53 protein-coding genes and 1 pseudogene (1 of these 54 running past the window's edge) are annotated in these 57,116 nt (G+C 68.0%); 34 read left to right on the top strand and 20 right to left on the bottom strand.

Translation table 11 applies throughout. From position 1 onward, the window contains the following. The 6 genes from NBRGI_RS17375 to recQ all read right to left on the bottom strand — a co-directional run. On the bottom strand, window positions 1-195 hold the 5' portion of the coding sequence (locus NBRGI_RS17375) for a DMT family transporter (protein ID WP_195086162.1). 669 nt of this gene lie to the left of the window's left edge; the window shows 195 of its 864 coding nt (coding positions 1-195); it begins with the start codon at window positions 193-195; its stop codon lies beyond the left edge, outside the window. Next, the gene (gene smpB, locus NBRGI_RS17370) at window positions 192-665 is read right to left on the bottom strand and encodes an SsrA-binding protein SmpB (RefSeq protein WP_014987624.1); all 474 of its coding nucleotides are present in this window, start codon (window positions 663-665) and stop codon (window positions 192-194) included. Before smpB ends, NBRGI_RS17375 begins: the two co-directional genes overlap by 4 nt. A gap of 64 nt (window positions 666-729) precedes the next feature. Next, entirely contained in the window at window positions 730-960 is a 231-nt protein-coding gene (locus NBRGI_RS17365) for a hypothetical protein (RefSeq protein WP_029897583.1), read from the bottom strand. A gap of 67 nt (window positions 961-1,027) precedes the next feature. After that, window positions 1,028-2,104: a metallophosphoesterase gene (locus NBRGI_RS17360; RefSeq protein ID WP_029897581.1), complete on the bottom strand. Its 1,077-nt coding sequence runs from the start codon at window positions 2,102-2,104 to the stop codon at window positions 1,028-1,030. Between the two features lie 98 nt (window positions 2,105-2,202). Further along, window positions 2,203-3,693, bottom strand: a complete 1,491-nt coding sequence (gene phoA / locus NBRGI_RS17355; RefSeq protein WP_235210994.1) for an alkaline phosphatase — start codon at window positions 3,691-3,693, stop codon at window positions 2,203-2,205. Between the two features lie 232 nt (window positions 3,694-3,925). Beyond that, window positions 3,926-5,797, bottom strand: a complete 1,872-nt coding sequence (gene recQ, locus NBRGI_RS17350) for a DNA helicase RecQ (protein ID WP_029897577.1) — start codon at window positions 5,795-5,797, stop codon at window positions 3,926-3,928. A gap of 196 nt (window positions 5,798-5,993) precedes the next feature. Between recQ and NBRGI_RS17345 the strand changes: the two genes are divergently transcribed. Together NBRGI_RS17345 and NBRGI_RS17340 are read left to right on the top strand one after the other, a co-directional pair. Further along, window positions 5,994-6,965, top strand: coding sequence for an SMP-30/gluconolactonase/LRE family protein (locus NBRGI_RS17345; RefSeq protein ID WP_029897575.1), 972 nt, complete (start codon window positions 5,994-5,996; stop codon window positions 6,963-6,965). Window positions 6,966-7,005: 40 nt separating this feature from the next. After that, the gene (locus NBRGI_RS17340) at window positions 7,006-7,533 is read left to right on the top strand and encodes a GNAT family N-acetyltransferase (protein WP_228832416.1); all 528 of its coding nucleotides are present in this window, start codon (window positions 7,006-7,008) and stop codon (window positions 7,531-7,533) included. Between the two features lie 29 nt (window positions 7,534-7,562). On the opposite strand, the gene hisN is transcribed toward NBRGI_RS17340, so the two are convergent. Next, on the bottom strand, window positions 7,563-8,348 hold the full coding sequence (hisN, locus tag NBRGI_RS17335) for a histidinol-phosphatase (RefSeq protein ID WP_029897571.1): 786 nt from the start codon (window positions 8,346-8,348) through the stop codon (window positions 7,563-7,565). A 107-nt stretch (window positions 8,349-8,455) separates the two neighbouring features. Further along, complete coding sequence (locus tag NBRGI_RS17330; protein WP_036559584.1) at window positions 8,456-9,043, bottom strand: NADPH-dependent FMN reductase; 588 nt, start codon at window positions 9,041-9,043, stop codon at window positions 8,456-8,458. A 142-nt stretch (window positions 9,044-9,185) separates the two neighbouring features. Here NBRGI_RS17330 and NBRGI_RS17325 point away from each other — a divergent pair, with 142 nt between their 5' ends. The 4 genes from NBRGI_RS17325 (at window position 9,186) to NBRGI_RS47510 (ending at window position 12,416) form a co-directional block, all read left to right on the top strand. Continuing rightward, complete coding sequence (locus tag NBRGI_RS17325) at window positions 9,186-10,034, top strand: helix-turn-helix domain-containing protein (protein ID WP_029897567.1); 849 nt, start codon at window positions 9,186-9,188, stop codon at window positions 10,032-10,034. 80 nt (window positions 10,035-10,114) lie between these two features. Then, the gene (prfB, locus tag NBRGI_RS17320; RefSeq protein ID WP_014987634.1) at window positions 10,115-11,230 is read left to right on the top strand and encodes a peptide chain release factor 2; all 1,116 of its coding nucleotides are present in this window, start codon (window positions 10,115-10,117) and stop codon (window positions 11,228-11,230) included. A 126-nt stretch (window positions 11,231-11,356) separates the two neighbouring features. After that, window positions 11,357-12,202: a mechanosensitive ion channel family protein gene (locus tag NBRGI_RS17315; protein WP_029897564.1), complete on the top strand. Its 846-nt coding sequence runs from the start codon at window positions 11,357-11,359 to the stop codon at window positions 12,200-12,202. A gap of 25 nt (window positions 12,203-12,227) precedes the next feature. After that, window positions 12,228-12,416, top strand: a complete 189-nt coding sequence (locus NBRGI_RS47510; RefSeq protein WP_148310856.1) for a hypothetical protein — start codon at window positions 12,228-12,230, stop codon at window positions 12,414-12,416. 40 nt (window positions 12,417-12,456) lie between these two features. Here NBRGI_RS47510 and NBRGI_RS17305 read toward each other — a convergent pair whose 3' ends face one another. Further along, window positions 12,457-13,086 (bottom strand): TetR/AcrR family transcriptional regulator, encoded by a 630-nt coding sequence (locus NBRGI_RS17305; RefSeq protein ID WP_029897562.1) that lies wholly within the window; start codon window positions 13,084-13,086, stop codon window positions 12,457-12,459. A gap of 90 nt (window positions 13,087-13,176) precedes the next feature. Here NBRGI_RS17305 and NBRGI_RS17300 point away from each other — a divergent pair, with 90 nt between their 5' ends. From NBRGI_RS17300 to ftsX, 4 genes are all read left to right on the top strand, one after another. After that, complete coding sequence (locus tag NBRGI_RS17300; RefSeq protein WP_036559568.1) at window positions 13,177-14,616, top strand: carotenoid oxygenase family protein; 1,440 nt, start codon at window positions 13,177-13,179, stop codon at window positions 14,614-14,616. A 64-nt stretch (window positions 14,617-14,680) separates the two neighbouring features. After that, window positions 14,681-14,932, top strand: a complete 252-nt coding sequence (locus tag NBRGI_RS17295; protein WP_029897558.1) for a DUF6374 family protein — start codon at window positions 14,681-14,683, stop codon at window positions 14,930-14,932. A gap of 246 nt (window positions 14,933-15,178) precedes the next feature. Next, on the top strand, window positions 15,179-15,868 hold the full coding sequence (gene ftsE, locus NBRGI_RS17290; protein WP_014987639.1) for a cell division ATP-binding protein FtsE: 690 nt from the start codon (window positions 15,179-15,181) through the stop codon (window positions 15,866-15,868). After that, on the top strand, window positions 15,868-16,773 hold the full coding sequence (gene ftsX, locus NBRGI_RS17285; protein ID WP_014987640.1) for a permease-like cell division protein FtsX: 906 nt from the start codon (window positions 15,868-15,870) through the stop codon (window positions 16,771-16,773). Before ftsE ends, ftsX begins: the two co-directional genes overlap by 1 nt. An 83-nt stretch (window positions 16,774-16,856) precedes the next feature. Here ftsX and NBRGI_RS17280 read toward each other — a convergent pair whose 3' ends face one another. Then, window positions 16,857-17,237 (bottom strand): MerR family transcriptional regulator, encoded by a 381-nt coding sequence (locus NBRGI_RS17280; RefSeq protein ID WP_036559564.1) that lies wholly within the window; start codon window positions 17,235-17,237, stop codon window positions 16,857-16,859. Window positions 17,238-17,296: 59 nt separating this feature from the next. On the opposite strand from NBRGI_RS17280, the gene NBRGI_RS17275 reads away from it, so the two are divergent. Then, on the top strand, window positions 17,297-18,058 hold the full coding sequence (locus NBRGI_RS17275) for an alpha/beta fold hydrolase (protein ID WP_029897552.1): 762 nt from the start codon (window positions 17,297-17,299) through the stop codon (window positions 18,056-18,058). A 30-nt stretch (window positions 18,059-18,088) separates the two neighbouring features. Here the strand turns inward: NBRGI_RS17275 and NBRGI_RS17270 are convergent, their stop codons facing one another. After that, entirely contained in the window at window positions 18,089-19,561 is a 1,473-nt protein-coding gene (locus NBRGI_RS17270) for a glycosyltransferase family 39 protein (RefSeq protein ID WP_235210993.1), read from the bottom strand. A 197-nt stretch (window positions 19,562-19,758) separates the two neighbouring features. Here NBRGI_RS17270 and NBRGI_RS17265 point away from each other — a divergent pair, with 197 nt between their 5' ends. The 8 genes from NBRGI_RS17265 to NBRGI_RS17230 all read left to right on the top strand — a co-directional run bounded on the left by NBRGI_RS17265 (window position 19,759) and on the right by NBRGI_RS17230 (window position 30,888). After that, on the top strand, window positions 19,759-21,153 hold the full coding sequence (locus tag NBRGI_RS17265; protein ID WP_081878119.1) for an acyl-CoA dehydrogenase family protein: 1,395 nt from the start codon (window positions 19,759-19,761) through the stop codon (window positions 21,151-21,153). Between the two features lie 33 nt (window positions 21,154-21,186). Continuing rightward, window positions 21,187-22,416 (top strand): acyl-CoA dehydrogenase family protein, encoded by a 1,230-nt coding sequence (locus tag NBRGI_RS17260; protein WP_014987645.1) that lies wholly within the window; start codon window positions 21,187-21,189, stop codon window positions 22,414-22,416. A 946-nt stretch (window positions 22,417-23,362) separates the two neighbouring features. After that, entirely contained in the window at window positions 23,363-23,995 is a 633-nt protein-coding gene (locus tag NBRGI_RS17255; protein WP_029897545.1) for a hypothetical protein, read from the top strand. A gap of 99 nt (window positions 23,996-24,094) precedes the next feature. After that, complete coding sequence (locus NBRGI_RS17250; protein WP_029897543.1) at window positions 24,095-24,595, top strand: ArsR/SmtB family transcription factor; 501 nt, start codon at window positions 24,095-24,097, stop codon at window positions 24,593-24,595. A 480-nt stretch (window positions 24,596-25,075) separates the two neighbouring features. Further along, a complete protein-coding gene (locus NBRGI_RS17245; RefSeq protein ID WP_029897541.1) occupies window positions 25,076-26,701 on the top strand; it encodes an acyl-CoA synthetase in 1,626 nt (541 codons plus the stop codon). A 157-nt stretch (window positions 26,702-26,858) separates the two neighbouring features. Next, window positions 26,859-28,517, top strand: a complete 1,659-nt coding sequence (locus NBRGI_RS17240) for an acyl-CoA synthetase (protein ID WP_029897539.1) — start codon at window positions 26,859-26,861, stop codon at window positions 28,515-28,517. An 84-nt stretch (window positions 28,518-28,601) separates the two neighbouring features. Next, on the top strand, window positions 28,602-29,165 hold the full coding sequence (locus tag NBRGI_RS17235) for a hypothetical protein (protein WP_235210992.1): 564 nt from the start codon (window positions 28,602-28,604) through the stop codon (window positions 29,163-29,165). Window positions 29,166-29,406: 241 nt separating this feature from the next. Next, window positions 29,407-30,888, top strand: a complete 1,482-nt coding sequence (locus NBRGI_RS17230; protein ID WP_029897535.1) for a PepSY-associated TM helix domain-containing protein — start codon at window positions 29,407-29,409, stop codon at window positions 30,886-30,888. A 197-nt stretch (window positions 30,889-31,085) separates the two neighbouring features. Here the strand turns inward: NBRGI_RS17230 and NBRGI_RS17225 are convergent, their stop codons facing one another. From NBRGI_RS17225 to galK, 4 genes are all read right to left on the bottom strand, one after another. Further along, window positions 31,086-31,574 carry an FBP domain-containing protein gene (locus NBRGI_RS17225; protein ID WP_029897533.1) on the bottom strand — a complete coding sequence of 163 codons (489 nt, stop codon included), beginning with the start codon at window positions 31,572-31,574 and terminating at the stop codon, window positions 31,086-31,088. A 171-nt stretch (window positions 31,575-31,745) separates the two neighbouring features. Continuing rightward, window positions 31,746-32,000, bottom strand: coding sequence for a hypothetical protein (locus NBRGI_RS17220; protein WP_029897530.1), 255 nt, complete (start codon window positions 31,998-32,000; stop codon window positions 31,746-31,748). Between the two features lie 9 nt (window positions 32,001-32,009). Beyond that, window positions 32,010-33,737, bottom strand: coding sequence for a sodium:solute symporter family protein (locus tag NBRGI_RS17215; protein WP_235210996.1), 1,728 nt, complete (start codon window positions 33,735-33,737; stop codon window positions 32,010-32,012). A 221-nt stretch (window positions 33,738-33,958) separates the two neighbouring features. Beyond that, window positions 33,959-35,110, bottom strand: a complete 1,152-nt coding sequence (galK, locus tag NBRGI_RS17210) for a galactokinase (protein ID WP_235210991.1) — start codon at window positions 35,108-35,110, stop codon at window positions 33,959-33,961. A 150-nt stretch (window positions 35,111-35,260) separates the two neighbouring features. On the opposite strand from galK, the gene NBRGI_RS17205 reads away from it, so the two are divergent. From NBRGI_RS17205 to NBRGI_RS17195, 3 genes are read left to right on the top strand one after another with little or no spacing between them, the layout of a single operon-like run. Further along, entirely contained in the window at window positions 35,261-35,857 is a 597-nt protein-coding gene (locus NBRGI_RS17205) for a pyruvoyl-dependent arginine decarboxylase (RefSeq protein WP_228832419.1), read from the top strand. After that, window positions 35,854-36,420 (top strand): hypothetical protein, encoded by a 567-nt coding sequence (locus tag NBRGI_RS17200; protein WP_029897521.1) that lies wholly within the window; start codon window positions 35,854-35,856, stop codon window positions 36,418-36,420. Before NBRGI_RS17205 ends, NBRGI_RS17200 begins: the two co-directional genes overlap by 4 nt. Beyond that, a complete protein-coding gene (locus tag NBRGI_RS17195; RefSeq protein ID WP_235210990.1) occupies window positions 36,420-37,997 on the top strand; it encodes a GGDEF domain-containing protein in 1,578 nt (525 codons plus the stop codon). The genes NBRGI_RS17200 and NBRGI_RS17195 overlap by 1 nt, the downstream gene beginning before the upstream one ends. A 34-nt stretch (window positions 37,998-38,031) precedes the next feature. Here NBRGI_RS17195 and NBRGI_RS17190 read toward each other — a convergent pair whose 3' ends face one another. Together NBRGI_RS17190 and NBRGI_RS17185 are read right to left on the bottom strand one after the other, a co-directional pair. Continuing rightward, window positions 38,032-38,808 (bottom strand): DUF6319 family protein, encoded by a 777-nt coding sequence (locus NBRGI_RS17190; RefSeq protein ID WP_029897518.1) that lies wholly within the window; start codon window positions 38,806-38,808, stop codon window positions 38,032-38,034. Window positions 38,809-38,993: 185 nt separating this feature from the next. Further along, window positions 38,994-39,623, bottom strand: a complete 630-nt coding sequence (locus NBRGI_RS17185; RefSeq protein ID WP_014987663.1) for a TetR/AcrR family transcriptional regulator — start codon at window positions 39,621-39,623, stop codon at window positions 38,994-38,996. Between the two features lie 196 nt (window positions 39,624-39,819). Between NBRGI_RS17185 and NBRGI_RS17180 the strand changes: the two genes are divergently transcribed. From NBRGI_RS17180 to NBRGI_RS17160, 5 genes are all read left to right on the top strand, one after another. Next, entirely contained in the window at window positions 39,820-41,187 is a 1,368-nt protein-coding gene (locus tag NBRGI_RS17180; RefSeq protein WP_029897516.1) for a flavin-containing monooxygenase, read from the top strand. Beyond that, window positions 41,184-42,353 carry an EstA family serine hydrolase gene (locus tag NBRGI_RS17175; protein WP_029897515.1) on the top strand — a complete coding sequence of 390 codons (1,170 nt, stop codon included), beginning with the start codon at window positions 41,184-41,186 and terminating at the stop codon, window positions 42,351-42,353. Before NBRGI_RS17180 ends, NBRGI_RS17175 begins: the two co-directional genes overlap by 4 nt. After that, window positions 42,353-43,393: an NAD(P)-dependent alcohol dehydrogenase gene (locus tag NBRGI_RS17170; protein ID WP_029897513.1), complete on the top strand. Its 1,041-nt coding sequence runs from the start codon at window positions 42,353-42,355 to the stop codon at window positions 43,391-43,393. Before NBRGI_RS17175 ends, NBRGI_RS17170 begins: the two co-directional genes overlap by 1 nt. A gap of 17 nt (window positions 43,394-43,410) precedes the next feature. Next, window positions 43,411-45,060, top strand: a complete 1,650-nt coding sequence (locus NBRGI_RS17165) for a class I adenylate-forming enzyme family protein (protein WP_029897511.1) — start codon at window positions 43,411-43,413, stop codon at window positions 45,058-45,060. A gap of 77 nt (window positions 45,061-45,137) precedes the next feature. After that, window positions 45,138-45,995 carry an alpha/beta fold hydrolase gene (locus NBRGI_RS17160; protein ID WP_063726282.1) on the top strand — a complete coding sequence of 286 codons (858 nt, stop codon included), beginning with the start codon at window positions 45,138-45,140 and terminating at the stop codon, window positions 45,993-45,995. A gap of 9 nt (window positions 45,996-46,004) precedes the next feature. Here the strand turns inward: NBRGI_RS17160 and NBRGI_RS17155 are convergent, their stop codons facing one another. Further along, window positions 46,005-46,289, bottom strand: a complete 285-nt coding sequence (locus tag NBRGI_RS17155) for a hypothetical protein (protein WP_029897507.1) — start codon at window positions 46,287-46,289, stop codon at window positions 46,005-46,007. Between the two features lie 203 nt (window positions 46,290-46,492). Here NBRGI_RS17155 and NBRGI_RS17150 point away from each other — a divergent pair, with 203 nt between their 5' ends. Continuing rightward, complete coding sequence (locus tag NBRGI_RS17150; RefSeq protein ID WP_029897505.1) at window positions 46,493-47,524, top strand: DoxX family protein; 1,032 nt, start codon at window positions 46,493-46,495, stop codon at window positions 47,522-47,524. A 9-nt stretch (window positions 47,525-47,533) separates the two neighbouring features. Here NBRGI_RS17150 and NBRGI_RS45255 read toward each other — a convergent pair whose 3' ends face one another. Both NBRGI_RS45255 and NBRGI_RS17140 read right to left on the bottom strand, forming a co-directional pair. Then, window positions 47,534-47,962, bottom strand: coding sequence for an STAS domain-containing protein (locus NBRGI_RS45255; protein ID WP_051727843.1), 429 nt, complete (start codon window positions 47,960-47,962; stop codon window positions 47,534-47,536). 183 nt (window positions 47,963-48,145) lie between these two features. Then, window positions 48,146-48,823, bottom strand: a complete 678-nt coding sequence (locus NBRGI_RS17140; RefSeq protein ID WP_051727842.1) for a hypothetical protein — start codon at window positions 48,821-48,823, stop codon at window positions 48,146-48,148. Window positions 48,824-49,118: 295 nt separating this feature from the next. Here NBRGI_RS17140 and scoE point away from each other — a divergent pair, with 295 nt between their 5' ends. The 6 genes and pseudogenes from scoE to NBRGI_RS17110 form a co-directional block, all read left to right on the top strand. Beyond that, a complete protein-coding gene (gene scoE / locus NBRGI_RS17135; protein WP_235210988.1) occupies window positions 49,119-49,997 on the top strand; it encodes a (3R)-3-[(carboxymethyl)amino]fatty acid oxygenase/decarboxylase in 879 nt (292 codons plus the stop codon). Then, entirely contained in the window at window positions 49,994-50,527 is a 534-nt protein-coding gene (locus NBRGI_RS17130) for an FcoT family thioesterase (protein ID WP_029897497.1), read from the top strand. Before scoE ends, NBRGI_RS17130 begins: the two co-directional genes overlap by 4 nt. Next, a complete protein-coding gene (locus NBRGI_RS17125; RefSeq protein WP_029897494.1) occupies window positions 50,524-52,062 on the top strand; it encodes a long-chain-fatty-acid--CoA ligase in 1,539 nt (512 codons plus the stop codon). Before NBRGI_RS17130 ends, NBRGI_RS17125 begins: the two co-directional genes overlap by 4 nt. After that, window positions 52,063-52,299: a phosphopantetheine-binding protein gene (locus NBRGI_RS17120; protein ID WP_029897492.1), complete on the top strand. Its 237-nt coding sequence runs from the start codon at window positions 52,063-52,065 to the stop codon at window positions 52,297-52,299. It abuts the gene before it with no gap. After that, entirely contained in the window at window positions 52,263-56,684 is a 4,422-nt protein-coding gene (locus NBRGI_RS17115; protein WP_051727841.1) for a non-ribosomal peptide synthetase, read from the top strand. The genes NBRGI_RS17120 and NBRGI_RS17115 overlap by 37 nt, the downstream gene beginning before the upstream one ends. Next, a pseudogene (locus NBRGI_RS17110) lies at window positions 56,678-57,116 on the top strand (ABC transporter substrate-binding protein); the annotation flags it as partial. The gene NBRGI_RS17115 and the pseudogene NBRGI_RS17110, both read left to right, overlap by 7 nt.

Here is a 57,116-nt window from a genome sequence, read left to right as displayed (position 1 = left end):
GAGCCCCCACATCATCGAGGCCACGTCGACGTCCCCGGCGACGAACGGCAGCACCGCGAGGACCAAGACGACCGACAGCGGATAGGAGTAGATGACCACGCGCAGCGCGTTCACCCGCCGGGCCGCGACCCCACCGAAGAAGTCGCTGACGCCGTAACCGAGCGCAGCGACCAGCCCCAGCAGGACCGCCGTCAACGCATGCCTTTGATCCGCCGCCCTAGCTCGCGGGTGACCTCACGCTCTGCGGTGCGCTTCGCCATGTCCTGGCGCTTGTCGTAGTCCTGCTTGCCTTTGGCGAGGGCCAGTTCGACCTTCACCTTGCCGTCGGAGAAGTACATGGACAGCGGAACCAGCGTCTGATTGCCTTCCCGCGACTTGCCGACCAGGCGATCGATCTCACGCTTGTGCAGCAACAGTTTCCGCACCCGGCGCGGGGAATGGTTGGTCCAGGTGCCGTGGCTGAACTCCGGGATGTGCAGCCCGCGCAACCACACCTCGCCGTTGTCGACCGTCGCGAACGCGTCAACCAGCGAGGCTTTGCCCTCACGCAGGCTCTTGACCTCGGTACCAACCAGCGCGATCCCGGCCTCGTAGACGTCCAGGATCGTGTAGTTGTGCCGCGCCCGGCGATTGGTCGCGATGACCTTACGCCCCTGTTCCTTCATAACGATCAACCTTAAGTGACGCGGCAACCCGATTATTCCCAGGTTGTGGCGTGGCACTCAGCGATCAGCCACCAGGACGGAACAGCACCCAGACCGTGAACAGGGCGATGAAGGCGAGCACGAGCAGCACCGTGGAGATCCGGGGTCTGCCCGGCCGCGGCGGTAGTCGGTGCCGCAACCACACGCTCTCCACACTGGGGTCGATGCCGCGGCCGAGAACCGGCGGCGCATCGGGGGCCTCGGCGCTCGGGGAGCTGCCGGCCGCGTCGTCGTCCGGGCCATCACCGCTAGCCATAGCGAGCACGGTAACCCGGACGACGGCGACACGCCTGGATTACCGCGCGCCGCAACACAGTTGGTACTCAGGCGAGACGTCGGGCGAAGGCTTCCCGCCCCGCGGAGGTCGCCGGGTCGACGGTGAATACCCGCAGGTCCGTTCGGCTTTCGGTGAGGTCTAGCACCATGAAGCCGAGCTCGTGATAGTTCTCGAACAGCGCGGGATGGCCGGCGCGCGGCGTGATCGCGGGTTCGGCGCCGACGGTTTTGGCGGCCGCGCCGGACACGAGCTGGCGGGTGCCCTTGGAGCCGATGGTCGGCTCGAGCACCTGCAGCGAATGGTCGTGGCCGGACAGCAGGTACTGGCAGGTGCCGAGTACGTGATCTTCGAAGAACCGCTTCACGTGGACGCCGTTGATCGGCTCGATCGGCAGGTTCTCGTAGTTTCCGGCGTCGCCGTGCGGCCCGTTGTTGAGGTACGGGTGGTGGGTGCAGGCGATCTTCCAGGTGGCGGTCGACTCGGCGAGCGCCCGGTCCAGCCAGGCGCGCTGCTCGTTCATGAACTGGCCGTCGACGCCCCAGTACGGCGAGAGGATCGGCGGCACGTAGGCGGCGATCGGATTGAGGTCGAGGACGAAGAACTCGACGATCGGGTTCTGCTCCGGCACCCGAACCGAGTAGTACCGGCTGGGCATCCACCAGCGGGGCGAGTTGGCGTGGTATTCGACCTCGTGGTTGCCGCGGAGCAGCCAACCACCGTCGCCGGGCAGCACGGAACTGGTGTCGTGGTTGCCGAGCACCATCAACCACGGGAAATCCAATCCGGCATTGGGGTTCTCGAATTTGTCCGCGAACTGGCGGTCGGCGCCGCTGTTCGGGCCGCTCTCGTAGATGTTGTCGCCGAGGCCGAGCGCCAGCGACACGGGTTCGCGGCGGTGGAACTCCCGCATCGCGTCGGCGACCGCCCACTGGGCGCGGGTTCCGGTGCCCGCGTCGCCGGTTACCAGCACCCGCAGGGTGCGCTCGGTCGGAAAGTCGAACTTGGTGACCCCGGGCGCCACCGGTACCGCCTGCGCCGGTGACAGGCCGACCAGCGACGCACCCGCCGCGATGCCCGCCGCACCGGCCAGGAAACCCCGGCGGCCAAAGTTGTTGTCAGGCATCTGAAATCCTCCACGATCCGGCGCCCCGCCCGGCACCTATCTTCGCCCATCGGGGCGCGTACGGCGATGCGGGGCGGGACGAGCCGGAACCGTGTCGTCTACTTCGCCGCGACGACCGGCTTCTTGCTCCGATCCAAACCGAGCGCGTCGGAGATGGTGAAGAACATGTCCGTCTGATCGGTCAGGCCGACCACGTTCGCCGCACGAGGGCCGTAGGCGGCGATGCGCAGCTGGGTGCCGGTGTGCTCCTGCGAACCGGCGACATCGGAGGTGCCGTAGGAGACGCCGATCTCGGCGCCGTCCTTGGTGACGACCTTGCTGGTCAGCGCCGGGGACTTGGTCTCGAGCGGAACGATCTGGCTGCTGTGCGCGTGATCGGCGGTGACGATCACCAGGGTGTTGCCGTCGTTCTTCGCGAATTCCAGCGCGACCTGCACGGCCTCGTCCAGGTCGACGGTCTCACCGACCTGGCCGCACGGGTTGGCGGCATGGTCCTGCTTGTCGATGGACGCGCCTTCGACCTGGAGGAAGAAGCCGTCCTTGCGATCGTCGAGCAGGTCGATCGCCTTGCGCGTCATACTCGCGAGGTCGGGCACGGTGGCCGCGCGCTCCGGGTTCGGACGGCAGGTCTGCGCGGGCAGGCTCAGTCCGTTCGGGACCGCGGTGTCGCCGGCCCACCGGATCGGCATGTTGCCGGGCGAGAACAGGCCCAGTACCGGCGCGTCCTGATCCGCCTTGGTGATGCCGTCGAGTCCGGCCTTGTCCGAGACCACGTTGTACCCCCGGGCCTTGGCCTGGTCCCGCAGGGTCTGCCCCTGCCACTGGCCCGCGACCGCCTTCTGCTCGAAGCTCTTCGCGCCGCCACCCAGGGTGACGTCGGCGCGGGTGTTCAACAGCTGCTCGCTGATCGAGCCCAGACCGCCGTTCTCCAGCGCGCTGGTCGGACATTTCGCGGTGGTCTCTTCCGGGCCGTAGCACTTGCGCTCGGTGACGTGCGCGGCCTGCACGGCCGGGGTGGCGTCCTGGATCTCGGCGGTGCTGACATTGCCGGTGGCCTTGCCGTTCGCCTTGGCGATCTCGGTGAGGTTGGTCTGCGGCTGACCCGCGAGGTTCACGCTGATCGCGCCGTTGTAGGTCTTCGTGCCGGTCGCCCAGGCGCTGGCGCTGGCCGCGGACTCGGTGACGTAGTCCGGCTTGCCGGTCTTCTTGTCCAGCGAATAGTGCGTGTAGGAGCCGGTGAGCGGCAGCGCGTCGATGCCCTTGAAGTACCCGCCCGCGCCCTCGGCGACATTGCGCGCGAGCGTGATCTCGGAATCGCCCATGCCGTCGCCGATCAGCAGGATGACGTTCTTGGCCTGGTTGCCGTTGAGCGAGGCGCGCAGGGCCTCGGTGCGATCACCGGTGGTTCGGCGGGCGCCGCCGTTGTCGCTCGGTGTCCCTTGGGCTTTGGGGCTGATGAGCTCGCCATTGCCCTGCTTCGTGGAGTCGGAGGATCCGCAGGCGGCCAGGACTCCGACGAGAACGGCGGCGCCCAGCACTGCGCCCGCACGGAACCGGCGGGGCATGGAACGCGACGAGACAGGGGGCATGAGCGAAAACTCCATTGTTCGTAGAGACATGGGATGTGTGGAGCTTTACGACGTCGTCTGAACGAAAAGGGCACAACGGGCAACCGCCTGGTTACCAACCGCTGTCTTATACGCATGTTCGCATACATAAGCACGCGGTGCCGCATGCGAATACCACTGTCACACAGGATGTTTCCCGCGAGCCCGAACCGTTGTCAGGCCCGCGGGACAAATGCCGGGAAGGTGCAGAATGTCACTCTCCGGCCAGTACCTCGAGTACCCCTTCGCCATACTTGGCCAACTTGTTCTCGCCGACGCCGCCCACGCTCCCGAGTTCGGTCAGGCTCGACGGCTTGCGCGCCGCGATCTCGCGCAGCGTGGCGTCGTGGAAGACGACGTAGGCCGGGACGCCCTGCTCTTTGGCGGTCGCTGCCCGCCATTCCCGCAACCGCTCGAACACCGGCACATCCGCGGGCGCCATATCGACCGCGGCCTTGGCCGCCTTCGCGGCACGGGCCGGTTTGGTGACCCGCTCCGGTTCCCGACGCAGCAGCACCTGACGTCCGTCGAACAGCACCTCGTTGCTCGCTTCGGTCAGCGTCAGCACGCCGTAGTCGCCGTGCACGGCGAGCAGCCCACCGGCGAGCAATTGCCGCACCACGCCGCGCCATTCGATATCGCGCAGGTCGGTGCCGATCCCGAACACCTTCAGCTCGTGGTGATCGTGTTGCAGCACCTTGGGATTCTTCTTGCCGAGCAGGATATCGACGATATGACCCGCACCGAAGCTCTGGCCGCGTTCGCGCTTGAGCCGCAGCACCGTGGACAGCAGTTTCTGCGCCGGCACGGTGCCGTCCCAGGACTCCGGCGGTGTGAGGCAGGTATCGCAGTTGCCGCACGAAGCGCCCGGCTGATCGAAGTAGTTGAGCAGCTGTACCCGTCGGCAACTGACCGTCTCGCACAGCGCGAGCATCGCGTCCAGGTGCAGCTGCAATTGCCGCCGATGAGCGGCGTCACCCTCGGACGAATCGATCATCTTGCGTTGCTGCACAACATCGTTGAGGCCGTACACCATCCAGGCCGTCGACGGCAGCCCGTCGCGGCCCGCGCGACCGGTCTCCTGGTAGTAGCCCTCGACCGATTTCGGCAGGTCCAGGTGCGCGACGAAGCGCACATCCGGTTTGTCGATGCCCATGCCGAACGCGATGGTGGCGACCACGACCAAGCCGTCCTCGCGCAGGAAGCGCGCCTGGTTCTGCGCGCGGGTGCGGTTGTCCAGCCCGGCGTGATACGGCACCGCGCGAATACCGTTCTCGGTGAGGAAGGCAGCGGTCTTCTCCACCGAATTGCGCGACAGGCAGTAGACGATGCCCGCGTCGCCCGCGTGTTCGGTGTTGATGAACTCCAGCAGCTGACGATCGGGCTTGTTCTTCGGTTCGATCCGGTACTGGATGTTCGGCCGGTCGAAGCTGGCGACGAACCGGCGGGCGGAGCCGAGGTCCAGGCGCTGCACGATCTCGTCCCGGGTCTTGCCCGTAGCCGTCGCGGTCAGCGCGATGCGCGGCACGTCCGGCCAGCGCTCGTGCAGCACCGACAGCGCGAGGTAGTCGGGCCGGAAGTCGTGGCCCCACTGCGAGACACAGTGCGCCTCATCGATGGCGAACAGCGCGACCTTGCCCCGGTCGAACAGCTGCGCCGTCGATTCCAAGCGCAATCGTTCCGGTGCCAGGTACAGCAGGTCGAGCTCGCCCGCGACGAACTGGGCCTCCACCGTGCGACGCTCGTCCGGGTACTGGGTCGAGTTCAAGAATCCGGCGCGCACCCCGAGCGCGCTGAGCGCGTCCACCTGATCCTGCATCAACGCGATCAGCGGCGAGATCACCACACCGACACCCGGACGTACCAGCGCGGGGACCTGGTAGCAGAGCGACTTACCGCCGCCGGTCGGCATGAGCACCAGCGCGTCACCACCCGCGACCACGTGGTCCACGATCTCGCGCTGATCGCCGCGGAAGCTGTCGTAACCGAAGACCCGACGTAGGACCTCTTGCGCCGCAACGGATCCCGGGTCCACACCGGGTTCGGTGTCGGTCGCCACGGCCGCGAATGCATCGGGGGGAGTCACCCGGCCCATCCTACGAGTGCCCGCGCGCGGCGCCACCGGTACGTCGACCGATTCCCCAGCTCGGTTCTCGATTACTCCACATGGGGACAAACCCAGATCCCGCGGTTCCGGCCCACTGCTCTGACCTGCGACCGCGCCGAATCACCCGGAATTCGCCGACATGAGCCGTCGGACTGCCCCTGTTAGGTTGGCGCACATGGCAATAGGGCTGGGGAGCAACCGAATCAGGACCGCCGTGCTCACGGTCGCACTCGCGGCGGGGCTCGCCACGGCCACGCCGACCGCGGCCGCGGCGCCGACGACAACGCCGCAGTGCGCGGACGGCTGGCAGGCGAGCACCGTGATCGAGGGCGTGGGAAACCTGGAGAATCTCGACTACGACGGCGCGGGCGGGTTCTACGTCACCGGCATCGTCGACGGGTTCCTCGCCCATGTGGACAGCGCCGGTCGTTTCGAGAAGCTGCTCACCGGACTGGACTTCCCCGCGGGCGTGCGAGTCGCGGGGCCATACGTCTACTTCCTCACCGGTGACGGACTCACCGCCGCACCGGGCACGCTGCAACGCTACGAGATCGCGACCGGCGCGGTGACCGTGTTGCTCACCGGGCTGAACGGCCCGAACGGCCTGCTGCTGCTACCCGATGGCGATCTGCTCTTCACCACCATCGGTGTGCAAGCGCCGCAGACCGGGATCGGCCGCTACCGCCCCTCGACCGGTGAGTACACCCGAACCTGGTCCAGCCTGCCGCTCACCAACGGACTCGCACTGGCGCCGGACGGACGGTCGATCTACACCGACAACCTGACCATGCGGATCTTCCGCGTGCCGCTGGACGCACCGGAAAGCCCTGTCGTCATCGCCGGTATACCGAATCTGGTCACCCTTCCCGACGATATGGAAGCCACGCGCTCGGACACCCTGTTCGTCGCCGACCACGCCTTCGGCGCGATCAACAAGGTGGATCCCCGCACCGGCGCAGCCTGCGCGATCATCACCGGGCTGATCAAACCGGGCGCGACGCGTAACCCGCCCGACGGGACCACCTCCGTCCGGATCGCGCCCGACGGCGACTCGTGGGCGCTGTACTTCACCGCGATGGACGGCGCTCTGCGCCGCCTGCGCCCGCCGGCCGATATCGACCTCACCCCCGCTACTCCCACGCGGTAGAACAGATGTGCAGCACGCCGCAGTTCGGAAAGGAAGCAGCATGCCCGAACCCGCTCCCATGATCGCGGCCACCCGCGCCGACGCCGAAGACATCGCGCACCTGCGGGATCGCCTCGCCCGGTGGATGGTGGACAACGGCATCGACCAGTGGCATCCGGGCGAATACCCCGCCGCACTCGTCGCGGCCGAGGCGGACCGGGGCGAATGGTTCGTTTGGCGCGACGACACCGGAGCGCTGCTCGCGACGGTCCGCCTCGTGTGGCGCGATCCGGATTTCTGGGGCGCCGACGACGACACCGAGGCCGGCTACATCCACGGCCTCATGGTTGCGCCGGAACAGCGCGGCCGCGAACTCGGCGGCCGGATCATCCAGTTCTGCACCGACTACACCCTCGACCAGGGCGTCACGCTGCAACGCCTCGACACCGCCGCCAACAATCCGGTGCTCCGGAAGTACTACACCGCACAGGGTTTCACCGAACTCCGCGAAGTCCCGCTCCCGGCACACTTCCACGGCAACATCAACGTCGTCCTGATGGAACGCCTATTGACCCCGCCCGACGCCTGACGACGGACCGGCGGAACAGCTGAGGCCGATCAGTTTCGCAGCCGCGCCAAAGTCTCGTCGTGCAGCAGAGCGTTGGTGGCGATCGCGTCGCCGCCGTGCGGGCCCGGGGTGCCGTCGAGCGAGGTGAAGCGGCCGCCGGCTTCGCGCACGAGGATGTCGAGGGCGGCCAGATCCCACAGGGACACTTCGGGTTCGGTGGCGATGTCGACGGCGCCCTCGGCGAGCAGGCAGTAGGTGAAGAAGTCGCCGTAGCCGCGCACGCGCCACACGGCGTCGGTGAGGGCGAGGAACTTGTCCCGCAGGCCGCGTTCCTGCCAGCCGGACAGACTGGAGAAGGCGAGGCTGGCTGCATCGAGTTCGCCGACCGCGGACACCGCGATCGATTTCGGCGCCACGGTGTCGACGCGATGCCAGGCGCCCGCGCCCGCCGCCGCCCACCAGCGCCGGGACAGCGCGGGCGCGCTCACCACGCCCACCACCGGAACACCGTCGTCCAGCAGCGAGATCAAGCTGGCCCAGATCGGCACCCCGCGCACGAAGTTCTTGGTGCCGTCGATCGGGTCGATCACCCACTGCCTGCCCTCGAATTCGACGTCGCCGCCGAACTCCTCCCCCAGCACCGCATCGCTCGGTCGCTGCTCGGCCAGCACCTGGCGGATCGCCTTCTCCACCGCCAGATCCGCGTCCGATACCGGCGTCAGATCCGGCTTGGCGTCCACCCGCAGGTCGAGCGCGCCGAACCGCGCCCGGGTGATCGCGTCGGCCTCGTCCGCCAACCGCAGGGCGAGTTCCAGATCAGAGGAGTAGTCAGCCACGCACGCACCCTATCGGTCCCGGCATCGAGCGGGGCGACCGCGCGGGCGAGTTGCGCGTCGTCGACGTGGGTTCACGCCGAGCCCGCACCGGGGCACGACCAGCCGGGTCAAGACACCGTGACGGCGCGAGCCGTACTCAACGCCTCGGCCCACCAGTGCAGTTGGCCGAGCATGGCCTGGGCCGCCGCGGCGGGCTCCTCGGGATCGCGCAGCTTGCCCTGCTCGTCGAACAGCAGGTAGTAGCGCGGGAACGAGACGTAGTTGCGCACCGTGTGCGCGTTGAGCTCGTTGAAGATCTGCCGCAGGTGCTCGATCGCGAGCAGCCCGCCGCTCAGCCCGCTGTATCCGACGAATCCGATTGCCTTGCTGTCCCATTGGGTGAAATGCCAGTCGATCACCGCCTTCAGCGCCGCGGGGATGCTGCGGTTGTAGTCGGGCGTGACGATCACGAACGCGTCGGCCTCGGTCAGCCGCCGCGTGAGATCCGCCATGCCTGCCGGGCGCTCGGGATTCGGGTCCAGCGCGGGCGGCACCTCGGGCAGCGCCAGCGGAATGTGCGCTTCGGCCAGGTCGATCACGTCCACCTCGAACGCCCCGTGGTTGCCGGCGTGCTCGGCGAACCATTCCGCGACAACGGGTCCGAACCGTCCCTCCCGCACGCTGCCGATGATCACCGCGAGTTTCAAAGCCGACATCGTTTTCTCCTCCACAGTTCCGGCGACCGTCCGATCGCCGCGCTGACCAATCTGCTGGCCGCCGCGCCGGCCAGGGAGACCGTCGTGAGAGTGGTAGTGGCAGGGACACCCTCGGCCGGTGACCGCTTGTTACGTTCGACAGGTGAGCGACAACGAGCTGGGCCTGTACCTGCGCACCCGCCGCGAGGCGGTCACCCCCGCCGAGGTCGGACTGCCCACCGGGCCGCGCCGCCGCACGCCCGGGCTGCGCCGCGCCGAGCTGGCGATGTTGGCCGATGTGAGCGTGGAGTACATCACCCGTCTGGAGCAGGGTCGCGATCGTCGCCCGTCACCGCAGGTGCTCTCGGCGCTCGCCGATGCGCTGCGGCTCACCCCGAGTGGCCGAATCCATCTGTACCGCCTCACGAAATCGGCCGACAGCGGGTTCACCTGCATGGGTGACGCGCAGCCGCCGCGCGAGGTGCGTCCCGCGGTCCGCGCCGTGCTCGACCGGCTCGAACCCGCGCCCGCGGTGGTGGTCAACCGGCTGACCGAGGTGCTCGCGCACACCGAGGGTTACCACCGGCTGATGGCGCCGACCGGCCTGTTCGACAGCACGCCGGCGAACCTGGCCCGGTTCGTGTTCACCGACCCGCGGGCCCGCACTGCGTACCCGGACTGGCACCACCTCGCCGATCACGCGGTCGCCACGCTCAAGCACGGCCCGTTCCGCAACGACGCGCACATCGCGGTGCTGGCCGACGAACTCACCGTCACCGTCGGCCCGGAGTTCACCGAGCGGGTCGACACCGTGCCGAGTCTCCCCGCCGCCACCGGGATCAACCGTTTCGTGCACCCCGAGGCCGGGGCGCTGCGCCTGGCCTACGAAACCCTGGAACTGTCCGCCGACGACGATCAGCGCTTGATCGTGCACCTGCCCGCGGACGACGCGACGGCGAGCGCTCTGGACACCCTGACCGGCCGCCGTCCCGGCGCATTGCGCGCGGTCTGAGCGCCGCCGGTCACCGGCGCGACCCGGCACGGCCGCACTGCTGCTTCGACAGTGACGCTGTACCAGTAGGCTTGAGCATCGTGCATCCTGACGTTTCCGCTGATCTCGCCGAACTCGACGCCACCCTCAAGACGGTCGAATCGGTCCTCGACATCGAGGAGCTGCGCCGACGTATCGACGAGCTCGAGCACCAAGCCGCAGACCCCGATTTGTGGAACGACCAGGACCACGCGCAGCAGGTGACCAGTGAGCTCTCGCACGCGCAGGGTGAGCTGCGCCGGGTCGAGGAATTGCGCCAGCGTCTCGACGACCTACCGGTGCTCTACGAGCTGGCCGAGGGCGAAGAGGGCGACTCGCGGACGGCCGCGCTGGCCGATGCCGACGCCGAACGCGCTGCGCTGCACGGTGACGTGGAGGCGATGGAGGTCCGCACCCTGCTGTCCGGCGAGTACGACAAGCGCGACGCGCTGGTCAACATCCGCTCAGGTGCCGGTGGCGTGGACGCCGCCGACTGGGCCGAGATGCTGATGCGCATGTACATCCGCTGGGCTGACCGGCACAAGTACTCGGTCGAGGTCTATGACACCTCCTATGCCGAAGAGGCCGGGATCAAGAGCGCCACCTTCGCGGTGAAGACGCCCTACGCCTACGGCACGCTCTCGGTGGAGATGGGCACGCACCGCCTGGTGCGGATCAGCCCGTTCGACAACCAGGGCCGGCGCCAGACCTCGTTCGCCGAGGTCGAGGTGCTGCCCGTGGTCGAGACCACCGACCACATCGAGATCCCGGAAGGCGAGGTACGCGTCGACGTGTACCGCTCCTCCGGGCCCGGCGGCCAGAGCGTCAACACCACCGACTCGGCGGTGCGCCTGACGCACATCCCGACCGGCATCGTGGTCACCTGCCAGAACGAGAAATCCCAACTCCAGAACAAGATTTCGGCGATGCGGGTGCTGCAGGCCAAGCTGCTCGAACGCAAGCGGCAGGAAGAGCGCGCCGAGATGGACGCGCTCAAGACCAACGAGGGCGCCTCCTGGGGCAACCAGATGCGCTCCTACGTGCTGCACCCGTACCAGATGGTCAAGGATCTTCGGACGAACTATGAGGTCAACAACCCGTCGGCGGTACTCGACGGTGACATCGACGGTTTCATCGAATCGGGCATCCGCTGGCGGATGCGCGAACAGGCCAGTTAGCGCGAACACCCCGGTTAAGTCCGGCTTTTTGCTCATTAAGTCCGCCCGCTTGCGCGGAATCGGCGTGCGGACGCCGGTAACCTGTCTGGCGTGCATCCAGTCGGAAGTTCCCTCGAGGTGTTGACCATGTCACTCGCGACGACCTCGGAGACCACGAACTGGCTGCGTTCCAATGGTCTCGAGATCGTGCTGCTGATTCTCGGCGCGGTGCTGTTCAGTCGATTCGCGACGTTTGTCCGGGATCGGATCACGCGCAAGATCGACGAAGGCTTCCGCGGCGGTGACGCGCTGGTGCGGTCCGAGGCGGCAAAGCATCGGCACGCGCTGGCGCAGGTGGTCACCTGGGTGGTGCTCACCATCGTCTATGTGCTGGTCGGCATGGAGGTGCTGCGCCGACTCGGTTTCGCGATCACCGGTTTGGTCGCCCCGGCCGCGGTGCTGGGCGCCGCGCTCGGCTTCGGCGCGCAGCGCATCGTGCAGGACATCCTGGCCGGATTCTTCTTGATCACCGAGCGGCAGTACGGCTTCGGTGACGTAGTTCGCATCGCGGTGACTGGCTCCGCGGAGATGGCCGAGGGTACCGTCGAAGACGTCACGTTGCGGATCACCACCTTGCGCAACTCGGACGGTGAAGTGATCACCGTGCCCAACGGGCAGATCGTGAAAGTGACGAATCTGTCGAAGGATTGGGCCCGCGCCGCCATCGACGTACCGGTGCCCGCGACGGCCGATATCACCAGGATCAACGAGATCCTGCACGACGTCGGTACAAAGGCGTACGAAGACGCTCGGTTGAAGCCACTGCTCCTCGACGAGCCCTCGGTGATGGGTGTCGAGGATCTGACCGTTGACCAGATGAACATCCGAATGGTTGCCCGCACACTGCCAGGCAAACAATTCGAAGTCGGACGCGAACTGCGGGTGCGGGTAGCCGCAGCATTGCGCCGGGAGGGTATCAGTGAGACCACGTAGAACCATCTCGCTTCTGAAGGAGTCGGTGCGCCCCAGCACGCTCTTGAAGGAATCAGTACGACCGCGACGTTCCACCGCGATGCTGATGGCGGCGTGGGTCGCGACGCTCGTCCTATACCTGTTCGTCAAACCGGACGAGGCGATGGTGTCGCGCCCGGAACCGTTGAACACCGTTCCAGCAGCAGTGAATCCGGCGGTCGCCCCGCCCCGCTGAGCACCGCCGCGCTGAGCCCGCCGGGATCACCCGGCCGGGTTCACGAGGTGCGCGCGTTGCCGAGCACGCTGACGCACATGTCGGCGCACTCGGCGGCGAGGGCGGCGGTCGTCAGGTCGAGGGTGCCGTCCAGCCACCCTTCGATGAGTTGGTTTACACCGCCGGTGATGAAGAGTGCTGCGCGGCGGAGCCAGGCCGGGTCGGCGGTGATGCCGAGCGCGGTGGGCGCGTGCGCGACCACGAGGTCGGCGATCATCGTGAGCACGTCATGTCGCCGTCGCACCAGGGCCGGCAGGTCGCCGGGGTCGCTGGCGACGATGCGGTGGATGTGCCGATCACCGGCGGCCGCCTCGAGAAATGCCTGGAGTGCGGTGCGGAGCTGGACCTCGGCCGGTCCAGCACTCGACACTCCCGCTTGCACGAGTATCGCCAGCAGTTGGTCGCGCACCTCGTCGGCGACGGCGGCCAGCAGTTCCTCGCGGTTGGGGAAGTGCTCGTAGAAGTACCGATCGGTGAGCCCCGCGGCTTTGCACACGCCGCGCACCGTGACGGCGGCGATCCCGGATTCGCCCCAGGTCGTGCGGGCGGCCGCGATCAGCCGAGCGCGACGCTCGGCGCTGCGGTCGGCGGCGCTGACACCGCCGTAGCTGCGCACGGCCTGGTTCGTCATTGACAACACTCTAGGCGGACTCCTACATTTGCGGACGTACGTCATCAGATGACAGTCGTCATCAGATTTGCGATTCAAGGGAGAATCCAGATGACCACCGTGCCCACTGGCCCCGCCTACCGCCAGGTCACCGCGCCGCTGCTCGACGAACTCGACTACCACGCCGTCCGGATCGACGGACGGCTGCCGGAGCAGCTGCGGGGCACGCTGTATCGGATCGGGCCGGGTAAGCACCAGGTCGGACGTTCGTTGCTGCACAACGTGTTCGACGGCGACGGGATGATTTCGCAGTTCGTGCTCGACGGGTCGACGGTGCGCTTCCGCAACCGTTACGTCCGCACCAGGCATTTCGAGCACGGGCAACGGTCGGATCGGATCCGCTATCGCGGGGTGGGCGGGCAGATTCCGGGCGGCCCACTGACAAACATCGGCCGGCTCCCGGCGAACGTAGCGAACACCAATGTCGTCAACTATGACGGCGGGCTGCTCGCGCTGTGGGAACTCGGCAACCCGCACCGGATCGACCCCGACACGCTGGACACGTCGGGCACCACGGATTTCGACGGCAGACTCGGCTTTCTGGGTGCGTTCTCCGCGCACCCGAAGTGGGATCCGTCCACCGGCGAGATGTACAACTTCGGCTTGGACATCCTGCCCACCCCGCGCATCCGCACCTACCGTGTCGACCGGAGCGGGCGGCTACACCGGCTCGCGACCGTCCCGATGCTCGACCTGCCCTGGAATCACGACTTCGCGCTCACCGCAAGGTATCTGGTGTTCGCGCTCGACCCGATTCTGCCGAACATCCCGAAGATCGCGCTGGCCACCCACTCGTTCATCGAGGCACTCGACTTCAAGCGCGCCAAAGGAACTCGCTTTCTGCTCGTCCCGAAGGACGGCGGCAGGACGCGGGTCGTAGAGCACGAAGCGCTGCTTCATGTACACCTCACCAACGCCTACGACGACGGCGACGACGTCGTGCTCGAGCTGGTGCGGCTGGACACCGAGTGGGACGAGTTCCGCCGGATGACCGGGATGGTCAACCGAGCCGACGGCGGGCGACCACAGTTTCCGGACTCCAGGCTGATGCAGTACCGAATCACCAAGAGCGGCCGGGTCATCGAACGTCAACTCACCGACCGCTCCGGCGAATTCCCGCAGTACGACTGGCGGCGCGGCACCAGCGAACACCGATACACCTACCTCGCCGGCGCGGGCGGCCCCGCCGGACTGTTCGACTCCATCGTCAAGATCGACCACCACACCGGCGCGGTGCGCAGCTGCGAACTGGGCGCGAGTTCGGTCGGTGAGCCCCTGTTCGTCCCCCGCGCCCGCGACGCCGCCGAAGACGACGGGTGGCTGCTCGCCCTCAATCACGAACTCACCGAGAACCGCTCCCAATTGCTGATTCTGGACGCCCGCGATCTCGAGCGCGGACCGCTGGCCGCCGCCTGGCTCGACCATCACATTCCGTGGGGTTTCCACGGCACGTTCACCCACCGCGTCGCCCAGCCCGGACCGAACACCTGACGCCCTGGCTGGACGCCCAGCCGCTCATATCGAACGTGAGTTCGACTCGAGGTATCGTCGGCCCATGTCACAACCTTCGCGCCGGGAATGGGCGACGTGGAATCTCGAACAGGTCCGTGACCAGCTGCTCGACGCGGCAGCGTTCGGCAAGCGGCTCCCGCCCGAGCAATTGGAGCAGGCGGCCGGAAAGATCGGCGAGGGCCTGCGGGTGTTCCAGGAGCTGACCCGAGAGGCCGCCGAGTTCGGCGCGGCGGCGGGACGCGGCTGCACCGGACGCGGCCAGCTCGGCCCCCGGCGCGACTCGCCGAACCGATAGCGACCGGATCGGACAGGTGCGTCCGTGCTCCCGTGGACCGGCCGCGGCAAGCGCTAGGATCGCTGGCGCGGGTTACCCCTGGTTAGCTGGAATTCGGCCGGTAGCGCGCCACCGCACGAAGCCCAGCCGGGGCCGACCGCTGGGCACCGATGTAGAGCAGTGCCACGATTGGAGCGAAATGCCCTGCCAGACAAGGCAAAAGCCGCCTGGACGAGCGGGTCTGCGACACCCCGTCAGGGGGCTGATGTGATCACCATGCGCAACGTCACCAAGTCGTACAAGACCTCGACGCGACCGGCGCTGGACAACATCAGCGTCGAAGTCGGCAAGGGCGAATTCGTCTTCATCATCGGGCCGTCCGGCTCGGGCAAGTCGACCTTCATGCGGCTACTGCTGAAAGAGGAGACCCCCACCGCGGGGCAGATCCAGGTCGCCGACTTCCGGGTGGACCGGCTGCCCGGCCGCAAAGTGCCCAAGCTGCGCCAGCGGATGGGCTGCGTGTTCCAGGACTTCCGGCTGCTGCAGCAGAAGTCGGTGCACGACAATGTCGCGTTCGCGCTGGAGGTGATCGGCAAGCGACGCCAGTTCATCGAGCGCACCGTCCCCGAGGTGCTGGAGATGGTCGGGCTCGGCGGCAAAGCCGATCGACTACCGAGTGAACTGTCCGGCGGCGAACAGCAGCGCGTGGCGATCGCCCGCGCCTTCGTGAACCGGCCACTGGTGCTGCTCGCCGACGAGCCCACCGGCAACCTCGACCCGGACACCAGCGGCGACATCATGATGCTGCTGGAGCGGATCAACCGGATCGGGACGACGGTGCTGATGGCCACCCATGACAACCACATCGTCGACGCGATGCGCCGGCGGGTGATCGAACTCGATCGGGGCCGGCTGGTGCGCGACGAGGCGACCGGCGTCTACGGGGTTGATCGCTGATGCGCGCGAGTTTCCTGTTCAGCGAGGTCTTCGCGGGCCTGCGCCGCAACGTCACCATGACGATCGCGATGATCCTGACCGTCGCGGTCTCGTTGACCATGCTCGGCGGCGGTCTGCTCGCGGTGCGGATCGCCGACAAGACCGAGCAGTACTTCCTGGATCGGCTCGAGGTGCGGCTGTACCTCACCGAGGACGTCTCGGCCAACGACCCGGACTGCTCGCGGGATCCGTGCAAGACGCTGATGGCGGACCTGAAGGCGACCAAGGACGTGGAATCGGTCCAGTACCTCAGCCGCGACGACGCCGTGCGCGAAGCCAAGGAGAAGACGTTCAAGGACCAGCCCGAGCTGGCCAAATACGTCAGCGAGACGCCGCTGCCCGCGTCGCTGCGGGTGAAGATGAAGAACGCGGAACTGTATCCGCAGATCTACGAGAAGTTCTATGAGCGGCCCGGTGTCGGATTGGTGCGCAATGACAAGGACATCGTGGATCGCCTGGTCAGCCTGTTCGACGGGTTGCGCAACGCGGCCTTCGGCCTCGCGGTGCTACAGGCGCTGGCGGCGCTGCTGCTGATCGCGAACATGGTGCAGATCGCGGCCTTCACCCGCCGCACCGAGGTCGGCATCATGCGGTTGGTCGGCGCGACGCGCTGGTACACCCAGCTGCCGTTCCTGCTGGAGGCGGTGGTCGCGGCGCTCGCCGGATCGGTGGTCGCGGTGCTCGGTCTGCTCATCGCGCGGCCGCTGGTGATCGACCGGGCGCTCGGCGATCTGTTCTCCAGCAAGGTGTTTCCGCGGATCACCGGCGACGACATCGCGATGGTCGCGCTGGTGATCGCGCCGGTGGGTGTCATCTTCGCGGCGTTGACCGCGTACGGAACGCTGCGCTACTACGTGCGGGAGTAGCGCAGAACGCCACCGCGAGCCGGTCCGGGGAACATCCCGGGCCGGCTCGCTGTCGCTGTGGCGTTCAGAAGACCAGGGTGAACTCAGGAGACCTGCGTGACGGGTTGCGCGTCGCGGATCGTGGCCCGCGTGCGCACCAGTAGTTCCCGCTGCCGTTCGAGTTCGGCGATCCTGCTGTCCAGTTCGCTGTGCCTGCTCGCCACGATGTGCAGGGATTTGTCGCAGGCTTGAATCCACCGCCCGTCCCCACGATCCATGGCGCACGGCAGCAACCCGCGGATGTCCTCGGTCGACAGTCCTGCCGCCAACATCTGCCTGAGGTACCCGACCTGTTCCGGCGCGTCTTCGGTATAAGACCGGTAGCCGAGTGCGTCACGCTGCGGCTCCAGCAGCCCCTGCTCTTCGTAATACCGGAGCAGGCGGGTGCTCACTCCCGTGCGGCGGGCCAATTCTCCGATCAACATATGACCTCCCTCACCGCCTGCTTGCCTTCACACTCATGTGAATTCCTAACTTGGCCGGCATGACAGCAATTCCCTTGCAGACCACCGTCACCGGTTCCGGCCCCGGCCTCGTCCTCGCGCACGGCGCGGGCGGCACCATCGACACCAACTTCGGCACCCTGATCCCGGCGCTGGCCGCGACGCACACCGTGGTCGCCCCCGACTACCCGGGCGCGGACGTGCGACTCGACCTCGACGGTTTGGCGGACGCGCTCGTCGAAGCCGCGGTCGAGGGCGGCGTGGAAACGTTCACCGTGCTGGGCTACTCGCTCGGCAGCACGGTGGCCGTGCGGGCCGCGGCGCGGCACCCCGACCGGGTGCGTGGCCTGATCCTGGCCGCCGGGTTCGCCAAGGCCGACAACCGGGCTCGCCTGGCCGTCCAACTCTGGCAGGACCTGCTCGATCGCGGGGACACCACTACCTTCTCCCGGCTGACGCTTTCGATGGCGTTCAGCGCGGCCTTCTTGAACGATTTGTCCGCGGACGCGGTCGACGAAGCCGTCCGCGTCGGCGCCACCACCATCCCGGGCGGCACCCGGCAGCAAGCCGACCTGGTCCAACGAGTCGACACCACACTGGATCTGCCGCGGCTCGAGGTGCCGGCCTTGGTCGTCAACGCGACCGAGGACCTCTTGGTCGACCCGTCGAATTCTCGTTTCCTCGCCGACACCATTCCGGGAGCCGAGTACACCGAGATCGCGGCCGGTCACGTTCTCATGGCCGAACAGCCCGAGCAGTGGCGCAAAACCGTCGAGGACTTCCTGGTTCGGCACAGTCTTTGAGGTACCGGCACGGCTGACCCGCCCGACGGGTCAGCCCAGGTGCTTGGCCCGAGCCCAGAGTTCGGACCACGGCGCGCGCGGGTTGCGGCAGATGAACAGCGGTTCGCCCTGCTCGTCGTTGTCGATGCCGAGTCCGTTGTCGATCCGGCCCGCGGGTTGGATATCGGCGAAGATCTCGGCGAGGCGGTCGCGCTCGATGCCGACGGTGAGGTATTCGGCGGTGCCGTCGCGTGGCGGCCCCCACCACCAGTACGAGTTGTGGCCGGAATGCGGCACGGGCATGTGGTACGGGGCGCCGAAGCGTTCGATCGCGCCTGCTTCGCCGTAGTTGGCCGTGAGCACGGCGACATCGTCGCCCATGCCCGCGCGCACCCCGCCGACCTGGCGGACGAACTCCGGCCAGCCGATCGTCTCGCCCGCGTCGTAGTTGACCGCGAGGACCGGCGTGTCCTTCAGCATCGAGACGGGCAGCACCGGCAGGAACAGCACCGCACAGAGCGCCGCGTTGACCGCGACACCGAAACCCACCGCGGCCCAGCCGATCTTGCGCTCCCCCAGCCACGCCGCGAGCGGGACGGCACCGGCCGCGAGCAGGATCGGATACATCGCGCCCAGGTAATAGGCTTTGCCGCCGATCAGCAGGAACAGCACGAAGAGCAGGCCGTAGGTGGCGGCGAACGCGCGATAGCGGTGGTCCCTGGCCAGCCGCCACAACCCGAAGATCCACAGCGGCACCAACACCGGGCCCATCAGCCCGAATTGCAAGAGCACGAACATGATCGGGGAGTCCGAGGTGCCGGAGGACCCGCCCGCGATCGCGCGGCCCAGCTCCCATTGCGGCCAGCCGTTGCGCGCCTGCCACACCAGATAGGGCAGCCAGATCAGCACGGCGATCCCGACCGCGATCGGAAAGTACTTGGTGGCGAATATCTTTCGCGGTCCGAGCAGGAGCAACGAGACTACCAGCGCGGCGAGCGGAAAGATCAGCAGCAGCTTGTTCTGCAAACCGACGCCCACGACTACGCCGATCACGATCCAAAGCCGTGGACCGTTGAACCACAATGATTTTCGCCGGGCCGTCGGTTCGACGCCATCTCGGCCCACGAGTTTCAGTACCAGCACCGACAGCACCGACCACACGGCCAGATCGAACACCGCGGTGCTGAGCATATGCCCGGCGCCCATCAGCAGGGCCGCGCTCGCGACCGCGGCGGCGGCCAGCGCCTGCGCGCCGCGGCCGCCGCCGAACTCCCGGGCGAGCAGTCCGGCACAGACCACCACGAGGGTTGCCGCGAGCACGCCGGGCAGCCGCAGCAGGAGTAACGAATCAGGATCGATTGCCGCCATCAGCTCGGCCACCAGCGGAGTCAACGGGGGCTGATCCGGGTACCCCCAGGAAAGATGCCGACCGGCCGCCAGGAAATACAACTCGTCCCGGTGATACCCGTAACGCGAGGCCAGTGTGACAAGAACAACGGCAAAGCACGCCGCAACGATGGGCACCCGTTCAGCGTGGCACAAACGCCGCCGTCGCGCGGACGGTCCGGGCGCCGCGCACCGCGGCCGGCGGTCGCGCTGCCGAGCCGTTCACAGCGGCGTATGCTGCACCTCGACGCGGTTCTTACTGGGGAGTAAGATAGTCTTACTCAGGAGTAAGATAGCTGGGACAAGACCTCACCCCCACCCACCCGAGAAAACAGGTGATGATGAGCACTCGAGACAGCGCAACGAAGCGACGTCCAGACACGTCCGCGGTCGGCCTGAACCACCCCAAACGGGACTGGATGGGCGCGGCTATGCGGGTGATGACGACCCTCACCGGGTCGGAACTCGCCGAGAAGTACAACCTGCGCAAGCCGATCGAGCGAGTCACCTACGAGGGCACCAAGACCGGCTTCCGCACCCTCGGCGCCGCGACCCGCGCCTTCGCCAAGGTCACCGGTAACGGCCAGCCGAAGCGGCTCGCGCCCAACGAGACGAAGAACAAGGACTTCTTCGACCTCACGCCGACCGACGAGCAGCAGATGATCACCGAGACGGTGAAGGAATTCGCCGCCGAGATCCTGCGCCCGGCCGCCTACGAGGCCGACGCGGCCGCCAAGGCGCCGCGCGATCTGCTCGAACGCGCCGCCGAACTGGGCATCACCCTGATCAACGTGCCCGAGGAGCTCGAAGGCGCCGCCTCCGAGCGCGGTGCGGTCACCAATTCCCTTGTGGCCGAGGCGCTTGCGCACGGCGACATGGGCCTGGCGCTGCCCATCCTCGCGCCGAGCGGTGTCGCGGTCGCCCTCTCCCAGTGGGGTACCGACGCCCAGCAGAAGACCTATCTGCCCGCCTTCACCGGCGAGAACGTGCCGCAGGCTTCCGTCGTGATCAGCGAGCCGCGCGCGCTGTTCGATCCGTTCGCGTTGCAGACCAAGGCTGTTCGCTCCCCCAGTGGTTACCGGATCTCCGGCGTGAAGAGCCTGGTGCCCGCGGCCGCGGACGCCGAACTGTTCCTGATCGCCGCCGAACTCGACGGCCGCCCTGCGCTTTTCATCGTCCCCTCGGACGCGCCCGGGCTGGTGGTCGAGGCCGATCCGAGCATGGGCCTGCGCGCGGCCGGGCTCGGCCGCCTGCTGCTCGACAACGTCGCGGTCGGCACCGACGCGATCCTCGGTGACGGCGACGCCAAGCAGCGTGCCGAGGACTACGCCGACGCGGTCCGGCTGGCCCGCCTCGGCTGGGCCTCGCTCGCCGTCGGCACCGGACAGGCCGTGCTGGACTACGTGATTCCCTACGTGAACGAGCGCGAAGCGTTCGGCGAGCCGATCTCGAACCGGCAGGCGGTCGCCTTCATGGTCGCCAACATCGCGATCGAGCTCGACGGGCTGCGGCTGGTCACCCTGCGTGGCGCCTCCCGCGCCGAACAAGGACTCTCCTTCGGCCGTGAGGCCTCGCTGGCCCGAAAGCTGGCCACGGACAAGGGCATGCAGATCGGCCTCGACGGCGTGCAACTGCTCGGCGGTCACGGCTTCACCAAGGAACACCCGGTCGAGCGCTGGTACCGCGATCTGCGGGCCATCGGCGTCGCCGAAGGTGTCGTGCTCATCTAGTCGGCCCGTTCCTTACTTCAGGAGACCTCAACAATGATCAACCTCGAACTCCCCAAGAAGCTGCGGGCCAGCGCCAACCAGGCCCATCAGGTCGCGACCGAGATCTTCCGCCCGATCTCGCGCAAGTACGACCTCGCCGAGCACGAGTACCCGGTCGAGCTGGACACCATGGCCGCCATGGTCGAAGGCCTCGCCGACTCCGGCACACAGAAGATCGGCGGCGCGGCCGGCGGCCGTGAAGACGACAGCGAAACCAACGGACACGCCACCGAGCTGCTCGGAAACAGCAACGGCGGCAACATGTCCGCGCTGCTGAATGCCCTGGAGACCTCCTGGGGTGACGTCGGCCTGATGCTCTCGATCCCCTACCAGGGTCTGGGCAACGCGGCCATCGCGGCCGTCGCCACCGACGAGCAGCTGAAGCGTTTCGGCAAGGTGTGGGCCTCCATGGCGATCACCGAGCCGTCGTTCGGTTCCGACTCCGCCGCCGTCACCACCACCGCCGTGCTCGACGGCGACGAGTGGGTGCTCAACGGCGAGAAGATCTTCGTGACCGCGGGCCAGCGCTCCACCCACATCGTGGTGTGGGCGTCGGTCGACCGCAGCCTCGGCCGTGCGGCGATCAAGTCGTTCGTGGTGCCGCGCGACGCTCCCGGTCTCTCGGTGGCCCGGCTCGAGCACAAGCTCGGCATCAAGGCCTCCGACACCGCGGTACTGCTGCTGCAGGACTGCCGGATTCCGAAGGACAACATCCTCGGCAGCCCGGAAGTCAACGTGGAGAAGGGTTTTGCCGGGGTCATGCAGACCTTCGACAACACCCGGCCGATGGTCGCCGCGATGGCGGTCGGCGTCGCCCGTGCCGCACTCGAGGAGCTGCGGGCCATCCTGACCGACGCCGGTGTCGAGATCTCCTACGACACCCCGCCGAACAACCAGCACGCGGCGGCCGCCGAATTCCTGCGCATGGAAGCCGATTACGAGTCCGCCTACCTGCTGTCGCTGCGCGCCGCGTGGATGGCCGACAACAAGAAGCCGAACTCGCTCGAGGCCTCGATGTCCAAGGCCAAGGCCGGCCGCACCGGCACCGACGTCTCGCTCAAGGCCGTCGAACTCGCGGGCGCCATCGGCTACTCGCAGCGCACCCTGCTGGAGAAGTGGGGCCGTGACTCGAAGATCCTCGACATCTTCGAAGGCACCCAGCAGATCCAGCAGCTCATCGTCGCCCGCCGCATCCTCGGCAAGACGAGTGCTGAGCTGAAGTAGTAAGGCAGACAATGGAAACCGGTGTGGGTCAGCTTCTCGATCCGCACCGGCTTCTTTTGCCTCTCAGCCCGGGTGCCCGCGCTGTGCTGGGCCGTCACCAGGCCCGCGTCCATACCGAGCGACCACCGCGCATAGTCTGCGTGGGCCGAAGCGCCATCAGCGCAGGTGGTCGTCGAATTCCTCGCAAAAATATGCCCGCGTGGGTGTACAGTTGCGGTTGTCACGCAAGTGATGCTGGGCGGTGGACGCCGGTTGCACCCGACGCCCACCTGGTGGGTTCATCTAGCCCCTCAACCAGCGGACCAGCACGAGCGCCCCGGCGATCACGGCAGCTGTTGCAAATACGATGCCGTAATCGACCGGGGCCTTGCTCTTTGCTCGGCGATGTTTCGCCATTCCCCACCACCTCCTTCCTGGGCGCGATGTCGGACCATGTCCATCGCCCCTCGGAATGAGGTGGCCTCACCCTACGCGAACCTGGCGACAAGAAATGTTGGAGCACAGGCACTTTCGGCACCAATAAACGACTTTTCGCGCGGGGTTCCAGTTGTGCCACTGGTTCCGGTTCCAGCACGGACGCCCCACCGACCGCGAGCGTTGGTATGCCCCAGAGGATTCACAGACCATCCATACGGTTCACAGGCCCTACAGCCCCGGTGAACCGTATGCAGGCTCTGTGAACCCCAGCAACAACTTTCGCGCACCACACGAATGCGCTCGTTTCAGATGCACCGGCCGCGATTGGGTCGGAATTCGCCCTCAATGTCGGGATTGTTGGGTTCCAATTGGAATGTTCCGGAATGTCGTAGCGGCGAAAGAGGCGTACGCGTTGGATAGTGGAACGGTTCGGTCAGGGGTGGTTGCGTAACGGCCGGTGTTTCTTGATCGACAATTGAGCGAATGTTTTCTCTCGAGCGGCACCAGAGACCTCAAGGAGAAACTGCACATGGAACGACCGAGTGTGATCCGTCGCCTCGCGACCGTTTTCGCCACCACGGCGGTTGTCGCGGGCGTTTTCGCCGGCAGTGCCGGTGCGGCACCGAGCACCGTCGATTGGGGGACGGCCGCGCAGCAACTGCGCGCGGCGGCCGCGGGCAACGCGCAGGCCGAGCAGGCGGTGGATCGGCTGCTCGCTTCGGGGCAGCTGAACCAGGCCGGCGAGGTGGCGCTGCCCGCGCAACCGTTCCAGATTCCGGCACAGTCGGATATCGGCCGTGGTGACGGTCCCGGCGTGTACGGGTCCGGTATCGCGCTCGGTCTCGACGGGTTCCGGTTCGGGTTCTTCGGCGGACCCGGCACCATCGCGCCGAACCAGGGTGGTGCGAAACTCGAAGTGCTGTGGATCAATCTGTCCAACGGCCGCAGCGGCACCGAGGTGCTGAACGAGCACAACGACGTCCCGGTGGACACCACTATTCGGTCCAGGGCCTTGGACACCGGCGCGGGCATGATCGTCGCCGCGGTGTACGGCAGTCTGTGGCACCGCTGGTCGGTTCCGGTGAGCGACGCGAACCCGGACGGGTATCAGTACCAACTGGGCACGATCTCGGTGCCGTCGTTCGGCGCGGTATACAACTGAGCAACCGACAGCACGGCCGTCGCGGCGCAGTCCGCGGCGGCCGTCGCGCACCCGAATGACCTCTTGTTCGGAACTACGTAGTTCCGTAGCTTTTGTGGCGTGAGTCTGGAAGAGCGGGTCGCGGAACTGGAACGGCGGCTCGACGGGCTGCTGCCCTTCGCGAACGGGAACGGGATCGAGGCGTCGTCGGACCGCTGGGCGGCCGCGCGCCTGCACGAGGAGTTCGCCGCGACCGACGAGCCGAACGGCGGCGTGCTGTTCGCCGGTTCGCTGCGCCTGCCGACCGACGAGCAGTACAGCTGGCAGGCCACGTTCACCACCGGCGACCTGATCGAGGACGACTGGGCCGAGACCGCGGAATGCCTTGCCGCGCTGGGCAACCCGGTGCGACTGCGGTTGCTGCGGGAGATCATGGGCGGCCGCAGGACCGCCGCCGAACTGGTCGGCCTCGAGGGCGTCGGCACCTCGGGTCAGGTCTACCACCATCTGCGGCAGCTGGCCGCCGTCGGCTGGCTGCACACCGCCGGCCGCGGGCGTTTCGAGGTGCCCGCGGGCCGGGTGGTGCCGTTGCTGATCGCACTGGCCAGCGCGCGGCGCTGAACCCTAGCTCAGGTCGCCGAGCTGTCCCGCGCAGAGCGCGAAGACGACCACGACGAGGGTGCGGATCAGCCGCACTGGTCACCGCACGAGCAGGCGCCGCCGGATTGGCAGCCGCATTGGCAGCCCGGACCACACGTGCAGTCCGGCGCCGGTACCGAAGTCGAGCGAACAAGCCTGATGATCATCGTTGAATCAGCCTCCATTCTGGTGTTCGACTACCCCTTGCGTGCATCGAACGCGCAGCGGATAACCCTGTCAAATAACCGCCGGTCCGGCGGTCCGGCGACACGCCGGTTACCGAAATTCCTCCCACGAAATCCCCGAAATCAATCGGACCGGACCCCGACAGGGCGGCCCTGTCCGATTAATCCGGTTCAGTCTGTGACCCCGCACACTGAGCACTGCTACGGTATGCCAAAAGTGGCCGTACCAGTTCGCTAGGTCGAGTGCCGACGCGAGGTTCTGTGGAGGTGTTTCGACATGAAGGTGGCACACGCGCTCGAGGTCGTGAAGGCGTTGGGAGTGCTGCGGAAGCGCGGGGTCTCCGATCCGCGCAAACCGTTGGAAACGCTTCGGACGATGAAGGAATCGCAGATCTACGGGCCGCAGGCCACGCTGATCCGCCACGCCGCGCGCATCGCGCCGGACTCCCTCGCGCTGGCCGACGAAAAGGGTGAACTGACCTACGGCCAGATCGACAAGCAGTCGACCGCGATCGCGCGCGGCCTGCACGCGGCCGGGCTCACCGAGGGCACCGTCGTCGGGGTGCTGGCCCGCGACCATCGCGGCCTGATCCTGTCCATGGTCGCCGCGAGCAAAGCCGGCGTGCGGGTGGCGCTGATGAACACCGGGTTCGCCAAGCCGCAGTTCGCCGAGGTGTGCCAGCGCGAGCAGGTCAAGGCGATGCTGCACGACAGCGAGTTCCTCGGCCTGCTCGACGCACTGCCCGCCGACCTGCCGCGCTACCTCACCTGGGTCGATGAGGGCACCGAATTGCCCGCGGGCGCACAGACTCTCGACGATCTCGTCGCGGCCAACTCCAGCGAGGAACTGGCCCCGCCGAGCAAGCCGGGCGGCTTCATCATCCTCACCAGCGGCACCACCGGCCTGCCGAAGGGCGCCACCCGCGCCAAGGTGTCGCCGCTGGCCACCGCACAGTTCCTCGACCGCATCCCGTTCCCGTACCGGGGCGCGCAGGTGATCGTGTCGCCGATCTTCCACAGCACCGGGTTCGGCACCTGGCTCGTGGGCATGGCCATGGGCAACAAGATCGTGGTGCGCCGCCGCTTCGACGCCGAGGCGACATTGAAGTTGATCGCCGATCACAAGGCGGAGATGCTCGTCGCGGTGCCGACCATGCTGCACCGGATGACGGAGCTGGACCCGCAGATCCGCGCCAAGTACGACACCTCGTCGCTGAAGGTCATCCTGCTCGCCGGCTCGGCGCTGTCGCCGGAGCTCACCATGAAGGCCACCCAGGTGTTCGGGCCGGTCCTGTACAACCTGTACGGCTCGACCGAATGCTCGGTGGCGGCCATCGCGAACCCGGACGATCTGGCCATCGCACCCGGCACGGTCGGCCGCGCGCCGGTCACCTGCGAGGTGCGGCTGTTCGACGACAACGACAAGCAGGTCACCGCGATCGGCACGACCGCGCGCATCTTCATCCGCAGCGGGACGCCGTTCGAGGGCTACACCGACGGCCGCAACAAGCAGATCATCGACGGCTTCATGTCCAGCGGTGACGTCGGCCACTTCGACGAGCACGGCCTGCTGATGGTGGACGGCCGCGACGACGACATGATCGTCTCCGGCGGCGAGAACGTCTTCCCGCAGGAGGTGGAGAACCTGCTGCTGGAGCGTCCGGACATCTTCGACGCGGCGGTGGTCGGCGTGGACGACGCCGAGTTCGGAAAGCGGTTGCGCGCCTTCGTGGTTCCCGAGCCGGGCCAGAACCCGGACGGCGAGGAGATCAAGGCCTACGTCAAGAACAACCTGGCCCGCTACAAGGTGCCGCGCGAGGTGGTGTTCCTCGACGACCTGCCGCGCAATCCGACCGGCAAACTGCTGCGGCGGGTGCTGGTGGAGTACGACACCACCGCCTGACGGTCATCGGCTGGTTACCCACCGGTAGGAGCTGTTGAGATACGTGACACATCCGGTTACAGATGGTTGCTATTGTTAGCGGCAGCACTGGATCCCGTAGTCGCGGTCCGCACCACCCACCGGCTCCCCGGGTGGGACCGCCGGAAGGTTGTTGTCGATGGTTGTCTCCTTCCCCGCGTTGAGCGGCACTGCCCGCAAGGCCGGAACACTCGCTCTCGGCGTGAATGTCATGGTCAAGCGGCATCTGTTCAATCCGCTCCGGCTCGACCAGGCGGTGCGCTCGGCGATCAACGTGACCAAGCTCGGCCCGTTCGCCGGTGTCGCCATGCATGCCGCGCAGACCCGGCCCAACGCGGGAGCGATCGTCGACGAGGCCGGTGAGCTGACCTTCGGCGAGCTGAACGAGCAGTCGAACGCGCTGGCCCGCGGCCTCGCGACGCAGGGCGTGCGGCCGGGCGACGTGGTGGCGGTGCTGGCGCGCGATCACCGCGGCATGGTGCTGAGCCTGCTCGCGGCGGGCAAGCTCGGCGTGCGCACGGTGCTGATGAACACCGGGTTCGCCAAGCCGCAGTTCGCCGACGTGGCCAAGCGCGAAAAGGTGAAGGCAGTGCTGCACGACAGCGAGTTCCTGGACCTGATGAGCGCGATTCCCGCCGAAATCCCGCGAATCCTCACCTGGGTCGACGCCAAGGACAACGCCGATCCGGCGATCCCGACCATCGCCTCGCTCATCGCGGGCGAATCCACCGCACCGCTGCCCGCGCCCGCGAAGCCGGGCGGCATGGTCATCCTGACCAGCGGCACCACCGGTACGCCGAAGGGCGCGCCGCGAGACCGGGTGAGCCCGTTCGCCTCGGCCCAGTTCGTCGACCGGGTGCCGTTGCCGCACAACGGCACCATGATCATGGCCGCGCCGATCTTCCACGGCACCGGGCTGTCCCAGTTCACCCTCGGTGTCGCGCTCGGCAACCGGGTGGTCTTCCAGCAGCGCCGGTTCGACCCGGAGCTGACGCTGAAGAACATCGTCAAGTACCGGGCCGACTCGCTGGTCGTCGTGCCGACCATGTTGCAGCGCATCCTCGATCTCGACGAAGAGGTGCTGACCAAGTACGACCCGCGCACCATCAAGGTGATCTTCGCGGCGGGCTCGGCCATCGCCCCCGACGTGGTGACCCGGACGCTGGACTACTTCGGCGACACCCTCTACAACCTGTACGGCTCCACCGAGTGCGCGGTGATGACCGTCGCGACGCCGGAGGATCTACGCAAAGCGCCGACCACCGCGGGCAAGGCGCCGGTCGGGATCAAGATCGTGCTGCTGGATGAGAACCGCAAGCCGATCACGAAGCCGAATGTCACCGGCACCATCTTCGTCGACAACGGTTTCGCGTTCACCGGCTACACCGACGGCCGCACCAAGGAGGTCGTCGACGGCATGATGTCCAGCGGCGACGTCGGGCATTTCGACGCCGACGGGCTGCTCTACATCGACGGCCGGGACGACGACATGATCGTCTCCGGCGGCGAGAACGTCTTCCCGCTCGAGGTGGAGAACCTGATCGCCGGACGCGAGGACATCTTCGAGGCCGCCGTGGTGGGCGTCGACGATCGCGAGTTCGGCAAGCGCCTGCGCGCCTTCGTCGTGCCCGGCCCCGACTCCAAGCGGGACGCCCAGGAGATCAAGGACTTCGTCAAGGCGAACCTGGCCCGCTACAAGGTCCCCCGCGAGGTGATCTTCCTCGACGAACTCCCGCGCAACGCCACCGGCAAACTGCTGCGCAAACCGCTCATCGAGATGGACGTCGACGCGAGCTGAGCAGGTAGCCGACGGCTGGTCCACAGTTGCTTCCCCGGTTGTCCGCCGGGGAAAAGCGTGCAATCCGTCGGCTACTATCAGCGCGTGAGGAACGAGTTCGACCGGGTCGCTGCGGGACAACGCAGCGCCGTCGCGCGGGTGCGCGGCGCTTCGGCCGGAGCGACCTCGGGCACCATTTCCGTTGCGGCGCATGGCTGGGCGTCCGGTGGCATGCCGCCGAGCGGTACCACCCTCACCCTGCTCGTCGGCACCGCAGCGCTGATCGGGGCGCTGGTCGCTGGACTCGCGCCGCTGCGCGACACCGCGACCGGTCTGGTCGCCGCCCTGGTCGCCGGACAGTTGCTCGGCCACTTGACGATGGGTCTGGGTTCGGGCCATCTGCATCACGGCGATGCGCAGCTGACCCCGGCCATGCTCACCGCCCACATACTCGCGGCCGTCGCCGCGGCCGCCGTGATCCGCGGCGCGGAAACCGCCTACCGGGCCGGCACCGCGGTGCTGCGCCGGGTGCTGCCGCCTCGCCGTGCGCTGCCGTTCCTGCCGGAACCCGCGCCGCTGCGCACCACCCACCGCGACCGGGTCATCCTGCGCGTCTTCGCCGCCGAGTCGCTGCGCACCCGCGCCCCGCCGGTCGCCGTCGCCCACTGATCATTTCCGCACGCCGACCGACGGGTCGGGTGTGCGCGTGTGTCCAGGCGCACCGTCGACGACCCCTCGGCGCGTAGAGCATTCGCTCGCCGTATCCCCGCGACCCAGCTCTGCTTCGGCGTGGCCTTGCCCGGACAGCGCTATGCCTTTTGTCGACCCGGCACCCCGGCTGTGTGCGGCGCCCTCCCGGCCGACCGCACCGCCGGAACACGGGTCACCCGAACTTCAGAATCGAAAAATCGTGAGCACAACAGAAATAACGACGGACACCGCAACGCCGGTGGCCGTACCCGATTCCACCCCACCGACCCGGTCCCGGCCCAAAACCGCGGCCCGCAACGGGCTCAACGCACTCGCGATGCGACTGCATTTCTACGCCGGCGTCTTCGTCGCACCCTTCATCCTCATCGCCGCGGTCACCGGCGCCCTCTATGCGATATCGCCGACCCTGGAATCGATCGTGTCGCGTGACCTGCTGACCGTGGAGTCCACCGGCGGCGCGCCCAAACCACTGTCCGAGCAGGTCGGAGCTGCCGTCGCGACGCAGCCGGACCTTACGCTGAACGCCGTCTCCCCCGCGGCGGGCGCCGAGGACACCACCCGGGTGCTGTTCGCCGATCCCACCCTGGGCGAGTCGGAACGGCGCGCGGTCTTCGTCGATCCGTATACCGCTCAGCCGGTGGGTGATTCGGTCGTCTACGGCAGCTCCGGCGCACTCCCGCTGCGCACCTGGATCGACCGCCTGCACCGCGATCTGCACCTCGGCGAACCCGGCCGGCTCTACAGCGAGCTGGCCGCGTCGTGGCTGTGGGTGATCGCGCTGGCCGGTCTGGTCGTCTGGCTGCGCCGGGTACGCGCACGCAGGCAACGGAATTCGGCGCGCTGGCTGTTCGCCCCGGACCGGTCGCAGCAGGGCCGCGGTCGCACCGTCAACTGGCACGGCTCGGTCGGCATGTGGGTGCTGCCGATCATTCTCCTGCTCTCGGCCACGGGTATGACCTGGTCGACCTACGCGGGCGAGAACATCACCGAAATTCGCCAGCAGCTCAGCTGGACCACGCCCGCGGTCACCACCGCGCTGCCGGGAGCCGTTGCGCCCGTGCATGATCCGGGTAGCGACCACCACGCCGGACATACCGCCGCGCCCGCGCCCGCCAACGTGTCCGATCGGATCGTCCAGCTCGATCAGGTCTACCGCACGGCGCGCGCCAACGGCCTCACCCAGGCCGTCGAGATCAGTATTCCGGCCGAGCCCACCCAGGCGTTCGCGGTGAAGGAACGGCGGATGCCGGGCACGTACACCGTGGACGCGGTCGCCGTGGACGGCGCCACGGGCGCGGTCACCGATCGGCTCGCGTACGCCGATTGGCCGCTGATGGCCAAGCTCACCAACTGGGGCATTCAGTTCCACATGGGTCTGCTGTTCGGTCTGCTCAACCAGTTGCTGCTGCTCGCGGCGATGATCGGACTGATCACCGTGCTGGTGCGCGGCTACCTCATGTGGTGGCGCAGGCGACCGACCCGCAGCGACGCCGGGCGGCTCGCGCTGGGCCGGGCCCCGAAGCGCGGCGCACTGCGCCGGTCCTCGCCATGGCTGGTCGTGCCGCTGGTCCTGGTCGCGGTGCTGGTCGGCTGGTTCGCCCCGCTGGTCGGACTCAGCCTGCTCGCGTTCCTGGTCGTCGACGTGCTCGTCGGCCTGCGGGCTCGGCTACGCGCGGCGTAACCGGCTCGCCTCGGGTTTCCTCCCCGGATGACACGGTCCGGCCGCACGCGGTCGGGCCGTCTCGACTGGAGAGGAAACCCGCTGCACCCCGAGTGGGCTGGTGTTGTCGCGGGACTCGGGGTGCGGCGAGCCGAGCGTCGAGTGTCGGCGCATGGCATCTACCTCCATTTCTTATCGAATGGCAGAGTCAGGTGGGATCAGGCTTTGAGCCTGGCGATGAACGCCTGCAGATTGATCAGCAGCCGCTCGACCTTCTGCTCGGGGTTCAGATTCTCCCGATACCGGTTGCCCAGCGCGGGGGTCTTCTTGCCGCGCGCGTACAGCGAACAGTTCAGATCCGTGCACATGTAGGTGCCGATCGTGTTGCCGTTGCGCCCGGACGGACCGGCCTTGGCCGCGGTCAGCAGCGAAACCCCGCTACCGGTGTGCGTGGTCAGGCAGATCGAGCACATCTGTGCCCGGCCGGACCCACCGGTTTCGTAGCGCAGCGCGACGCCGACCAGCTCGTCGTCCAGCGGTACGACCAGATAGCACCGGCCCGGCAGCGACGGATCCGACCAGCCGAGGAAATCGAGGTCGTCCCAGGGACGCTCGTCGAGCTCGCGCGGTACCGGTAGCCGCTTGGCTTCGGACTTGGAACAGTTGATGAACGACGATCGGATCTCGCGTTCGGTCACTGGTTTCATGGCATGGCACTCCGTTTCCATCTCGTTGGTGTGAAACCGAGGAGACGTTACGTTCGCTAACGGCCCGGCGACAAACGTATTTCGCCGGAAATACCCGTTGACCTGCCCGCTGTGAAGATCGTCACCGAGCGCCGAGCAGCCCCGCCGACTCTGGTCCGGCGGGGCTTTCCGCTATGGCGTGTCCGACGGTTCTTCTTCGATTTCGGCCGCAGGCGCCTGCTCGGGCACCGCGACCGGGCGCAGCATCGCCCACGCGAGGAACAGCACGGCCACCACGGCCATGCCGATCCCGGACCAGAGGTTGACGTTGACGCCGCCGGTCTTGGCCTGCTCGGCGGCGGTGTTGTGCACCAGTCCGGTGATGACCAGGATGACGCCGTAACTGCCGAGGAGGGCGCCGACGATGGTGCGGATGTCGAAAAGCATTGCGGCTCCTTATCCGACGACGATGTTGAGGACGATGACGAGCACCAGGGCGATACCCGCGAGCAGCACCGGGCGCTGGTACCAGGGCAGCGATGCCTCGTCCGGATCGGTGCGCACTTCCTTGGGCGTCTCCGAATAGACCAGGCCGACGAGTTCGGCGACCGGTTTCGGCCTGGTCACCTGGGTGACCAGCACGCTCACCACGATATCGACCACGAAGGCGACGCCCGCGGCCACGAAACTCGCGCCCTGGCCCGACAACTCGAACACCTTGGTCTCGTGCAGGATGAAAACGACGATGGCGGAACCGGTTCCGCAGACCAGGCCCATCCAGCCCGCCGCCGGGGTCATCCGTTTCCAGAACATGCCGAGAATGAAGGTCGCGAACAACGGCGCGTTGAAGAAACTGAACAGGGTTTGCAGATAGTCCATCATGTTGCTGAAACTCGACGCGATGAACGAGGTGAAGATCGCCGCGACGGTGGCGCCGACGGTCGCCCAACGCCCGATATTCAGGTAGTACCCGTCCGGCCGATCCTTGCGCACATATTGCTGCCACAGGTCGTAGCTGAAGACGGTATTGAACGCGGAGATATTGGCGGCCATGCCGGCCATGAATGCGGCGAGCAGACCGGCCAGACCCACGCCGAGCAGTCCGTTCGGCAACACGTCTTTCATCAGATACAGCAGTGCCTGGTTATAGGTGGTGTCGCCGCTGAAGTCCGGATCCGCCGCCTTGGCCGCCTTGTATTCGCTCATCTGCGGCACCAGCACGGCGCTGATCATGCCGGGGATCACCACGATCAGCGGAATGAACATCTTCGGGTAGGCGCCGATGATCGGCGTACGCCGGGCCGCCGAGATGGAATGCGTGGCCAGCGCCCGCTGCACCTCGACGAAGTTGGTGGTCCAGTAGCCGAACGAGAGCACGAACCCGAGGCCGAACACGATGCCGATCACCGACAGGATGTTGCTGCCGAAGCCGCTGAGCGCGTTGCCGGGCCAGGAGTCCAGCTGCGCGCCGCCACCCGGCGAGGCGGTCACCTTGTCCCGCAACCCATCCCAGCCGCCGACCTTGTGCAGGCCGACCAGCGTGAGCGGCAGCAGCGCAGCCACGATGACGAAGAACTGCAGCACCTCGTTGTAGATCGCGGCGGACAGGCCGCCGAGGGTGATGTAGGACAGCACGATCACCGCCGCGATCACCACCGACAGCCACAGCGGCCAGCCGAGCAGCACGTTCAGGATGGTGCCGAGCAGATACAGGTTGACGCCCGCGATCAGCACCTGGGCGATGGCGAAGCTGAGCGCGTTCACCAGGTGCGCGCCGGTGCCGAAGCGCCTGCGCATGAACTCGGGGACGCTGCGCACCTTGGAGCCGTAGTAGAACGGCATCATCACCACGCCGAGGAACAGCATGGCCGGGACCGCGCCGATCCAGAAGTAGTGGAAGGTCGGGAACCCGTACTGGGCGCCGTTGGCCGACATACCCATGATCTCGACCGCGCCGAGATTGGCGGAGATGAACGCGAGGCCGGTCACCCAGGCGGGCAGCGACCGCCCGGACAGGAAGAAGTCGATGCTGGAGGAGACGCGCTGTCTGGCCAGTAAGCCGATGCCGAGTACGAAGACGAAATAGAGCGCAACCAAGGCGTAGTCGACCGGGTCCGCATCGAGTCGCAGCGTGGTCGCGGCCTCGAAATGGGTGGACGTCCGCGGCTCGGCGGCGAGCAGCACGGAGGTCAGAACGGGTGAATCGGCAAGCGGCACAGCGTCCCTCCTGGCGGTAAACCTGGCGTCGAGCGGGATCCTTCGTGGTACGAGATCGTGCGTCTACGGGTACTGCGTGGCGCGCGAGTCCCCTCGTCGCCGGCCGAATGGTGTCGGCCGACACCCACTCTGCGTGATTGTGCCTCACTCGCGGGCCACAATCGTGCACAAAGAACTCGGTCGGTCTCTCAGTCGATCCGGTGTGCGCCGGCCGCCGGGCCGACGACGAAGGTGCGCGGCTCGGCAAAACCCGAGTCCGCGAACTGTTTCCGGGTGGCGTCCACCACGGCGGCGGTGTGCGCGCGGTCGACGAGCGCGATCGCGCTGCCGCCGAATCCGCCGCCGACCATGCGCGCGCCGTGCGCCCCGGCCGCGCGCGCCGCGGCGACGGCGGTGTCCAGTGCGGGCGTGGACACCTCGAAATCGTCGCGCAGCGATGCGTGCGCCGCGGTGAGCAGCGGCCCGATCGCACGCGGATCCGCACCGCTGCGCAATTCTTCGGCAACCCGCAGAACGCGCGCGTTCTCCGTCACGACATGTCGCGCGCGGCGGCGCAGCACCGGATCGGCGAGCCGCTGCACGTCGGCCACCGCCGCGACATCCCGCAGCGCGGGCACACCGAGTTCGGCGGCGGCGGCTTCGCATTGGGCGCGGCGCTCGGCGTAGCCGCCGTCGACCAACTCGTGCGGCTGCCCGGTGTCGATCACCAACAGCTCCAACCCGAATCGGTCCAGATCGAATGGAATCTGTTCGTAGGCAATGCTTTTCGCATCGTCATCGGCGAGGAAGCCGCGGATGTCGAGGAACAGCGCGTGCCCGGCGGTGCACATGATGGAGGCGGACTGATCCAGCAAACCGGTGGGCGCGCCGACGTAGTCGTTCTCCGCGGCGCGGGCCAGCTCGATCAGCGCACGATCGGTGACGGTGGGCGCGAACAGGTCGCGCAGCGCGATGGCCACCGCGCAGGACAGCGCGGCCGAGGAGGACAGCCCCGCACCGATCGGCACCGCGCCGTCCAGTTCGAGGTCGACTCCGCCGACGGCGTGCCCGCGCCGTACGAACTCGGCGACCACCCCGAGCGGATACCGGGACCAGCCCGGCACCCGGTCGCGCTGGGCGGCCAGTTCCGCCGACGCGACCAGCACGGTCTCGCCCGGCCGCTGCCGGGACGTGACCCGCACCCACTGGTCCGAGCGCACCCTGGCCGCGCACTCGACCACCAGGGGCAATGCGATCGGCAATACGAATCCGTCGTTGTAGTCGGTGTGTTCGCCGATGATGTTGACCCGTCCCGGCGCCGCCCACGTCTGCACTGGTCCCTCGCTGTCTGTCGTGTCCACACCTATCCGTTCCGTCCGCCCACGTTACGAGACACGCCGTCGTAGCACTGGTTTCGGCCGTCGGAGGTGCGCGATTCCCCTTTGTGACGCAGAGTCGATTTTGTCGCATTACCGGCCTGCAAATTGGGCCGGGCTTTTTGGGAGGGCACTATGATTCACACCACCCCGCGCAGCGGTCCAGTGGGGCGGCGCGGCCGCCTGGTCGGACTGCCATGGATAGATCGGCTCCGTCCACCCCTGGGCAGACCGATCGCCGGGGCGCCGTTGACGATCGAGATCGGTGCCGCGACCGGGGCAGGCCCGACAGCCATGTCGGCCTTCGACGCCGCACTGCGCGACCTGGGAGTAGGTGATGCCAACTTGATCCGGCTGTCGTCGGTCATTCCGCCCGGGGCGACGTTGGCGCGCACCGGCCGCGTGCGTAAACCGATTCCATGGGGCGATCGCCTCTATTGCGTGTACGCCGTGCAGCATGCGCAGGAGCCCGGCGAGACGGCTGCGGCGGGCATCGGCTGGGTGCTGCGCGACGACGGTTCCGGCGCGGGCCTGTTCGTCGAGCACGAGGCCGAGACCACCGCGGAGGTCACCGCGCTGATCCGGTCCAGCCTCGACGACATGACCCGGCATCGACCGGAAACCTTCGGCCCCATCCAGCTGTGCACGACCGAGACCACCGCCGACGGCGGGCCGACCTGCGCGCTGGTGCTCGCGGCGTACCACACCACCCCGTGGGGGTTCCAGCGATGAACGACGTGCACATCACCATCGACACCAAGGTGCCCGACGACCAGATCGACCAGTTCTACGAACTGTACGAGGACGCGTTCGGCCCGCTGCGCACCAGAGCCATCGCCAGACAGGTGTTGCACCGCGAGGAATTCCGCGCCGAAATGATCGACGCCCGGGTACAGAAACACGTGGCCAGAACCGCTTTCGGCGAGCCGATCGGGGTGACCACGCTGACCAGACATCTCGACACCGTGCCGTGGATCAGTCCGGAATACTTCGCGGCCCGGTATCCTGAACATGCGGCGCGGGACGCGATCTTCTACATCGGTTTTACCCTCGTTACGCCAAGAGCGCGGCAAGGGGTCGCATTCCATGCCATGATCGAATCAGTTGCCCAGGTTTTGATAGCCGAACGCGCTGTGTTCGGTTGGGACATGTGCTCGTACAACAACACTCGGCCCTGGTTCACCGGCCACATCAAGTCGGTGCTCGACGAGTTGGAGCTCGAGGTTGCGGTGGAGGATACGCAGACCTACTACGCGGCCTGGTTCACCGGGGACGGAGCGACCAAGGGGGGCTGATGACAGTCAGCGAAGGGCCGCGGTCAGCAGGGCGGCAGCAATTCCGAACACGGTGGTACGCACTGCTTCTCGGGGGAAGCGCGGCCGCGATCATGGTGCACGTCGCGGTCGAGTCACTGGTGCTGACCTACCTGACGATGGCGATCATCCTGGCGGGCACGCTCGCGATGATCGGCATCGGCCTGTGGATGCACCGACCGGCGCGGCCGCTGCCCTGGTATCTGCTGTCGGCCTCGTCGGTGCTCTCGGCCACGGGCAGCGCGCTGCGCGAGACCTCCGAGCACGGCTTGCATCCGGTCGACGACGCGTTCACCTTGCTCGGATATCTGACCGTCGGACTCGCGGCCCTGATCTGGTTGCGCCCCCGTCAGGTACGCGGCAACTACGACCTGGTGCTCGACTCCGGGCTGATCGGGCTCGGCGCGCTGCTCGCGTCCTGGACCTTCCTGATCTCCCCCATCCTGCGCACCCACGACAACACCATGAACACCATGGTGGCCGCCACCTATCCGGTGCTGGACGCCTTGCTGTTGACGCTGATCGCACACTCGGTGGCCACCTCGACCCGCTCGGAAACCTCGCTGCGGCTGGTGCACATCGGGCTGATCGCCGCGCTCATCGGCGACCTCGGCTACAGCATGCAGGCCGCGGGCACGATCGCGGTCAGCCGCGACATGCTGATGGCGCCGCTGCTGGCCGCGTACGCGACCGGCGGCGTCGCCGCGCTGCACCCGACGATGGTCGGCCTGGGCAACCCGCGCCGGATCCACCCGCACCACTCCCGGCAGCGGGCCAGCTTCATCGCGGTCGCCCTGATCGTCGCGTCACTGGTGCCGGTGGTCGGGTCCTCGCTCGGCATGCTCGATCGCGTGGTGGTCTCGTCGCTGTTCGCGTTGCTGCTCATCGGGGTGCTGGTGCGCAGCGAGCGCGCCATCGTGCGCAGCTCGCGCAGTGAGCGGCGCGCCCAGCACCAAGCCGATCACGACATGCTCACCGGGCTGCTCAACCGCTCCGCGCTGTTACGCGCGCTGAATCGAAACAGCGAGCGGTGGGCCGAACAACCGCTCTGTCTGCTCTTCATCGATCTCGACGGCTTCAAGATGGTCAACGACAGCTACGGACACGCGGTGGGTGACGAGCTGATCGCGAACGCCGCCTCGCGCATCCGGCGCGTGGTGCTGCGCGACGACGTGGTCGCCCGCTACGGCGGCGACGAATTCGTGGTGCTCTCCCCGCTCGGCCGGCAGGAGGCCGCGACCCTGGCCGAACGACTGCTCGGCGCGTTCGTGCGGCCGTTCGAGCTGAGCGCGGGCGAAATCCCGATCACCGCGAGCATCGGCATCGCCTGCGGCTCGCCGCGCAGCACCGACTCCACCATCTACGACCTCATCCGGGACGCCGATTCGGCGATGTACCACGCGAAGGAATACTCGCTCGGTTACGCGTTCCACGACGACGCGCGGCATGCACCCGATACCGTGCGGCACCCTGGGCCCGATACCGTGCGGCACGCCGGGGCCGAGAGCGGGCGGCGGATCTGGCACGCGAGCACCAGATCCACCAGCACCGCGGTCTGACGGTCTACACCGTCGACAGCAGGACGGCCGCGGCCTAGTCGGCCAGTTCTTCGAGCAATCGCCGGGCGGCTTCCAGTTCGGCCTGCAGCGCTTGCACCTTGGCCTCCTGGGCTTCCCGCGCGGCATCGAGAATGCCGGCCACCACGTCGGCCACCTCGGGGTGCAGGATCTTGGCGGCCTGCGCCACCGCGGAACTGGGCACCGCGAGGCCGCGCACCGCGCGCTTCTTGCCGCTGACCACGTCGACGGACCATTCGCCGTCGGCGGTACCGGTCAGCGTGACCGTGACCTCGGGCGTCTTCGCCTTCGGCCGGGCCGCCGCCTTGGCGGGCTTCGCGCCGGCCGGGCTCGGCTTGGACACGGGCGCCTTGCTCGCGCCGCTGTCCTGTTCCGCCGATTCCGGCATGCTCGCAACGGGTTTCGGGACCACCGGGGGCGGGGTGACGGAACTGGCGGGGGTGGGTGTCGCAGTGCTCGTCAAGGTCGACGGCTGGGTCACGGGTGTTTCCTTCCTGGTTGTCGACTTCGGCTGGGCGGTGGAAACAGGCGCCGCACCTCGCTGCGGCTTGGTCAACGTCACTTCTGTCGGAGAAAAGGACAGTACATCCTTCGAGCCGGTGGGCCGGACCTGCAGGAAGTCTCCGTCGGCTGGATCGCCGAGCGCGATCACCTTTCCCGACCGTCCTTCCGGCACGCCCACCGCGGCGGCGGTGAACCACACCATGGGCGGCTTGCCGCCGGCGATTTCGGTGGCAATCCGCTGAATCTCGCTGTCCGACAATGGCTTGGGCTTGGTTCTGGTCGACGGCATTGATGACTCCGAGCAATATTCGTGGATGGCTGCGTGCACAGATGATGCCGCACCGCACCGACAGATTTGCAGGCCACCGGGAAATCGAGGCCGAGAACACGACGAAGCGCGGAGCCAGCGAACCCGGAGCTACGCCGCGGCGAGCCGGTCGGGATCGCCTTACCGCTCAGTGTTTTCGGCGGGCGTCAGTTCCGGTCGGGCGGCGCCTGCAGCGCCGGGAACCAGATATCGGCGAGCACCTCCGCGGCCCGCTCCGCGGACACGTTGATGGTGCCCTGGACGGCCCAGCGGGTGAAGAAGCGTTCGAGTTGGGCGACAAGCAGTTCCACCCGCAGCCGCGCCTCGTCCGCGCGGTCGGCGGGCCAGCGGGCGAGGTAGGAGGTCATCGCGTTGGGCAGCGCCATGATCCCGTTGCGCGCGATCTCGCGGAACTCCGACTCCAGCGCGGTGGCCTCGTCCCAGGCGGGCAGCAGGTCCTTGTGCTCGTGGAACCAGGCGATCGCCCGGGTCACCCAGGCGACGAACTCGGCCCGCGAACCGGTGTCGAGCACCCGGTCCAGGTCTTCGTAGAAATGCAGCGCGCTCGGGGCTGTGCCCTGTTCGGCGATCGCGCGCAGCACCTCTTGCTTGGAATTGAAGTGCAGGTAGAAGGTGGCGCGACTGCAACCGACGGCGGCGGCGATGTCGTCCACCCGCACCGCGGCATAACCCCGGTCGGTGAACAGCTCCTTGGCGCAGGCCAGCAGGCGAGCCCTGGTCTGCTGCTTCTGTTCGTCCCGCAGGTTGCTGCCCGCCGGGCTCGGGTTGGTGCGCAACGGCTACCCCATGTCGGTCGAATGCTGTGTCGACGTGCGACTTTCGCTGCTCGAGTGTACTGAAGCGAAGGTTCACCGCGTCTCACTAGACAATACGTCATTCACTAGACGCTGTGTCTAGCGAGTGTTACCTTGTTGCCTACGTCACTCCGGTCGCCACGGGTGAGTGACGTCCCGCTCAGCACGAGGACACTGAATGACTCCAACCGAACTCCCCCGCGTCGGCGTGATCGGTGCGGGCCCGTCCGGGATCACCGCCGCCAAACGATTGCAGGACCACGGCATCCCGTTCGATTGCTTCGAGGCCTCCGACGAGGTCGGCGGCAATTGGTATTTCAAGAACCCGAACGGCATGTCGGCGTGTTATCAATCGCTGCACATAGATACGAGCAAATTCCGGCTCGCCTTCGAGGATTTCCCGGTGCCCGCGGATTGGCCGGACTTTCCGCACCATTCGCAGTTGTTCCAGTACTTCAAGGACTACGTCGATCATTTCGGGTTGCGCGAGAAGATACTTTTCGACACCGTGGTGACCGCCGCCGAACGGGCGTCCGACGGCAGCTGGCTGGTGACGAGCAATGACGGCCACACCCGCCGCTACGACGCGTTGATCGTGTGCAATGGACACCACTGGGATCCGAATCTGCCCGACTATCCCGGGGAATTCGACGGCGTGCTGCTGCACAGCCACGCCTACAACGACCCGTTCGATCCGGTGGACATGCGCGGCAAGCGGGTCGTGGTGGTCGGGATGGGCAACTCCGGACTCGACATCGCCTCGGAACTGTCCCAGCGCTTCCTCGCCGCGAAACTCACCGTCTCGGCCCGGCGCGGGGTCTGGGTGCTGCCGAAGTACGTGCACGGCAAGGTCGGCGACAAACAGTCGGTGCCGAGCTGGATTCCGCGCAAGGTGTCGCTGCGGCTCAAGCAGCGGTTCGTCCGGAAGTTCCGGGGCGACATGGAGTTCTACGGCCTGCCCAAACCGGACCATCGCCCGTTCGAGGCGCATCCCTCGGCCAGCGAGGAGTTCCTGCACCGAGCCGGCTGCGGCGATATCGCCTTCAAGCCCGCGATCACCGCACTGGAGGGTCCGCGGGTGCGTTTCGCCGACGGCAGCACCGAGGAGGTGGACGTGATCGTCTGCGCCACCGGCTATCGGATCAGCTTCCCGTTCTTCGCCGATCCGGACCTGTTGCCGGACGCCCGAAATCGGTTCCCGCTGTTCCAGCACATGATGAAACCCGGTGTGCCCGACCTGTTCTTCCTCGGGCTGGCGCAGCCGCTGCCGACGCTGGTGAACTTCGCCGAGCAGCAGAGCAAGTTCGTCGCCGCCTATCTCACCGGCAACTATCTACCGCCCTCGGTACCGGAGATGAACGCGGCGATGCAGGCGGCCGAGGCCGCCCGGACCGGCCGCTACTACGACTCGCCCAGGCACACCATCCAGGTGGAGTTCGAACCGTACGTGCGGGCGATGCGGCGGGAAATGGCCGAGGGCGCGAAACGCGCTGCTGCGGCGGGCAACCCGTTGCCGGTGCCGGCCCGAGCGCTGGAGCGCGCGTGACCGGCGCGCCGCGGACGGCGGGTTACTGCGCGGACCGTTTCGCGCAGGTGCGCACGGAACTGGAGAACCACCTCGCCGCCGGCGAAGAGCTCGGCGCGGCCGTCTGCGTCACGGTGGACGGCGTCGCGGAGGTCGACCTGTGGGGCGGCTACCGCGATGTCGAGCGCACCCGGCCGTGGACGGCGGACACCCTGGTCAACGTGTTCTCGATCAGCAAGACGATGACCGCGCTGAGCGCTTTGCTGCTGGTCGACCGCGGCGAGCTCGACGTGCACCAGCGGGTGGCGCACTACTGGCCCGAATTCGCCGCGAACGGCAAGGGCGACATCGAGATTCGGCACCTGCTCGGCCACACCTCCGGCGTCTCGGGCTGGGCGCCGCCGATCGAGTTGCGCGATATCTACGACGCCGAGGCCGCCTGCGCTCGTCTCGCCGCCCAGCCGCCGTGGTGGGAGCCGGGCACCGCCTCGGGCTATCACGCGCTGAACTACGGGCACCTGATCGGCGAGGTGGTGCGGCGCGTCACCGGACAGACGCTGGGCCGGTTCTTCGCCGCCGAACTCGCCGAGCCGCTCGGCGCGGACTTCCACATCGGCACGCCCGCAACACATCACGACCGCATCGCGCCCCTCGTGCCGCCGCCGCAGCTCGAATTCGACCTGGCCGCACTGGATCAGGACAGCGTGCTGGTGAAAACGCTCACCAGCCCGCTGCTCGACCTCGCCGAGACCGCGAGCACCGGGTGGCGCGAGGCGGAGATCGGCGCGGTGAACGGGCACGGCAACGCCCGCTCGGTGGCGCGGGTGCAATCGCTGGTGTCCTGCGGCGGCGTGCTCGACGGCCGGCGCTTGCTGTCGGAGCGGACCATCGAGCTGATCTTCGAACAGCAGTCCGACGGTATCGATCTGGCACTGCTGGTGCCGCTGCGCTTCGGCCTCGGCTACGGGCTACCGCAGGCGCAGACCGCGCCTGCGGTACCGGACGGCCGGGTCTGCTGGTGGGCGGGCTACGGCGGCGCGATGGTGGTCAACGACCTGGACCGGCGCATCACCGTCGCGTACACCATGAACAAGATGGCGCCCGGCCTGATCGGTTCCCCGCGCGCCGACGCCTACCTGCGTGCGGTGTTCAACGCGGTACGGGCCGAGCAAGGCGCATCGGCATGATGCGCGCCTTACAGCTCACCGGGCCCGGCGTGCTCGAGCTGCGCGAGGTGCCGGTCCCTGAGATCGGGCCGGGCGAACTGCTGCTGCGGGTCGGCGCGGCCGGTATCTGCCATTCCGATCTGCATGTGCTGCACCTGCCGTTCCGGCTGCGCGCGGAGCCGCTGACGCTCGGACACGAGGTCGCGGGGACCATCGAGGCGGTCGGCGACGCGGTCGAGGGCCGCAGCGCCGGCGAACGCGGCGTCGTCTACCTGTGCTGGTCGTGCGGCCGGTGCCGGGAGTGCGCGTCCGGCAACGAGAACGTCTGCCTGGCCGCGGGCCGCACCGCGATGCCGCCGTGTCCGGGGCTCGGTCCGGACGGCGGCATGGCCGAGTACCTCCGCATGCCGGCCGACGCGTTCGTGCCGATCGGCGAGCTCGATTTCCGGCAGGCCGCTCCCCTCGCGGACGCGGCACTGACGAGCTACCACGCGATTCGCGGCGCGCGCGAGCATTTGCGGCCGGGCTCGGTGGCGGTGGTGATCGGCGTCGGCGGGCTGGGGCATGCGGCGGTGCAGATCCTCGCCGCGACCAGTGCGACCGAGGTGCTCGCGGTCGACGTGGCCGAGGACAAACTGGAATTGGCGACGCGCGGCGGCGCGGCCGCGGGCCTGCGGGCCGGCCCGGGCACCGCGCGGCAGATCCTCGACCGCACCGACGGCCGGGGCGCCGACGCGGTATTCGACTTCGTCGGCAACGACCAGACCTGTGCGCTCGCCGTCGCCACGGTCGCGCCGAACGGCGCCTACCGGATGATCGGCCTCGGCGGCGGCACGCCGGAGATCAGTGCGGCGCCCGCGGGCGGTCCGGGCTGGCCGTGGGGCGCCTCGATCCGAAAGTCCTACGGCGGCACCAAATCCGATCTGATCGAGTCCGTCGCGCTGGCTCGTTCGGGCAAGCTCGAGATCGCGGTCGAGCAGTACGCACTGGCCGACGGGCGCGCGGCGCTCGACCGGCTAGAGCGTGGGCTGGTCGCCGGTCGCGCGGTAGTGGTTCCATGAATGAGGGAGTGCGGTAGATGACGAAGCCGTTCGATGCACAGGCGTTCGCCGCGGCGGCCGTGGCCCGGTTGACCGGTCCCGGTGGCCGTTTCGAGATGGCGGTCGAGGAGGTGCTCGGTGCGCCGATGCCGGTGCTGCGCAACCGCGCCCGCTCGCTGGGCGAGGTCCTGGCCACCGCGGCGGACTGGGGCGCGCGCGACTACCTGGTGACCGACGACCGCCGGATCTCGTTCAGCGAGCACGCGGGCGCGGTCGGCGCGCTGGCCGCGGCGCTGCGGGACCGGTACGGCGTCGGCCGGGGCGACCGCATCGGCATCCTGGCCGCCAACACCCCGGAATGGGTCTGCGCGTTCTGGGCGGCGCAGCAGCTGGGCGCGATCGCGGTGGGTTACAACGCCTGGTGGACGCCGCGCGAGATCGCCTACGGCGTCGAACACACCGCCCCCGCCGTGCTCATCGTCGACGCGAAGCGCGCGGCCCTGGTCGCGGAACTGGATATCCGGGTGCCCGTGCTCACCATGGAACACGACCTGCCCGCGTTGCTCGCCGAATTCGCCGGTGCGATACCGGCACTCGCGCCGGTGGACGAGGACGACCCCGCCGTCGTCCTCTACACCAGCGGTACGAGCGGACGGCCGAAAGGCGCGGTGCACTCGCATCGAAACCTGGTGGCGGTCATCGGTTATCACCAGTTCAACGACGCGCTCGCGGCCGAGTTCGCGGGCGCCGGCGCGATACCGAGCGGCCGCAGGTTTCTGCTCACCTCGCCGCTGTTCCACATCGCCAGCCTGCACAACCTCGTGGTGCCCCGGCTGGTGACCGGTGACACCGCGGTGCTCTACCAGGGCGGCTTCGACGCCGACCGGGTGCTGCGGCTCATCGAACGCGAACGCGTCACCAATTGGGGCGCCATGCCCACCATGGCGACCCGGCTGCTCGAACGCGACCTGTCCGGGTACGACCTGTCCTCGCTGGTGTCCTTCTCGCTGAACTCCGCGCCGTCCTCGGCGGCACTGCAACATCAACTGCGCGAACGGCTTCCGGTCGCGCGAACCGCGCTGGTCACCAGTTACGGGCTCACCGAATCCAGCACGGCGGCCACCATCGCCACTCCGGCCGAACTCGCCGCGTTCCCGGATACCGTGGGCCGCCCCGTGATCGGGGCCGAGGTGCAGATCCGCGACAGTGCCGGGCAGGTCGTGGCGGACGGCGCCGAAGGTGAGATCTGCGTGCGCAGCCCGTATGTGATGCTCGGGTACTGGAACGACGACGCGGCCACCGCGGCGGCGATCACCGCCGACCGCTGGCTGCGCACCGGCGATATCGGGGTACTCACCGACGGCCGGCTGCGATTGTCCGGGCGGCGTTCGGATCTCATCCTGCGCGGCGGCGAGAACGTCTATCCCGTCGAGATCGAACAGTGCCTCGATGAGCATCCCGCGGTCCGCGAGTGCGCTGTCGTCGGCATCCCGGACCCGGATCTCGGCCAGCAGGTCGCCGCCGTGGTCGTGCTCGAAAACCCCACAGCGGCAACCGAAGCGGAGTTACGCGCGTTCGCCGCGGAACGGCTCGCCTACTACAAGGTGCCCGCGCGCTGGCGCCTCACCACCACCGAGCTGCCGCGCAACGCCACCGGCAAAGTGGTGCGCACGGGGATCGAAATCTGACGGGCACGGTTGACAGCACCGTAAAATTGCGACGGAACGGGTGACTTGGTTGCCCGGGCCGCTCGCGAGGAGTCGACGTGGACGTTTTCGAGCATCAGGGCAGGGCTGTGGCCTATGACCGGGTGGGCAGCGGGACGCCGGTCGTCTTCCTGCACAACGCGGGCACTCAGCGCCACATCTGGGACGACCAGGTGGCGGCGCTGCGCGACGACCACGAGGTGTTCGCGATCGATCTGCCCGGCTACGGACAATCCGAGCAGCCCGCCGCGGGCTATCGCCTCGCCGACTACGTGCGGATGCTCGGCGCCTTCCTCGACGCGCATCGGCTCGCCAGCGTGGCGCTCGTCGGCAATTGCCTCGGCAGCGCCACCGCCCTGCGCTACGCGATGGACCACCCGGAGCGCGTGCGCGCGCTCGTGCTGATCAACCCGCTCACCTGGGACACCGTCCGTTCCGGTCAGTCGGCGGGCCTGGCCTGGGCGGACGCACGACTCCCGCTGGCCCCGCTGGCGCGCAGGCTGGCGTTGCCCGGCCCGGCGGTGTCGCTGATCATCGGCAACCAGCTCGGCGCCCGCGGCCGAGCTCAGCAGCTGCAGCACTCGCCGAGGCTGCGTGCGCACTGGTCCGATCGCGGCCGCCTGCAGGCCCTGCACGGCTTGGTGCAGGACTTCCCCGCCTTCACGGCCTTCGACGAATTCACCCCGCCCGCCGCCTTCGCGCCGATCTGCACGATCTGGGGCCGGCAGAACCGCATTCTGTCGGCCCGCGCCGGCGCCCGGCTCAGCCGTACGCTGCGGGCGCATACCGCCGTGGAGCTGCCGGATTGCGGTCACCTGCCGATGGTGGAGGACCCGGCCAGGGTCAGCGCGGTCATCACCGACTTCCTCACGACGGCGCACCGGGACACGGTCCCCAAGGCCGCGGGTGATCGCTGAGTCGACGGCTCAGAGCGGCGCCGAGGTCGGGTACAGCTCGGCGAAGCTGTCCGAGCGCACACCGCAACCGGCGCACTCGAATTCGATGCCGAGGGTGAGCATCCAGGTGATCCGGGTGTGACAGGTATCGCACATGAAGTCCACCCCCTCGGGATGGCAGCACGGTCGTTTGCGGATGAACCACTCGGCGCGATGTCGGCAGGGGACGGTGTCGAAGCGCAGGGTGCAGGCCGGTGCGGCTGGGAGCTGAGCGACGATCGCCTCGAAAGTCGTTGGGACCGTTTCGGAGTTCATCGGTGGTACCTTCCGGCAGGACAGAGCGGGAGACCGCGGTGGGTCGGTGCGTACCCACACCAGGCAGATCGTTTGCTCAATAATTGCCGTTACGCGGTGTAGATTCGACGTCCGATACGTCCGCTACTGCCCGTTCCACCGGGTTTGATGAGACACCTTCCGGGAACCCGGTCGAATAGAGCCGTCGAGGAAAGGGATCCGTCATGTTGTTGCGCCGACTTGCCCGCCCACTACTTGCCACTGTCTTCGTCGTGGAGGGTGTCGATACGCTGCGGCACCCGGAGTCACGCGTGAAGGCGGCCACCGAGCTGGTGCAGCGCGGCCAGCGTCAGCTGCCCGAGCAGTACGCCGCGAAACTGCCGAACGATCCGGGGACCGTCGTCCAGGTCAACGCCGCCGCGCAGGTTGCTGGCGGTGTGCTCCTTGCGCTCGGCAAAGCGCCACGCCTGGCCGCGCTGGTACTCGCGGCGACCGTTGTCCCGGCCACGGTCACCGAACAGGACTTCTGGAACGAACCCGATCCCGCGCAGAAGGCGACCAAGCGCAACGCCTTCCTCAAGGATCTCGGACTGCTCGGCGGGCTGATGATCGCGGCTGCCGATACCGAGGGCAAGCCGTCGCTGGGCTGGCGGGGCAGGCGCGCCGCCCGTGGTGCGGCCGCGACGGTCAGCGCCGCGCTGCCGTTCACCGGATCGTCGGAGGGCGCCGCGACCGAGGGGCTGCGCCGCCGGGCGCACGAAGTCGCTTCGGCGGCAGGCGCTCTCGGCAGCACCGCGGCCACCAAGGGCGCCGAACTCGCCGACACCGTGCAGCAGCACGGCCCCGAATGGGCCGCCGCCGCAAAGGAACACGCGGCACCGCTGGTGGAGACCGCGAAGGAACGCGGCGCCGAACTCGCCGATGTGGCCAAGCATCGCGGCGCCGAACTCGCCGAGCGCGCCAGGACCCGCGGCCCCAAATGGGCCGAACTGGCCAAGGAACGCAGCGCCGAACTCGCCGAGCTGGCCAAAGAACGCGGCGCCGAGCTGGCCGATGTCGCCAAGCACCGCGGCGCCGAGTGGGCCGAGGTGGCCAAGGAACGCGGCGCCGAGCTGGCCGAAACCGCGCGCGAGCGCAGCGCCGAACTCGCCGACACCGCTCGCGACCGCGCACCCGAACTCGCCGAGACCGCCCGCAAGCGGGGCAACCGGTTCGCGGACACGGCCCGGCACCGGGTGGAGCAGCGGCTGCACTGAGATCGAGAACTAAGCCGACTCTTCGTATCCCACGCCACGATCGACCAGCACGGCGTCCAGCGACCGCACCCGGCGGAAGCTGGGCGCCAAGCCGGTTACTTCGATCGCACGATCGACGCTGCGCGTCTTGGTGATCAAAACCATTCGCCGACACATCTTTTCGAGATGCGCCTGGGCGTCGAACAGCACGCGCAGACCGGCGGCGGACAAGAAGGTGACCGGCGAGAGATCAATGACGATCACCGCGGATCGGGCGCCGATGACTCGGCTCAGCTGATCGCGGAAGCTCGGTGCGGTCCACAGATCAATTTGGCCGTACACCATCATCATCGCGATATCGTGCCGTGGGCGGAACACCGAAAAACGAAGCAGGTCAGCGACTTCGGCCGACGTGCCCGGCGAAACAGCGGCGTAGCGCGCATCGTCGTTGCTGGACATTGGACGACTCCTCGGCCCGTCCCGGTGGCGGGGCGGGCCTGTCTACCAAGTGAAGCACGGCGTATCCGGGCGTGTACAGCACAGCGGCCTTTCGACAACGCTGCGCCCTTCGAACAACGCAGCACCCTTCGAACAACGCGCGCCCTTCGAACAGTCCAGCGGCTTCGAACTACACCGCGCTCGTCAGCTCGCGGCTTGCTTGCCGAGCGCGCCCGCGAAGAGCAAGCCGCCGATGACCGCGGCAGGGACGCCCAGCACGATGGTGCCGATGATCGCGCCGATCGGGGCGGCGGCGGCACCGGTCACCAGGCACCCACCGAGGAACCCGGGGACCGCGAGCACGCCGATCGTCGGCACCGCGGCCGCGGCACCGACCAAGGCCCCGCCCGCGACACAGCCGAGAGCGGCGCCGATGGTCGTGCCGATCAGCGTGCCGAGTGCCACACCGAGGCCCGCGACCGTGGCGAAGTTCATCACCGCGGTATTGAAGTCGGTGGACTGTGGGTCGATGGCGATGTCGCGAAGTTCGGCCGGAGCGGGCTTTGCGGTCGCGGGGTCGGTACCGGGCGTGAGGGTGGCGGTGCGGCCGTCGATCCGCACTGTGATCGGCCATACTTTGTTGTCGTTTTGATAGCTGAGCGGCATCGCAATTACCAGACGGTCGGCCGGATCGCGCACCTCGAAACGGCCGTCGACCGCGCGCAGCGCGCCCACATCGGTGCTGAGCACCACCGAATCGCCGACCGCGCTTGCCGTGTAGTGCATTTCGGCCGGCTCCGCCTGCGCGTGCGTGGTGGCGGCCGAACCGGTCAGTGCGGCAATCACACAGAAACCCACCGCGGCGAATGTCGTTCTACCCATGGAAGTCCCCTCATCGTCTCGCGTCGGTGCACACCGACAGCGGATCCGGCGCGACCGAGGCGCGCCTACGTAATCGAAAGATGTTGCAGAGAAGCGATATTGGCGATTCAACCGAAACCTGCCGGTTCGCCGTGCGAGCGGTGGCCGTCCACCGCGGAAGGACGCTAGCGGCAGCCGCCGGGCCGCGCAACCGTCGACCGCCGAGTGTCGGCCAGGTCACAGCAACCGCACGCGACGGGGCGAATCGGTCGAAATTGCGGGGAACTACCGGCTGTAGTGGGCCGACTAAGTGGTCATGCAGCGAACAGCCATGCGGATCAGCCCGCAGGGAGATTTCGGTGTGGTGATCGAGGACTTCGACCCCGCATCGCAGGAAGACGTCCGTGCGGTCAAGCGGGCGGTGTACCGCGAGCGCATCGCCGTGCTCAAGGGCGTCGAACTCGATCCGCACCAATTCCTCGCGCTGGCACGCGGTTTCGGTGAACCGGTGCGGTACTACGAGCCGATCTACCATCACCCCGACGTGCCCGAGGTATTCGTATCGTCCAATGTCGGTAGCGGTCCGCAGCGGGTCGGTGTGCCCAAGACCGGGAAGTTCTGGCATTCGGACTACGGGTTCATGCCCCGCCCGTTCGACCTGACCTTCATCCTGCCCCAGGTGGTCCCCCAGCACAGCCGTGGCACCTACTTCCTCGACCTGGTCGCCGCCTACCGCGGGCTGAGCCCCGAATTGCAGCGCGAACTCACCGACACGGTCGCCACCCACAGCGTGGCCCGCTACTTCAAGATCCGGCCGAGCGATGTCTATCGGCCCATTTCCGAGGTGCTTGCCGAAATCGAGGCCAAAACCCCGCCGGTACACCTGCCCACGGTGCATCCGCACCCCCATACCGGTGAGCCGGTGCTCTATATCAGCGAAGGCTTCACGACCTCGATCACCGGCGCGGACGGGACCGACCGGCCCGAATTGCTGCGCGAATTGCTCAGTGTCACCGGCCAACTCGACGAGACGTGCACGCATCCGGCGATCCGGCTGCAGACCTTCGAGCGGGGTGATCTGCTGATCTGGGACAACCGCGCCATGGTGCACCGGGCGCTGCACAACGCCACCGCCGAGCCCGCGGTGTCGCATCGGGTCACCGTCTACGACGACGAACCGGGCGTGCCGGCATGACCGATCGGGTGTTCCCGGACGATCCGTTGCTGCTGGCGCAGGTCCTGCACTGTTACAAGCCGCACTGCCGCTATCTGCGTACGCTCGAGGTTCGCTCGGGCGAGAGGGTCACCGCCACCGGGACTTTCGAGATACCCGAGTCCTGCTACATCGACGCGACCGGCCACCTCAACTCGGTCGAGGTGAACATCTGCTACAACCAGATGCTCTATCAGACCATCGCGGTCATGGTGCGCGAGCAACTCGGGGTCTTCACCGGGTGGACGATGGACGATTTCTGGCGCCGCCAGCTGCCGGACATTCTGATCACCCGCTTCCACAGCGACTTCCGCAGGCCGATCGACCCACGCCGTTTCTCCGGCGAGTTCACCCTCGACGGCAGCCGGGAGCGCACGAGCTCGCTCGACGGCACGCCGTTCACCGGGTTGGACACCTCGTTCCGCTGCTGGGACGACCACGGCGGAAACTGTGCCGGCGTCGTCCGATTGGCGGTCGTCGACGCGGCCCGTCCGGTGGGAGCCGCGCGATGAGTACCCGCACGGTGACTTCGATGCTCGAAGAGCACGCGGCGCACCGCCCTGAAACGGTCGCGATCTCCTGTGCTGGAAGAGAACTCGACTACGCACAGCTGCGTGCCGACAGTATCCGGCTCGCCCGCGCGCTGAGCGCCGCCGGCATAGCCGCAGACGACAGGGTGGCCTATCTGGGCCAGGAATCCGTCGACTACTACGCGCTGTTCTTCGCCTGCGCGCGACTCGCGGCGGTGCTGGTCCCGATCAATTTCCGGTTGACCGCACCGGAGGTCGAACACATCATCGGCGACTCGGGCAGTACGGTCGTGCTGGTCGACACCGAATCCGCGGAAATCGCGCGGGTCGCCGCGCCGCGCGCCCGCATCGTCGACCTGGGTGGCGCCGAGTTCGCGAGCTGGCTGGCCGGTCCCGCCGAGCCCGCACCGGACACCTCGGTCGGCGGCGGCGACGATGCGGTGATCCAGCTCTACACCAGCGGCACCACCGGCTTGCCCAAAGGCGTTGTGCTGGCGCAGCGCAGCTTCTTCGCCATCGCCGACGCGCTGGCCGACGCGGGACTGGACTGGATCGACTTCCGCCCGGGCGAGCGCAGCCTTATCGGCATCCCCGGCTTCCACGTCGGCGGAATCTGGTGGGCCATGCAGGGTTTCGCGGCGGGCGTGACCAACGTCGCGATGCCGCGGTTCGACAGCGGCACCGCGCTGACACTGATCGCGCAAACCGGGATCACCACCATGTGTGTCGTCCCGTCGATGCTGCGGCTGATCATGTCCGAGCCCGCGATCAGCCCGGCGGCGGTCGAGTCGGTGCGCAAGGTGGTCTATGGGGGCTCACCGATTTCGGAGACCCTGTTGCGAGAGGCGCTCGAGCTCTTCGACGCCGAGTTCGCCCAGATCTACGGCCTGACCGAAACCGGGAACACCGCGATCTGCCTGCCGCCGCAGGATCATGTGCCGGGCAATCCCCGGCTGGCCGCCGCGGGGCGACCGTATCCCGGTGTGTCCGTGCGGATCATCGATGCCGCCGGGACGCCGCGGCCGCCTGGGGAGGTCGGCGAGATCTGCCTGCGCTCCCCCGCCGCCATGCTCGGCTATTGGCAGCGGCCCGAGGCCACGAGCCAGACGCTGATCGACGGCTGGATCCACACCGGCGACGCCGGATACGTCGACGCCGACGGCTACCTGTATATCCGAGATCGGTTGAAGGACATGATCATCGTGGGTGGCGAGAACATCTACCCCGCCGAGATCGAGAACGTCCTCGCCAGACATCCCGCCGTCGCGGATTCGGCGGTGATCGGCGTGCCGGACGACGTGTTCGGCGAATCGGTGCACGCGTTCGTCGCGTGCCGACCGGACGCGCAGGTGCGGGTGCGTGACCTGATGACGTTCTGCCGGGAACACTTGGCGTGGTTCAAGATACCGGCCCGCTTCGAGTTGATCGCCGCCGTGCCCCGAAATCCCAGCGGCAAGATCATGCGCTGGCAATTGCGCGAGCGGTTCTGGGCCGAGCGGGAAAGACAGGTGAACTGAATGGAACCGCTGACCTATGCCGCGGTGCGCGCGGACATCGCCGACGTGCTCTATCTCGAACCGGACGAGCTCACCGACACCGAGGATCTGTTCGCCGCCGGGTTGGACTCGGTGCGCCTGATGGGGCTCATCGAACGGTGGAAGAAGCGTGGCGCCGCACCGGCATTCGTCGATCTGGCCGAGCACCCCACCCTCGCCGCGTGGTGGCCGTTGCTCGCGCCGCGCCCGGCACGGTGAGTTCGCCGCAGGGACGGCCGCTCACCGCCGCCCAGCTCGGCGTCTGGCTCGGCCAGCAGCTGGACCCGGCGTCGTCGGCGTTCAATATCGCCGAGTACGTGGATATTTCCGGCCCGCTCGAGCTGGACGCGCTGGTGGCCGCCGTCCGCGCCGCGGTAGCCGAGACCGAAGTACTGCGAACCCGGTTCGTTGCCGAAGGTCCGCGTCAACTCGAGCACACGCCGGATCAGGTGGTGCAGGTGGTGGACGTCTCGGACGCGCCGGATCCGTTGGCGGCCGCCCGCGCACTGATGGACCGGGACGTCGCCGAGCCGCGCGATCTCACCGGCGACGAGTTGTTCGCGCACATCATCTTCCGGCTCACGCCACACCGCACGCTCTGGTATCACCGCGTGCACCACATCCTGCTCGACGGCTACGGCATGGCGTTGATCGCGCGCCGCGTCGCCGAGCTGTACACCGCGCGCGTCACCGGAACGCCCACGCCGCCCTACGCTTTCGGGTCCTGGGACGCGGTGATCGCGGCGGACGCGGCGTATGCCGAATCACCGGAGATCGAACGCGACCGTGCGTACTGGCTCGACTACCTCGGCGACCGCCCGGCCCCGGTGACGCTGTCCGGCGCCACACCGCACCCGCCGAGCCGCGCGGGCCGGACCCTGCGGGAGTTCACCGCACTGGACGCCGAGACGGTCGCGCTGTTGCGCCGGGTCGCTGAGACCGCCCGCGCGAACTGGACTGACGTGCTCACCACGGCCGTCGCCGCCTACGTCCACCGGATGACCGGAGCGACCGAGGTATGCCTCGCGCTGCCGGTCATGCTGCGCACCGGCACTCCCGCACTGCGGGTGCCGTGCATGACGCTCAACGGCGTCGCGCTGTGGACCGAATTCGCGGACGAGCCGACGCTGACCACGCTCACCGGCCGGGTCGCCCGCGATCTGGTGCGCGGCCGGCGCCACCAGCGGTATCGGAGCGAGCAGGTGCGTCGCGACCTGGGTCTGGTCGGCACCGATCGCAGCATGTACGGGCCCTCGGTCAACATCATGCTGTTCGACTACGACCTGCGTTTCGGCGCGTGCACCAGCACGGTGCACAACGTCACCGCCGGGATGATCGACGATCTGGTGTTCAACCTCTACGACCGCGGCGACGGCAACGCGCCCACGCTGTACCTCGACGGTCATCCCAGCTCCTATACCGCCGCCGAACTCGCCACTCAGCTGCGGCGGTTCACCACGTTCCTGCGTCGCGTGCTGACCGAGCCCGATCGCCCGCTCAACGCGATCGATCTGTTCCTGCCGGGCGAACGAGCGGCGCTGCACGCCGCCAGTCGCGGGCCTGATCGCCGGTGGCCGGAGCAGCCGGTGCACGAGGTGCTGGCAGCGCAGACCCTGCGGTCGACAACGGCGACGGCGATCGTCGCCACCGGTCGCGACGGACGGCGGGAATCGTGGTCCTACGGCGAACTCGCCACGCGGACAAAGCAATGGCAGGCCGCGCTGACAGCGGCGGGTACGCGTCCGGGAAGCGCCGTGGCCGTATTGCTCCCGCGCACCGGCGATGCGATCGCCGCCGTCTTCGCCGTACTGGCCTGCGGTGCGATCTATGTCCCGTTGGACCCGGGACAGCCCGCCGCCCGCACCGCCCTGCTGCTCGACGGGCTTCGTGGCCGAACCGAACTCGCCGCGATAATCACCACGACCGCACTGACTCCGCTGCTTCCCACCACACTCGCCGATCGAGCGGTTCTGGTCGACGACCTGGCTGCGGCCACCGCGGACGATGCCACGCCGCCCGTGCATCCCGATCATCCGGCGTGGGTGATCCACACCTCCGGCACCACCGGCACACCCAAAGCCACGGTGATCTCGCACCGATCCGTCCGGAACCTTTACCACCACCATCGCGAGCAGCTGATCGAACCCGCGGTGGCGGCGTGCGGTGGCAGGCGGATGCGGGCGGCGCTCACCGCGTCGATGACCTTCGATACCGCGTGGGAGGGCCTGCTCTGGCTGCTGGCGGGCCACGAACTGCATGTCATCGATGACGAGCTGCGGCGCGACCCCGACGCGCTGGTCCGCTACATCCGCGCGCAGCGCATCGACTTCCTCGATATCACACCGACTTTCGCGCGCGAGCTGCTCGCGGCGGGATTGCTCGCCGGGCCGCACCGGCCCGCGGTGCTCGCGCTCGGCGGCGAGGCGACCGACGCGGCCCTGTGGTCCGCGTTGCGCGCCGAGCCGGAGATCTCGGTCTACAACCTCTACGGGCCCACCGAATGCACCGTCGACGCCACCTGGACCACGGTGGCCGCACACGCCGCGCCGTCCATCGGGCGGCCGGTCAGCAACGGGCAGTGCCACGTGCTCGACCGGGCGCTGCGGCCGGTGCCGCCGGGGGTGGTGGGCGAACTGTACGTAGGCGGGCTACCCGTCGGGCAGGGCTATCTCGGCGAATCGGGCGCTACCGCCACGAGATTCGTCGCCGACCCGTTCGACCTGAAGGGTGGGCGGCTCTATCGCACCGGCGATCTGGTGCGCAGGCAGCCGGGCGGTGCTCTGGATTATCTCGGACGCGGCGATACCCAGATGTCGCTGCGCGGCTATCGAATCGAGGTCGGTGAGGTCGAAGCCGCATTGGCCGCCCACCCCGACGTCGGCGGCGCGGCGGTGCGGATACACGCGCAGGTGCTCGTCGCCTATGTGGTGCCCACGGCGGGCGCGGCGCTGCCGGACCCGCGCGCGCTGCGCCTGCACCTAGCGGCACGGCTGCCCGACTACATGGTGCCGTCGATCTATCTCGAGCTGAAGCGCCTGCCGCACACCGCCAACGGCAAACTGGACCGGGCGGCGCTGCCCGCGCCGCCGACCGCCGTTGCCACCGAACGGCCCGCCCGCACGCCCGCCGAGCGGACGCTGGTGCGGTTGTTCGCCGAGGCGCTCGAGCTCGATTCGGTGGGCATCGAGGACGACTTCTTCGCGCGCGGTGGGCATTCGCTGCGCGCGGCCCGGGTGCTCAACGGAATACGTGCCGCCTTCGGTGTGCGCTGGGATCTGCGCACCATGTTCGACACACCGACCGTCGCCGGGATGGCCGAGCGGCTCGAGTCGGGCCGATCCGCCGATGAATTACCCTGGCGGACAGCCGATCTAGAAGAAGACGTGCACCTGGTCGACGACCTCGTCGCGATCGGCGAGGCGTCGGCGCCGCCCCGGGTCGCGCTGCTCACCGGTGCGACCGGGTTCCTCGGTGCGTTCCTGCTCACGGCTCTGCTGGAACGGACCGACCTACGGGTGTACTGCCTCGTCCGAGCGCCGGACGACGCTGCCGCGACGACCCGGCTGCGGGACACCCTCGCACGCTACGGACTTGGCGACCAGGCGGATATACCGCACCCGGGATCTGCCCGGCGCGAATCCCGGATCATCCCGCTCGCCGGAGATCTCGCCGAGCCGCTGCTCGGACTGTCTCCCGAGCGCTACCGGGAGCTCGCCGACACCGTGGACACCATCGTGCACAACGGCGCTCGGGTCCATCACTTCGAGCCTTACGCCAGGCTGCGTCCGGCGAATGTCGAAGGGACCGCGCGCATTCTGCGGCTGGCCTGCACCGGCAATGCCACCTCGGTACATTTCGTCTCCTCCGTCGACACCGCTTTCGCGGTCGACGGAAATCCGGCGGTGCTGAGCGAGGATCGCCGGGTGGCCGCGACGTCGTTGCCGCCCAACGGTTATGTCGCGAGCAAGTGGGTGTCGGAGGGGCTGCTGTATGCCGCCGCCGCGCGCGGTGTGCCGGTGACGGTGACCCGGCCGGGCCGGATCGGCGGGCACTCCGGGACCGGCGCGTCCGGCCCGGACGACGCGTTCTGGAGCCTGCTGCGCGCGATGGTCGTGCTCGAAGCGGTCCCCGACGAGCTGTACCGGACGGGCACGGTGGACACGGTCCCGGTGGATTGGGTGGCCGCTGCCATCGCCCACCTGGTCACGCACCGGGCCGTCGGTCGGACGTGCCATCTGACCAGCGAGCAGCCGCTGCCCTTCGCGGCGATCGTCGGGGTGCTGCGCGAATCCGGATATCCGATCGCGACCGTCCCCGCGACGGACTGGCACAACCGTTTGACCGCACTGGCGGATCAGGCTTCGGCGCAGGGCGATCACACCTTGACCATCGCCCGCGCGCACGCCGCACACCTGGCGCGGCCGGGCGCCGCCGTCGCCTACAGCCGCACGAATACTCACGCCGCCCTGGCGGATGCCGCCGTACCGCAACCGGATTCGCTGGCCGCAGTGCGGGCCGGCGTCGACTACCTGATTCGAACCCGTTTCCTCCCGCCGCCCCCGGTCCCGGTCGGCGCGCAACCATCGAAGAGGCACCCATGCTGATCAAACACGCACTGCTGCCGGTACTCGCGGCGGGTGTGCTCGCCGCGACCGCCTGCACCACGTCGGTGACCGATGCCACCGATACCCGGCCCGCGTCCGCGGCGACCGACGGCGTCACGAAATACCCGCTGTCCCTTGAGAACTGCGGAAAGAGCTACACGTTCACCGCTGCCCCGACACGCGTCGTGGTGATGAACGGCGGTTCGGTCGGCGAGGTGTCGGCGCTGCTCGCACTCGGCGTGGCCGACCGGGTGGTGGCCAACGCCCAGTCCTACGGCAATTCCGACGTGCCGGGCCGAGCCGCCGCGATCGATGCGCTCCCCACCGGGAACATCACCCCGAACAGCCTGCAGGACATTCCCAAGGAGGCCATGCTGAACCAACGGCCCGATCTCGTGATATCCACCGGCGGTGGCGGTTTCGCCGCCGACC

It is taken from the genome of Nocardia brasiliensis IFM 10847, from assembly GCF_000710915.1.
GTDB lineage: Bacteria > Actinomycetota > Actinomycetes > Mycobacteriales > Mycobacteriaceae > Nocardia > Nocardia brasiliensis_A.
Note: the sequence above shows the minus strand (reverse complement) of the source record. Positions and strands in the feature narration are given on the sequence as shown.

What these genes read in the sequence shown, in the direction of transcription:
- smpB (WP_014987624.1), bottom strand. Translation starts at nt 665, where the DNA reads ATGAAGGAACAGGGGCGTAAGGTCATCGCGACCAATCGCCGGGCGCGG.
- NBRGI_RS17365 (WP_029897583.1), bottom strand. Translation starts at nt 960, where the DNA reads ATGGCTAGCGGTGATGGCCCGGACGACGACGCGGCCGGCAGCTCCCCG.
- NBRGI_RS17360 (WP_029897581.1), bottom strand. Translation starts at nt 2,104, where the DNA reads ATGCCTGACAACAACTTTGGCCGCCGGGGTTTCCTGGCCGGTGCGGCG.
- phoA (WP_235210994.1), bottom strand. Translation starts at nt 3,693, where the DNA reads ATGCCCCCTGTCTCGTCGCGTTCCATGCCCCGCCGGTTCCGTGCGGGC.
- NBRGI_RS17345 (WP_029897575.1), top strand. Translation starts at nt 5,994, where the DNA reads ATGGCAATAGGGCTGGGGAGCAACCGAATCAGGACCGCCGTGCTCACG.
- NBRGI_RS17340 (WP_228832416.1), top strand. Translation starts at nt 7,006, where the DNA reads ATGCCCGAACCCGCTCCCATGATCGCGGCCACCCGCGCCGACGCCGAA.
- NBRGI_RS17330 (WP_036559584.1), bottom strand. Translation starts at nt 9,043, where the DNA reads ATGTCGGCTTTGAAACTCGCGGTGATCATCGGCAGCGTGCGGGAGGGA.
- NBRGI_RS17315 (WP_029897564.1), top strand. Translation starts at nt 11,357, where the DNA reads ATGTCACTCGCGACGACCTCGGAGACCACGAACTGGCTGCGTTCCAAT.
- NBRGI_RS17305 (WP_029897562.1), bottom strand. Translation starts at nt 13,086, where the DNA reads ATGACGAACCAGGCCGTGCGCAGCTACGGCGGTGTCAGCGCCGCCGAC.
- NBRGI_RS17300 (WP_036559568.1), top strand. Translation starts at nt 13,177, where the DNA reads ATGACCACCGTGCCCACTGGCCCCGCCTACCGCCAGGTCACCGCGCCG.
- NBRGI_RS17295 (WP_029897558.1), top strand. Translation starts at nt 14,681, where the DNA reads ATGTCACAACCTTCGCGCCGGGAATGGGCGACGTGGAATCTCGAACAG.
- ftsX (WP_014987640.1), top strand. Translation starts at nt 15,868, where the DNA reads ATGCGCGCGAGTTTCCTGTTCAGCGAGGTCTTCGCGGGCCTGCGCCGC.
- NBRGI_RS17280 (WP_036559564.1), bottom strand. Translation starts at nt 17,237, where the DNA reads ATGTTGATCGGAGAATTGGCCCGCCGCACGGGAGTGAGCACCCGCCTG.
- NBRGI_RS17275 (WP_029897552.1), top strand. Translation starts at nt 17,297, where the DNA reads ATGACAGCAATTCCCTTGCAGACCACCGTCACCGGTTCCGGCCCCGGC.
- NBRGI_RS17260 (WP_014987645.1), top strand. Translation starts at nt 21,187, where the DNA reads ATGATCAACCTCGAACTCCCCAAGAAGCTGCGGGCCAGCGCCAACCAG.
- NBRGI_RS17255 (WP_029897545.1), top strand. Translation starts at nt 23,363, where the DNA reads ATGGAACGACCGAGTGTGATCCGTCGCCTCGCGACCGTTTTCGCCACC.
- NBRGI_RS17245 (WP_029897541.1), top strand. Translation starts at nt 25,076, where the DNA reads ATGAAGGTGGCACACGCGCTCGAGGTCGTGAAGGCGTTGGGAGTGCTG.
- NBRGI_RS17240 (WP_029897539.1), top strand. Translation starts at nt 26,859, where the DNA reads ATGGTTGTCTCCTTCCCCGCGTTGAGCGGCACTGCCCGCAAGGCCGGA.
- NBRGI_RS17225 (WP_029897533.1), bottom strand. Translation starts at nt 31,574, where the DNA reads ATGAAACCAGTGACCGAACGCGAGATCCGATCGTCGTTCATCAACTGT.
- NBRGI_RS17220 (WP_029897530.1), bottom strand. Translation starts at nt 32,000, where the DNA reads ATGCTTTTCGACATCCGCACCATCGTCGGCGCCCTCCTCGGCAGTTAC.
- NBRGI_RS17205 (WP_228832419.1), top strand. Translation starts at nt 35,261, where the DNA reads ATGATTCACACCACCCCGCGCAGCGGTCCAGTGGGGCGGCGCGGCCGC.
- NBRGI_RS17200 (WP_029897521.1), top strand. Translation starts at nt 35,854, where the DNA reads ATGAACGACGTGCACATCACCATCGACACCAAGGTGCCCGACGACCAG.
- NBRGI_RS17195 (WP_235210990.1), top strand. Translation starts at nt 36,420, where the DNA reads ATGACAGTCAGCGAAGGGCCGCGGTCAGCAGGGCGGCAGCAATTCCGA.
- NBRGI_RS17190 (WP_029897518.1), bottom strand. Translation starts at nt 38,808, where the DNA reads ATGCCGTCGACCAGAACCAAGCCCAAGCCATTGTCGGACAGCGAGATT.
- NBRGI_RS17180 (WP_029897516.1), top strand. Translation starts at nt 39,820, where the DNA reads ATGACTCCAACCGAACTCCCCCGCGTCGGCGTGATCGGTGCGGGCCCG.
- NBRGI_RS17170 (WP_029897513.1), top strand. Translation starts at nt 42,353, where the DNA reads ATGCGCGCCTTACAGCTCACCGGGCCCGGCGTGCTCGAGCTGCGCGAG.
- NBRGI_RS17165 (WP_029897511.1), top strand. Translation starts at nt 43,411, where the DNA reads ATGACGAAGCCGTTCGATGCACAGGCGTTCGCCGCGGCGGCCGTGGCC.
- NBRGI_RS17155 (WP_029897507.1), bottom strand. Translation starts at nt 46,289, where the DNA reads ATGAACTCCGAAACGGTCCCAACGACTTTCGAGGCGATCGTCGCTCAG.
- NBRGI_RS17150 (WP_029897505.1), top strand. Translation starts at nt 46,493, where the DNA reads ATGTTGTTGCGCCGACTTGCCCGCCCACTACTTGCCACTGTCTTCGTC.
- NBRGI_RS45255 (WP_051727843.1), bottom strand. Translation starts at nt 47,962, where the DNA reads ATGTCCAGCAACGACGATGCGCGCTACGCCGCTGTTTCGCCGGGCACG.
- NBRGI_RS17140 (WP_051727842.1), bottom strand. Translation starts at nt 48,823, where the DNA reads ATGGGTAGAACGACATTCGCCGCGGTGGGTTTCTGTGTGATTGCCGCA.
- scoE (WP_235210988.1), top strand. Translation starts at nt 49,119, where the DNA reads ATGCAGCGAACAGCCATGCGGATCAGCCCGCAGGGAGATTTCGGTGTG.
- NBRGI_RS17130 (WP_029897497.1), top strand. Translation starts at nt 49,994, where the DNA reads ATGACCGATCGGGTGTTCCCGGACGATCCGTTGCTGCTGGCGCAGGTC.
- NBRGI_RS17125 (WP_029897494.1), top strand. Translation starts at nt 50,524, where the DNA reads ATGAGTACCCGCACGGTGACTTCGATGCTCGAAGAGCACGCGGCGCAC.
- NBRGI_RS17120 (WP_029897492.1), top strand. Translation starts at nt 52,063, where the DNA reads ATGGAACCGCTGACCTATGCCGCGGTGCGCGCGGACATCGCCGACGTG.